The sequence below is a fragment of the Brevibacillus nigriterrae genome, assembly GCF_049846925.1.
Lineage (GTDB): Bacteria > Bacillota > Bacilli > Brevibacillales > Brevibacillaceae > Brevibacillus_H.
On record NZ_JBNCMT010000004.1, the window covers coordinates 171538 to 212464 of the forward strand.

At 45.6% G+C, this 40927-nt stretch carries 42 protein-coding genes, 3 tRNA genes, 2 riboswitches and 1 other annotated feature (1 of these 48 cut by a window edge); of the genes, 7 read left to right on the forward strand and 38 right to left on the reverse strand.

The window, feature by feature from the left end:
* The 6 genes from ACPW7N_RS04780 to ACPW7N_RS04805 form a co-directional block, all read right to left on the reverse strand.
* Positions 1-98, reverse strand: partial view of a DUF2325 domain-containing protein gene (locus ACPW7N_RS04780; protein ID WP_425649880.1) — the start only. It extends 235 nt beyond the left edge of the window; 98 of the gene's 333 nt are visible here — the first part of the coding sequence; it begins with the start codon at positions 96-98; its stop codon lies beyond the left edge, outside the window.
* A 200-nt stretch (positions 99-298) separates the two neighbouring features.
* Positions 299-778: an NUDIX domain-containing protein gene (locus tag ACPW7N_RS04785; RefSeq protein ID WP_425649881.1), complete on the reverse strand. Its 480-nt coding sequence runs from the start codon at positions 776-778 to the stop codon at positions 299-301.
* 16 nt (positions 779-794) lie between these two features.
* Positions 795-1580, reverse strand: coding sequence for a suppressor of fused domain protein (locus tag ACPW7N_RS04790; RefSeq protein ID WP_425649882.1), 786 nt, complete (start codon positions 1578-1580; stop codon positions 795-797).
* Between the two features lie 86 nt (positions 1581-1666).
* Positions 1667-1749: transfer RNA gene (locus tag ACPW7N_RS04795), tRNA-Leu, on the reverse strand.
* Between the two features lie 11 nt (positions 1750-1760).
* Positions 1761-1836 (reverse strand) — tRNA-His (locus tag ACPW7N_RS04800).
* A 16-nt stretch (positions 1837-1852) separates the two neighbouring features.
* A tRNA-Ser gene (locus tag ACPW7N_RS04805) sits at positions 1853-1945 on the reverse strand.
* Between the two features lie 388 nt (positions 1946-2333).
* On the opposite strand from ACPW7N_RS04805, the gene ACPW7N_RS04810 reads away from it, so the two are divergent.
* Positions 2334-2771: a periplasmic substrate-binding domain-containing protein gene (locus tag ACPW7N_RS04810; RefSeq protein ID WP_425649883.1), complete on the forward strand. Its 438-nt coding sequence runs from the start codon at positions 2334-2336 to the stop codon at positions 2769-2771.
* 22 nt (positions 2772-2793) lie between these two features.
* Positions 2794-3450 (forward strand): ankyrin repeat domain-containing protein, encoded by a 657-nt coding sequence (locus tag ACPW7N_RS04815; RefSeq protein ID WP_425649884.1) that lies wholly within the window; start codon positions 2794-2796, stop codon positions 3448-3450.
* Positions 3451-3879: 429 nt separating this feature from the next.
* Here the strand turns inward: ACPW7N_RS04815 and sufB are convergent, their stop codons facing one another.
* The 24 genes from sufB to ACPW7N_RS04935 form a co-directional block, all read right to left on the reverse strand.
* Positions 3880-5277: a Fe-S cluster assembly protein SufB gene (gene sufB / locus ACPW7N_RS04820; RefSeq protein ID WP_425649885.1), complete on the reverse strand. Its 1398-nt coding sequence runs from the start codon at positions 5275-5277 to the stop codon at positions 3880-3882.
* Positions 5278-5300: 23 nt separating this feature from the next.
* Positions 5301-5735, reverse strand: coding sequence for a Fe-S cluster assembly sulfur transfer protein SufU (sufU, locus tag ACPW7N_RS04825; protein WP_425649886.1), 435 nt, complete (start codon positions 5733-5735; stop codon positions 5301-5303).
* A complete protein-coding gene (locus ACPW7N_RS04830; RefSeq protein ID WP_425649887.1) occupies positions 5722-6948 on the reverse strand; it encodes a cysteine desulfurase in 1227 nt (408 codons plus the stop codon). The genes sufU and ACPW7N_RS04830 overlap by 14 nt, the downstream gene beginning before the upstream one ends.
* Positions 6948-8246 carry a Fe-S cluster assembly protein SufD gene (sufD, locus tag ACPW7N_RS04835; protein WP_425649888.1) on the reverse strand — a complete coding sequence of 433 codons (1299 nt, stop codon included), beginning with the start codon at positions 8244-8246 and terminating at the stop codon, positions 6948-6950. The genes ACPW7N_RS04830 and sufD overlap by 1 nt, the downstream gene beginning before the upstream one ends.
* 20 nt (positions 8247-8266) lie before the next feature.
* Positions 8267-9055, reverse strand: coding sequence for a Fe-S cluster assembly ATPase SufC (sufC, locus tag ACPW7N_RS04840; protein WP_425649889.1), 789 nt, complete (start codon positions 9053-9055; stop codon positions 8267-8269).
* Between the two features lie 179 nt (positions 9056-9234).
* Complete coding sequence (locus ACPW7N_RS04845) at positions 9235-9819, reverse strand: DUF1802 family protein (protein WP_425649890.1); 585 nt, start codon at positions 9817-9819, stop codon at positions 9235-9237.
* 197 nt (positions 9820-10016) lie between these two features.
* On the reverse strand, positions 10017-11597 hold the full coding sequence (gene pckA, locus ACPW7N_RS04850; RefSeq protein ID WP_425649891.1) for a phosphoenolpyruvate carboxykinase (ATP): 1581 nt from the start codon (positions 11595-11597) through the stop codon (positions 10017-10019).
* Between the two features lie 167 nt (positions 11598-11764).
* Positions 11765-12223 (reverse strand): hypothetical protein, encoded by a 459-nt coding sequence (locus tag ACPW7N_RS04855; protein ID WP_425649892.1) that lies wholly within the window; start codon positions 12221-12223, stop codon positions 11765-11767.
* A gap of 4 nt (positions 12224-12227) precedes the next feature.
* Positions 12228-13355 (reverse strand): M20 peptidase aminoacylase family protein, encoded by a 1128-nt coding sequence (locus ACPW7N_RS04860; protein WP_425649893.1) that lies wholly within the window; start codon positions 13353-13355, stop codon positions 12228-12230.
* A gap of 86 nt (positions 13356-13441) precedes the next feature.
* Positions 13442-14536, reverse strand: coding sequence for a tryptophan--tRNA ligase (gene trpS, locus ACPW7N_RS04865; RefSeq protein ID WP_425649894.1), 1095 nt, complete (start codon positions 14534-14536; stop codon positions 13442-13444).
* 163 nt (positions 14537-14699) lie between these two features.
* Positions 14700-14963: a binding site (T-box leader), on the reverse strand.
* Between the two features lie 70 nt (positions 14964-15033).
* Entirely contained in the window at positions 15034-15381 is a 348-nt protein-coding gene (locus ACPW7N_RS04870; RefSeq protein WP_425649895.1) for a hypothetical protein, read from the reverse strand.
* An 89-nt stretch (positions 15382-15470) separates the two neighbouring features.
* Positions 15471-15827 (reverse strand): DUF1904 family protein, encoded by a 357-nt coding sequence (locus ACPW7N_RS04875; protein ID WP_425649896.1) that lies wholly within the window; start codon positions 15825-15827, stop codon positions 15471-15473.
* Positions 15781-16257, reverse strand: coding sequence for a hypothetical protein (locus tag ACPW7N_RS04880; RefSeq protein ID WP_425649897.1), 477 nt, complete (start codon positions 16255-16257; stop codon positions 15781-15783). The genes ACPW7N_RS04875 and ACPW7N_RS04880 overlap by 47 nt, the downstream gene beginning before the upstream one ends.
* A complete protein-coding gene (locus ACPW7N_RS04885; RefSeq protein WP_425649898.1) occupies positions 16250-17710 on the reverse strand; it encodes a multiheme c-type cytochrome in 1461 nt (486 codons plus the stop codon). Before ACPW7N_RS04885 ends, ACPW7N_RS04880 begins: the two co-directional genes overlap by 8 nt.
* Positions 17707-19845, reverse strand: coding sequence for an FTR1 family iron permease (locus ACPW7N_RS04890; RefSeq protein ID WP_425649899.1), 2139 nt, complete (start codon positions 19843-19845; stop codon positions 17707-17709). Before ACPW7N_RS04890 ends, ACPW7N_RS04885 begins: the two co-directional genes overlap by 4 nt.
* A gap of 58 nt (positions 19846-19903) precedes the next feature.
* On the reverse strand, positions 19904-20746 hold the full coding sequence (locus tag ACPW7N_RS04895) for an imelysin family protein (protein WP_425649901.1): 843 nt from the start codon (positions 20744-20746) through the stop codon (positions 19904-19906).
* A 160-nt stretch (positions 20747-20906) separates the two neighbouring features.
* Positions 20907-21299, reverse strand: coding sequence for a VOC family protein (locus ACPW7N_RS04900; RefSeq protein WP_425649902.1), 393 nt, complete (start codon positions 21297-21299; stop codon positions 20907-20909).
* A 68-nt stretch (positions 21300-21367) separates the two neighbouring features.
* On the reverse strand, positions 21368-21799 hold the full coding sequence (locus ACPW7N_RS04905) for a hypothetical protein (RefSeq protein WP_425649925.1): 432 nt from the start codon (positions 21797-21799) through the stop codon (positions 21368-21370).
* Positions 21800-22066: 267 nt separating this feature from the next.
* A complete protein-coding gene (gene gcvH / locus ACPW7N_RS04910) occupies positions 22067-22447 on the reverse strand; it encodes a glycine cleavage system protein GcvH (protein WP_425649903.1) in 381 nt (126 codons plus the stop codon).
* A gap of 60 nt (positions 22448-22507) precedes the next feature.
* Positions 22508-22960 carry a redoxin domain-containing protein gene (locus tag ACPW7N_RS04915; protein ID WP_425649904.1) on the reverse strand — a complete coding sequence of 151 codons (453 nt, stop codon included), beginning with the start codon at positions 22958-22960 and terminating at the stop codon, positions 22508-22510.
* A 270-nt stretch (positions 22961-23230) separates the two neighbouring features.
* Positions 23231-24412 (reverse strand): aminotransferase class I/II-fold pyridoxal phosphate-dependent enzyme, encoded by a 1182-nt coding sequence (locus tag ACPW7N_RS04920; protein ID WP_425649905.1) that lies wholly within the window; start codon positions 24410-24412, stop codon positions 23231-23233.
* Positions 24413-24772, reverse strand: coding sequence for an arsenate reductase family protein (locus tag ACPW7N_RS04925; protein WP_425649906.1), 360 nt, complete (start codon positions 24770-24772; stop codon positions 24413-24415). It lies immediately after the preceding gene.
* Positions 24773-25045: 273 nt separating this feature from the next.
* Entirely contained in the window at positions 25046-25222 is a 177-nt protein-coding gene (locus ACPW7N_RS04930; protein ID WP_425649907.1) for a hypothetical protein, read from the reverse strand.
* 50 nt (positions 25223-25272) lie between these two features.
* Positions 25273-26070 carry a DUF2797 domain-containing protein gene (locus tag ACPW7N_RS04935; RefSeq protein ID WP_425649926.1) on the reverse strand — a complete coding sequence of 266 codons (798 nt, stop codon included), beginning with the start codon at positions 26068-26070 and terminating at the stop codon, positions 25273-25275.
* Positions 26071-26243: 173 nt separating this feature from the next.
* Between ACPW7N_RS04935 and ACPW7N_RS04940 the strand changes: the two genes are divergently transcribed.
* Positions 26244-26996 (forward strand): polysaccharide deacetylase family protein, encoded by a 753-nt coding sequence (locus ACPW7N_RS04940; RefSeq protein ID WP_425649908.1) that lies wholly within the window; start codon positions 26244-26246, stop codon positions 26994-26996.
* A gap of 53 nt (positions 26997-27049) precedes the next feature.
* On the opposite strand, the gene ACPW7N_RS04945 is transcribed toward ACPW7N_RS04940, so the two are convergent.
* The 8 genes from ACPW7N_RS04945 to ACPW7N_RS04980 all read right to left on the reverse strand — a co-directional run bounded on the left by ACPW7N_RS04945 (position 27050) and on the right by ACPW7N_RS04980 (position 37134).
* Positions 27050-27781, reverse strand: coding sequence for an amino acid ABC transporter ATP-binding protein (locus ACPW7N_RS04945; protein ID WP_425649909.1), 732 nt, complete (start codon positions 27779-27781; stop codon positions 27050-27052).
* Between the two features lie 320 nt (positions 27782-28101).
* Positions 28102-29280 (reverse strand): MFS transporter, encoded by a 1179-nt coding sequence (locus tag ACPW7N_RS04950; RefSeq protein WP_425649910.1) that lies wholly within the window; start codon positions 29278-29280, stop codon positions 28102-28104.
* Between the two features lie 224 nt (positions 29281-29504).
* Positions 29505-31589 (reverse strand): ABC transporter ATP-binding protein, encoded by a 2085-nt coding sequence (locus tag ACPW7N_RS04955; protein WP_425649911.1) that lies wholly within the window; start codon positions 31587-31589, stop codon positions 29505-29507.
* A gap of 3 nt (positions 31590-31592) precedes the next feature.
* Positions 31593-33344, reverse strand: coding sequence for an ABC transporter ATP-binding protein (locus ACPW7N_RS04960; protein ID WP_425649912.1), 1752 nt, complete (start codon positions 33342-33344; stop codon positions 31593-31595).
* 199 nt (positions 33345-33543) lie between these two features.
* Positions 33544-34140, reverse strand: a complete 597-nt coding sequence (locus ACPW7N_RS04965; RefSeq protein ID WP_425649913.1) for a GNAT family N-acetyltransferase — start codon at positions 34138-34140, stop codon at positions 33544-33546.
* 83 nt (positions 34141-34223) lie between these two features.
* Positions 34224-35267 (reverse strand): S-methyl-5-thioribose-1-phosphate isomerase, encoded by a 1044-nt coding sequence (gene mtnA, locus ACPW7N_RS04970; protein ID WP_425649914.1) that lies wholly within the window; start codon positions 35265-35267, stop codon positions 34224-34226.
* On the reverse strand, positions 35264-36490 hold the full coding sequence (gene mtnK, locus ACPW7N_RS04975; protein ID WP_425649915.1) for an S-methyl-5-thioribose kinase: 1227 nt from the start codon (positions 36488-36490) through the stop codon (positions 35264-35266). The genes mtnA and mtnK overlap by 4 nt, the downstream gene beginning before the upstream one ends.
* A gap of 29 nt (positions 36491-36519) precedes the next feature.
* Positions 36520-37134 carry a YbgA family protein gene (locus ACPW7N_RS04980; RefSeq protein WP_425649916.1) on the reverse strand — a complete coding sequence of 205 codons (615 nt, stop codon included), beginning with the start codon at positions 37132-37134 and terminating at the stop codon, positions 36520-36522.
* 65 nt (positions 37135-37199) lie between these two features.
* Positions 37200-37331: riboswitch (SAM riboswitch) on the reverse strand.
* A gap of 170 nt (positions 37332-37501) precedes the next feature.
* Positions 37502-37623: riboswitch (SAM riboswitch) on the forward strand.
* Between the two features lie 75 nt (positions 37624-37698).
* On the opposite strand from ACPW7N_RS04980, the gene ACPW7N_RS04985 reads away from it, so the two are divergent.
* The 4 genes from ACPW7N_RS04985 to ACPW7N_RS05000 are packed head-to-tail and all read left to right on the forward strand — an operon-like array spanning position 37699 to position 40766.
* A complete protein-coding gene (locus tag ACPW7N_RS04985) occupies positions 37699-38910 on the forward strand; it encodes a 2,3-diketo-5-methylthiopentyl-1-phosphate enolase (protein ID WP_425649917.1) in 1212 nt (403 codons plus the stop codon).
* Positions 38910-39581 (forward strand): 2-hydroxy-3-keto-5-methylthiopentenyl-1-phosphate phosphatase, encoded by a 672-nt coding sequence (locus tag ACPW7N_RS04990; protein ID WP_425649918.1) that lies wholly within the window; start codon positions 38910-38912, stop codon positions 39579-39581. The genes ACPW7N_RS04985 and ACPW7N_RS04990 overlap by 1 nt, the downstream gene beginning before the upstream one ends.
* Before the next feature lies 1 nt (position 39582).
* Positions 39583-40221: a methylthioribulose 1-phosphate dehydratase gene (locus tag ACPW7N_RS04995; protein ID WP_425649919.1), complete on the forward strand. Its 639-nt coding sequence runs from the start codon at positions 39583-39585 to the stop codon at positions 40219-40221.
* Positions 40222-40238: 17 nt separating this feature from the next.
* On the forward strand, positions 40239-40766 hold the full coding sequence (locus ACPW7N_RS05000; RefSeq protein ID WP_425649920.1) for a cupin domain-containing protein: 528 nt from the start codon (positions 40239-40241) through the stop codon (positions 40764-40766).
* Positions 40767-40927: the final 161 nt, after the last annotated feature.

Genomic DNA, 40927 nt, shown 5'->3' on the forward strand with positions numbered 1-40927 from the left:
CGCCCCGTAATATGCTGTACATCGTCAAACCCATAGCTCGATAACTTGTCTACGATATTCCCCAGGTGATCAGCACCAACGATTAGTAGCGACGCCATAAGATACCCCTTTCATATGTATTATTTATAATTACATGGAATGATATTTTATTTGATAAGCCTATTCTAATTGATAATGATTCTCTTTGTCAATTAACAAATGTGTCCCTTGGATTTAATCTTGATAATTCCGATTTACTTACTTGGGTATACTGTAAAATAAAATGGAGCATTTTTCAAGCTCCAATTTTCAAATATTCTTACTTATCAGGATCGTCATCCAAAAAATTTGAAAAAACGTTACCAATATACTCTGCCAAATAATGTTTATCTGTCAACGCTTTGATTACTTGGTCCCGACGATGAAGATTGTCCAGCGGCCATTTACGGAATTCATCCATGTCCACCCAACCGGCCCAGGTAATATTTTCTCCCTCAATCCCCCCTGCCATTGGTGTGGTATCTTCCCCGATCAACTCTGCCAAAACGCCAACGCCAATCGTATGCTTTCCTTCCTCCAGATGAATCCGCTCATCCAACCATAGCAACCGCCGAAATTGTACCAGTAATCCAGTTTCCTCCCAAACTTCTCTTTGTACAGCATCTGGAATTTTTTCCTGGTATTCGATTCCACCACCTGGCAGACTGTATTGCAATTCCTGACCGGATCGCTCCTGGATTAACAGGATTTTTCCTTGATGTTCTACAACCACGGTTACACGAACCCGAATTTGCTCCATCTCTACCTCCTTGCGGCTACACAGTTGATTCCCGGAAAAAATCAAGTGTGTTGCACTCATGTTCTTCAAATTTAGACTCTAGTGCACTCTGCCCGTATGTCAGGCAAAAGTGGCTTTCTTGTTCTGTAATGGGAACCAGGGCGAGCACGTGAACAAGCTCCCCTCGATCGATATAAAATTCAAATCCATCTTCCTCAAAATAAGGAGGGATGAGTAGCGCGTGTGACAAAAGAGAATTCGGCACTATCGGCTCCGTTAGCGTAAATACGCTTCCAGATGAAACACTAGCAGCATTCAACTGATGCTGATTGATGATCTGTCTGGAGAGATCAGAGAGGTGTGCTACGATTTCATCTGACTCATTGTAGGAACAAAACGTCAGTTCTATACCTGTCACTTTGCTTAATCCTGCCGTTGCAAAGGTCCACCACCCTCTTTTTCCTTTTGGGGGAAACACGACGATCGCTATGTCACCGATATCATCCAGAATAGTGGGAGACGTTTTTAAAAAGCTGCAGTAATGCTCCACAATCTCTTTTGCCAGTGGTATTTTTCTGCTTTTACTCTCACTCTCAGCGCTTTCTGGTACTGGCTGGTGCTGGGTTATCTCAACGTGAGTCTCACTGAGCGTATCATCGTGTGTATCATCGTGTGTTTCAACCTGTGTCTTTCCGTGAGCCTCATTGTGCTTGTGCGCACGCCAGCGCCTTCCTAAATAAATCGTTGTGCTCAAAATTAGGAAACCTATTAGCAAATAGATAAGCGGAGATTCCAGCACGAACAACCCTGCTTTCTGTTTCAATTCGATTGGTCTGCATCTTGATTGTAGTATTTCTTCATAACAAAAAACACCCTGCCTGTTTAGGTAGAGTGTATCATGTTCATCAATGGTGCCGGTAGAGGGACTTGAACCCCCACGGTTTCCCTCACGATTTTGAGTCGCGCGCGTCTGCCAATTCCGCCATACCGGCATATTCATTTATGGGGCGATCGATGGGACTTGAACCCACGAGTGCCGGAGCCACAATCCGGTGCGTTAACCCCTTCGCCACGACCGCCATAATTAATAATAGATGGCGGACAGGGTGGGATTTGAACCCACGAGACGGGTCTACCCCGCCTACACGATTTCCAATCGTGCTCCTTCGGCCACTCGGACACCTGTCCATTTATGAGAGCTTCACTTGCTAGTCAAGCACCTGACAAGATCAAAGTATATCAGTTGTTAAGCGACATTTCAAGAGGTTTAATTTGCCAATAAACAATTGTGAAATGTAGGATAATTTTACATATTTCCTGAAAAAATAATGTCGAAAATGTTATAAACTATGTATAATTGTGGAAAACAAAAAACTACAATCCGCTAAAGGAGAAGCTAGTCAATGGTCAAGCCTTGAGCAACATTGACGGCCTTACAAGGACAGGCTTCCCTTGACGATGTCCGATTAAAAGCGCTGAACGGATCATACGCTACAAGTTACTCTTGAACATCCGACACCCTATTTCTTTCGTGCTGAGTGGATGATTAACCTTGGTGTGGACGTCAAACTGCTGAATGAAGAGTGTTAAGAAACTGGATCAGGGAAATTTCCAAGTGGCTCGCATGGGTTGGCTTGCCGATTACAATGATCCGATGACGTTTCTCCAGCAATTTAAAGATAAGAATGACTTGAATAACGATACTGGTTGGGAAAATAAGCAATACCAAGAACTACTGACTCTTGCTTCACGTGAAGCAAATCCTGATAAGCGTAAACAATTATTACAACAAGCAGAGCAAATTCTAATGGATGAGATGCCTGTTATTCCGCTATATTTCTACTCTGGCAATTACGTGAAGAACGTAAGGGTACAAAATGTTATCCTTGATCCGTTAGGTAATGTTGATACCATACTCATACCAAGAAAGAGGTACATGCATGTCCTATTACATACTATATTTTCTAATTTTTTTAATCGTATTGCTTCTTATGGTAATCGTATTACTAACTAAATCCGAGAATAAAAAGACTCGATTGTTAAACAGTATCATGAAAAATGATACGAATAGTGCACTAAAATACATCCGTCTTGGAGATGATCCCAATCAAAATTCCAAAAAAGGTTATTCTTTATTGTATCTCGCCATTTATAAAAACAACAGTAAGATTGTGAAAGCACTATTAGCTGCTGGAGCCCGCCCCTATCATGATGGTCTGCATGGTAAATCATTAATGGATTTAGCAAAACATACAGGCAACATAGAAATAATCCAATACTTGAATCAAGCAAGAGCACCCTTTGAAGCGATAAAGGAAAGAGCACGAAAGGAATCACAACAGCGTTCTGCCTTACCTCGAAATCGAAGCGTTTTGATACCTCCTAATAAAAAGAAAGGGTCCAAGAATTCCCGTTCCCCTATCCACAGGTCAGGATCCTCTCGTAAATATGGTTTTAATGCAGCTTTGTTCACCGAAGAATACGAAGAAGAATCATACGAAGGAGATTCATATGATGGAGATTCATATGATGGAGATTCGTATGATGGAGATTCGTATGATGGAGGTGGATCATATGATGGCGGTGGATCGTATGATGGCGGTGGATCGTATGATGGCGGTGGATCGTATGATGGCGGTGGATCGTATGATGGAGAAGGATCGTGTGGCGGAGGGGAATCGTATGAAGAATGATCGTATGAAGAAGAAGTATAAAGAATAGAAGATACCCTCTATACTAGAGACTACTGCAAAAGTCATACTTTTTGGAAAAACCAATGATTTTGGGGTACAAATATGTCTCCCTGAATGCGAAACGAGCCTGAAAAGCGATTTATTGGGCTCGGTTTTCTCTGAGTGTTTTGTTGCTCTGAAAAATGTGTACTTTTGCAGGGCTCTCATACTAGAGGGTTTTTTTGTTGAAAGAAATCCTTGCAATCTACGCTTACTCTAGATCAAGCCATCGAACATAAAAAAAGAATCCGTAAAAAAATCTACGGATTCCCTCTCATTATCATAAACGACATAAGCAAGTGTTTCCAGACTTGCGAATACACGATCTGACGTCATAGCTATTACGATTAACAACAACTACACTAGCGCCGCAATACACCTCATTTTACTTTAACCGATAGAACCTTCCATTTCGAACTTAATCAGACGGTTCATCTCTACGGCATACTCCATTGGGAGTTCTTTTGTGAACGGCTCGATGAAGCCCATAACGATCATTTCTGTTGCTTCTGCCTCAGACAAGCCACGGCTCATCAGGTAGAACAACTGATCTTCAGACACTTTGGAAACTGTTGCTTCGTGCTCCAACGTGATGTTGTCGTTCAAAATTTCGTTGTACGGGATGGTGTCTGATGTGGACAGTTTATCCAGAATCAGCGTGTCACACTTGATGTTGGACTTGGAGCCTTCTGCTTTGCGTCCGAAGTGAGACAATCCACGATACGTTACCTTACCGCCATCGCGGGAGATTGATTTGGAGATGATGGTGGATGTGCAATCCGGTGCCAGGTGAACCATTTTGGCACCTGCATCCTGATGCTGTCCTTTACCAGCAACTGCGATCGAAAGAACGGTACCTTTGGCACGTGGCCCTTTCATAATAACCGCTGGGTATTTCATCGTCAATTTGGAACCGATGTTGCCATCAATCCACTCCATGTTGGCATCTTCGTATGCAACGGCACGTTTGGTAACGAGGTTGTATACGTTATTGGACCAGTTCTGGATGGTTGTATAGCGGCAACGAGCACGCTCTTTGATGATGATCTCAACTACTGCTGAGTGCAAGGAATCCGTGCTGTAAATAGGTGCTGTACAGCCTTCCACGTAGTGAACGAAGCTGTCTTCATCAGCGATGATCAACGTACGCTCGAATTGACCCATGTTCTCGGAGTTGATGCGGAAGTATGCTTGCAATGGTGTCTCTACCTTCACGCCTTTTGGCACGTAGATGAAAGAACCACCGGACCATACAGCCGAGTTAAGAGCAGCGAATTTGTTATCCGCTGGAGGGATTACTGTTGCAAAGTATTCCTTAACGATTTCAGGGTACAGTTTTACCGCTGAATCCATGTCACAGAAAAGAACGCCCAATTTCTCCAGGTCTTCCTGCATGTTGTGGTAAACAACCTCGGATTCATACTGTGCAGATACCCCAGCAAGGAACTTTTGTTCAGCTTCTGGAATACCCAATTTATCGAAAGTTGCCTTAATTTCTTCTGGTACTTCATCCCAACTGCGACCTTGTTTCTCAGAAGGCTTCACGTAGTACGTGATGCTGTCGAAATCAAGCTCACCCAGTTCGCCGCCCCAGTTTGGCATTGGCATACGGTAGAAAATTTCTAGTGCCTTCAAACGGAAATCAAGCATCCATTGCGGCTCTTCTTTGATGCGAGAGATCTCCTCTACGATCTCACGAGTCAAACCTTTTTTGGTTCTAAAGACAGATACGTCTTTATCATGAAAACCGTATTGATAATCCTGTATCTCAGGGGCTTTCTTTGCCATTCTGATTCACTCCTTCACCTGTATTACTGTTCGGCCTGTTTTACCCCTTGCTCCAACGCTTTCCATGCCAGCGTTGCGCATTTGATCCGTGCAGGGAATTTGGCCACGCCAGATAGCGCTTCAATATCACCCAAGTCAATGGAATCGTCAACTTCTTTACCTTGCATCATATCAGAGAAAATTTCAGATAGCTTCAGCGCTTCTTCGATCGGTTTCCCCTTCACGATTTCCGTCATCATGGATGCGGAGGACATACTGATGGAGCACCCTTCACCAAGGAACTTGGCGTCCACCACGATACCGTTCTCCACTTTTAGCGACAAGGAGATACTGTCTCCACAAGTCGGATTGTTCAAGTTAATAATAAGTCCATCGGAATCATCCAATTTCCCTTTGTTACGAGGCTTTTGATAATGATCCATAATCACGCGGCGGTACAAATCATCAAGAGAAGACATTTCCGAAATACTCCTTTGTCTTTTTCAGTCCGGTGATTAATCGATCCACATCTTCTTCTGTGTTGTAGAGATAGAAGCTGGCACGAGCAGTTGCAGACACTTTGAGCCAACGCATTAATGGTTGTGCACAATGATGTCCTGCACGAACAGCAATCCCGTGACTATCAAGTACAGTTGCCAAATCATGTGGATGTACATCACTCAGGTTAAACGTGACAAGTCCAGTACGATTCACAGTTGGTCCGTAAATCGTCAGTCCATCGACTTGTTGCATCTGATCAATTGCATATTGGGTGAGCTCCATATCGTGCTTAGCGATCTCATCCATACCGATCTCTTCCAGAAAATCAATAGCAGCTCCGAGCCCGATCGCACCAGCGATAATCGGAGTACCGCCTTCAAATTTCCACGGGAGTTCTTTCCAGGTGGAATCATACAGATCAACATAGTCGATCATTTCTCCACCAAACTCGAACGGATCAGTCATTTCAAGCAGATGACGCTTGCCGTAGAGTGCTCCGATACCCGTAGGACCGCACATTTTATGACTGGAGAACGCATAGAAATCGCAATCCAGGTCTTGTACGTCTACTTTGATATGCGGTGCACTTTGAGCTCCGTCTACCATGAGAACAGCTCCATTTTCATGAGCAATCTTGGCAATTTCCTTGATCGGAGTCGTGTCGCCAAGAACGTTGGAAATATGGTGGATGGAGACGAACTTCGTATTCGGTGTAATGGCTTGCTTCACCGCATCTAGTGTTACTGTTCCATCTTCTGCAAGTTCTATGAATTTAAACGTTGCACCGGTTGCTTTGGCTGCCTGCTGCCACGGAATGAAGTTGCTGTGATGCTCGACGAGAGTCGTTACAATCTCGTCGCCCTCACGCAAGTACTTACGAACATATCCGTTAGCTACAAGGTTGAAAGCAGTAGTCGTTCCACGAGTAAATACGATCTCTGCCGCTTCCTTGGCATTGATAAACTTGCGAACCTTTTCTCTCGCACCCTCATACCCGTCTGTTGCACGAGTACCCAGGGTGTGAACTCCACGGTGTACGTTGGAATTGTATTCTTTATAGTACTTATCGAGCGCTTCGATGACTTGAACCGGTTTTTGCGAAGTAGCTGCACTGTCAAGATAGACTAACGGATGTCCGTTAACTTCTTGATGCAGGATAGGAAAGTATTTGCGCAATTCGTTCGCATTCATTAACCTAACTTCCTTTCAAGTGCTTGACGGAGTCGATTTTGTACCTCCTCAAGCGGAATTTCCGCTACTACTGTATCCAAGAAACCAAGAATAATCAAACGCTCTGCCTGTCTGCGAGGAATACCACGTGACATGAGGTAGTAAAGACTTTCTTCACTCACACGTCCGACAGATGCAGCATGACCTGCTTTTACATCATCTTCATCAATCAAAAGAATCGGGTTGGCATCTCCACGTGCTTTCTCGCTGAGCATCAGGATATTCTCTGCTTGCTCACCGTTTGCTTTTTCTGCACCCTTTTCGATTTTGGTAATCCCGTTGAGGATCGCTACCGCTTCATCTGTCATAACCGCTTTTGTTACCATATTGGACTCGGAGTGAGTACCGATATGCTGTACTTGGGAAGTCAGGTTTTGACGTTGATTTCCTGTACCAATCGTTACTGATTTGGTTTCGGCAGTTGATCCGTTTCCTTTTAACACAGTGGTGTTGTTTGCAACGGTATTGCCGTCATTCATTTCACCAAGAATCCATTCCATCTTCCCGTCACGGTCAACAACTGCACGACGGAACGAGTAGTCATGCACTTCTTTGGAGAGAGCGCGAACGGATGCAACCTGCACCTGTGCCCCTGCACCTACAAATACTTCAACCACGCTGTTTGCTACCATTGCTTCATCTGTAGAAGAAACATACGTATCAACATATGCAACTTTACTGTTCGCTTCGGCAACAATCAGAATGTGCGGACAAACGAGTGAACCGCTCTTTGCCACCTCAAAAACTGCCTGAAGTGGTACGGAAACTTCTACATTCTTTGGAACGTATACGAATACTCCGCCATTCACTACTGCTGCATGCAAGGCAGTCAATCGATGCTCGTCAGTCTTCACGACTTCATAAAGATATTTCTGAACCAAATCCCCGTTCCCACGAAGAGCTGTCGCCAAATCGGTGAAAATAACACCTTGGGAAGCAAGCTCCGCTGATACCGTACGATAGACGGTAGAAGCATTTTTTTGAACGAGCAGATTATGAGTTTGTTCTGTGCCGATTTGCGCTTTCACGACTTCGTCCAGCTCGTTGATGTCGCTTACTTGTGCCTCGGTTGTAAATGGCAGGAACTGATCAAGGTTCCAGTTATCGATCTTGGTTTTTTCCAATACTGGCAATGGAAGCTCTCCAGAAGCCTGGAATGCAGCAAGACGTTTTTCGAGGAACCATGCCGGCTCTTGATTAGCCTTGGAATATGCTGTGATTGCTTCTTTATCGAAGCGAAGTTGTGTATTTACACTCATCGTACTAATACCCCCTTCGCCTAAACGCCTGCGTTAACAGTTTCGTCTTCGATACCCAGCTCTTCTTTAATCCAGTCATAGCCTTCTGCTTCGAGGCGTTCTGCCAGTTCAGGACCGCCAGATTTCACAATTCGACCTTGCATCATGACATGAACGAAGTCTGGTTTAATATAATTTAATAGACGTTGATAGTGTGTGATAATCAGGAATCCACGTTCTGCGGCACGCATCTCGTTAACGCCTTTCGCAACAACTTTCAGAGCGTCAATATCGAGACCTGAGTCGATCTCGTCAAGAATACAGATACCTGGTTGCAGCATCATCATTTGCAGAATTTCATTGCGCTTCTTCTCACCGCCAGAGAAGCCTTCGTTCAGGTAACGGTGGGCAAAAGCCTGATCCATTTCAAGCGTATCCATGCGTTTATCCAACTCACGGATAAATTTCATCAAAGAAATCTCGTTGCCTTCGCCACGGCGAGCGTTCATTGCAGAGCGCAGGAAGTCAGAGTTGGTTACGCCACTGATTTCAGAAGGGTATTGCATAGCAAGAAACATACCTGCACGAGCACGCTCGTCAACTGCCATTTCAAGCAGATCTTCTCCGTTAAGGTTAACAGAGCCATCTGTTACTTCGTACTTCGGGTGACCCATCAAAGTAGAAGCAAGTGTTGACTTACCTGTTCCGTTAGGTCCCATGATAGCGTGAACTTCTCCGCCTTTAATCTCAAGGGACAAGCCTTTGAGGATTTCTTTCTCTTCGATTCTTGCACGTAAGTTCTTTATTTCTAAATGTGGTACACCGGACATGCAGCATTCCTCCGTTATTCATATAGTTACTAGATGGATGTCATTCTCAATTCATTCTCAATTACCATCTTATAATAAGTTTAATCAAAGATCAATGTTTAGACTATAAATGTATTTATTAAATATTTATGTTTAAAAAGTCATTTTGTTCCTAATCTTATGAAGCGATATACATTTGATTAAGAAATAACTTTCAGCACTTCTGCTCGCTTCGCTTCATACTCTTCGTCTGACAGTACAGGGCTGAATGCGCCTTGTGGAATATCCTGCAATAAGTTATGCCAGGATTTGCATCCTTTGTATTCCTCTTCAATTGGAATTACCAGAGGTTCTGCTAACTTATACACCCTTGCAAACAGAATATGGAGCGGGTTTTTCTTTTTCCAGTGCAAGCGAACGTCTGCGAAGTTATCTGTCCAGATATGATAAGGTGCAAGTGCACGAATTTTGGCTTCATCAAGAACTTCTATATCATCGGTAATTTTCGCAAAATAGCGAATGTCTACCATCGTATTCTCAGGAGTCCAATTTTCTAATGTTGCTTGCAAGTCACTTTGATATTCAGGCTTGACCATCTCGGACTTTTGATGCTCATAGGTAGGATAGAGATAGAATGTATCATGCTCCAGCTTGAAATCACGGGTCTCTTCATACAATCCACCCTTGCGGACCGTAATGATTTGCTTTCCTTCGCCAAGAGCTTTAATGGCTACTGCCCATTCCTTCAAAGAAAGTGTTGATACTGGTTGTAGAACTGTCGTCACTTCCGATCACCCTCCTATTATTATCCCATTTCTCGCCAAAATTTCTCTATATTTTCCTTCTCATTCTCAGGCCATTCTCAATTAGCCGACTGTGTTCGGATAAAACAATAGCACACTAGATGTCCAGAAGCAATCCTCCATACGGAAAAAAATAAAAACCCTCAACCAGGATGGCTGAGGGCGTGGATTTCAACAGATTATTCAGCAATTGGTCCAGCTTTTGCGATGTCTGCTGCATTCGGAAATTTCTTAGCGAAGTTCTCAGCAAAACGGCTAGCCAGTTCACGAGCTTGCTTGTCGTATGCACCTTTATCTTCCCACGTGTTGCGTGGTTGAAGAACGTCAGCAGGGACACCTGGGCAAGACGTTGGAACATGTACCCCAAATACAGGATCGTTCATGAATTCTGCTTTCTCCAATTCACCGTTGAGAGCAGCAGTAACCATAGCACGAGTATATTTCAGGTTCATACGATGTCCAATACCTACTGGTCCGCCAGTCCAACCTGTGTTCACAAGGTAAACACGTGCATTTTGTTCATCGATTTTCTTTCCAAGCATCTCAGCATAGACTACTGGACGAAGTGGCAGGAATGGAGAACCGAAGCAAGTGGAGAATTCGGTTTGCGGGGTAGTAACGCCACGCTCCGTACCAGCCATTTTGCTTGTGTAACCGGACAAGAAGTGATACATTGCTTGTTCTTTGCTCAATTTGGAGATTGGTGGAATCACACCAAAAGAGTCAGCAGTCAAGAAGATGATTACGTCAGGATGTCCGCCTACACCAGGAATCACTGCACCAGGGATCATCTCGACTGGATAAGCTGCACGAGTATTTTCTGTATATTTATCGCTGTCGTAGTTTGCCGTACGAGTATCTGCATTTACCTCGACGTTCTCCAAAACAGTACCAAAGTTGATTGCTTTCCAAATTTGCGGTTCGCCTTCCTCAGAAAGCTTGATGCATTTTGCATAGCAACCGCCTTCGATATTGAACACGCCGTTATCAGACCAGCCATGCTCATCATCACCGATCAGGAAACGGTTCGGGTCAGCAGACAAAGTAGTCTTTCCTGTTCCGGACAGTCCGAAGAAAAGAGCAACATCGCCTTCTTTCCCTACGTTTGCAGAGCAGTGCATGGAAAGCACGTTTTGCTCAGGAAGAAGGAAGTTCATCACGCTGAAGATCGATTTTTTCATTTCACCCGCATACTCGGTTCCACCGATCAGTACGGTTTTCTTTTCAAAGCTTATAATAATGAAGGTTTCGGAATTTGTTCCGTGTACCTCAGGGTTCGCTTTATACGTTGGAGCATAAATCACAGTAAACTCAGCCTGGTGGTTCGCAAGTTCTTCAGATGTTGGACGAATGAACAATTGATGAGCAAACAGGTTGTGCCAAGCATATTCATTCACGACACGAATTGGCAATCGGTAAGCAAGTTCAGCTCCTGCGAATCCATCGAATACGTACAGTTCTTTTTGTGCGAGATAATCAAGAACATCTGCATGCAGCTTGTCGAACTTCTCAACAGAGATAGGTTGGTTAACCGGGCCCCAGTTAATTTTATCGTGTACGGATGCTTCATCAACTACAAATTTGTCTTTTGGTGAACGACCCGTAAACTTACCAGTCAACGTGTTGAGAGCTCCTTTATCAGTGAGAATGCCTTCTCCCCGCTTGAGTGCCGCTTCAACAAGCAGTGGAACTGATAAGTTGTAATTTGCTTTTGTATTAGCTAACACGTCAGCTAGTTGTTTTACTGTCTTCGTTTCCATGTAACGTTCTCCTTCCCCGCTGTCCAAAGTGGGTTTCTATTCGTTAGTTAAGATGTAATTAGTATAACACATTTAACGAATTAAGCTACATAATTTTATAAACTAATCCGAAAAAATTTATTATAGGCTGTCCAATTGTGTCCAAAAAGGAGGACGAACATCCTCTATTAACGAATTTGTGCCCTCTTATAGATGAAGTCTACCTTCTCAGCCAGGCCTCTGATCTGGTTGCCGTGCAGTTGATAATAAATATCTCGCCCGTCTTCTCGCTCGAAAAGAATACGGACTCGCCCTTTATCACCAATAACCTTCTTTATTTGACTTGCGGATAGAGTTAGGAAAGGAAATCCTTGTTCTGTAAAACCAATGAAAACAGAATCACCATACACGATGACGTCAAACTCGGCCTCATGACGTTCGTCGTCTGCAACAATTGTCTGAGCTTTGCCCTTCCAAAGCGGCTGTTCGAATCCTTCCTCATCACGGATCTGAAGTACAGGGCTATTGTGTTCCTGCTCCTGCCGCTTCCGTTTCTCTTCTCGTTGACGTGCGAATGAGAAGAGGCCCCACAAAAAGACGGCGATACTGATAAACAGCGCAATATAGAGCCAATCAGCAGCTTCCATTTGACTACCTCTCAAATGTTCTCATGACTGCACGAGTCAGTATTTCTACTCCAGTAACAAGTGCTTCTCTTTGGAAACGCATATGCGGATGATGTAATCCAGGCTGCAAATCACAACCAAGAGCCAGCATGGTTGCCTTGATATGTGGGCACTTGACTGTATAGAAGTGGAAATCTTCCGCTCCCGGGCTGACAGGCGCAGGTTTGAGTCCTTCTTCACCAAGCACGTCTACAATTGCCTTTGCCATGATTTCCTTCGCTTCTTCATGTACTTCTGCTGCAACCATCTGTGCTCCTAGTTGGAGTTCAATTGTCGCTCCATGGATACTGGCTATGCCGTCGATTAGTTTTTTCACTTTTTCTACCAAGAGATTCATCTGCTGGTTTGTTTGTGCACGCAAATCGAGTGCAAACACAGCCTTATCTGGAATGATGTTGGTGCTTTCTCCACCAGCATGAAGCTTTGTCATTTTAACCGTTGCGGGAACGACAGGGTCTACATGAATCATCCCCAAACCGTTGACGATGGCACTGGCAACTTCGATCGCATTAATTCCCAGATGCGGTCTTGCTCCATGTGCTGCTACACCGGTAATCTCTCCGTCGATAAACATGGCTGCTCCATTGTAAATCGCCGGTCCTGCGAATCCTGCTTGCATCTCCTGAATTGGGCGCAAATGAACACCATAGAGATAATCAATGTCATCCACAACGCCTTTTTCCACAAGCTTTAATGCACCGTCACCCTTTTCTTCAGCCGGTTGAAAAAGAATGCGGAGTGTGCCTTTTGGAGTGAATCCACTAGCCTTTAGCGCTTCTATTGTTTCAAGGATCAGCGTCATATGTGCATCGTGTCCACAGGAGTGGTTGGCTCTCCATTCCCCATCTACTTCCTGCCAAAGCGCATCAATATCGGTACGAAGAGCAACAACAGGCTTCCCTTCTCCCCAATCTGCTACCAGCCCTGTACAGTCATCGAAGGTGGTTACTTTCAATCCCAGTTGGCGCATCCGACCTGCAAGATAGTTGGTCGTTTCAAACTCTTTCCAACTGATTTCCGGATGGGCATGAAGATGTTCAAATGTTTCCTGGATACGAGATTCACTTGATTGAATACCCTCTTTTAGCTTCATGAATTATCCTCCCCTGTTACCCTGATTTCACTACCTTCGAAATCATTTTTTTCTAAATGGAATAGCAGATGCTGCGAACACCTGCATTATAGCACAGGTTTTTGGCCGAAATAGGAAATACCGATAGCCTCTCTGACTTCTCTCATTGTTTCTTTTGCAATTTTTTGTGCTCTCCCAGTGCCATCAATCAGGATTTCATCGACCAGGTGCGGATTTGCTTCATATTGTTGTCTGCGCTCCCTCATCGGATCGAGTAAACGATTTAGCTGGTCTGCTGCGATTTGTTTGCACTCTACACAGCCAATTTTGCCTAGTGTGCAAGCTTGGCCGATTTCATCACACCCTGACTCATGAAAAGCCTGATGGTACATGTAGACCGGACAAACTTCGGGATGTCCTGGGTCATTTTTGTGAATGCGGGCTGGATCGGTAACAGCCCTTTTCATTTTGTCATACACTTCTTCCCGTGTGGCATCGAGTTCAATCGCATTGCCCAGACTTTTGCTCATCTTGCTCTTTCCGTCCAGTCCGGTCAGGCGGGGCACAGACCCGATCAGCGCCTGCGGTTCTCGGAAGATTGGTTGATACAATTCATTAAAACGGCGTACAATGCGTCTTGTCTGTTCAATATGAGGAATCTGGTCCTCCCCTACAGGCACCAGAGTTGCTTTGCAAAAGGTGATATCGGCTGCCTGGCTCACCGGATAGCCCAGGAATCCGTAGTTTAATTGAGTATAGCCTTTTTCTGCTGCTTCTGATTTGATCGTGGGATTGTGACGCAAGGAATTCACGCTCACAAACATGGAAAAAAAGACAGTTAGCTCAGCAATTTCCGGGATCAGCGACTGAATGAAGATGGTCGCTTTGTTTGGGTCGATCCCCACTGCCAGATAATCCAGCGTGATCTGTCTGACATGTTCTTGAATGAGCTCTGGTCGTTCGAAGTGGGTGGTCAACGCCTGCACATCAGCTAACAGAATGAAAGTTTCATAGTCATCCTGCAGTTTCACACGATTTTGCAAGCTGCCAACATAATGGCCCAAGTGTAATTTGCCAGTTGTGCGGTCGCCTGTGAGTACTCTTTCTAGTTTTGTGGAAGTTGTCATTGTGATTGCTCCTTTGTATGTTTTTTTGCGACTGTCCTTCTTTCTGTTCTGTTTCCACCACCAACCATCGCTCATAGGCGACCACCTCCTTTCAACCCCACCGATAGTAGCAAATGCTGGTATCGGCGGGGACCCCGGTTTTATCCCCAACGGCTAAAGCTAGCGCTGATGCCGCCGGGGGCCCCGGTTTCAACCCCACCGATTGTAGCAATAAATGAACGCAAAAAAGCCCCACATCTCAAGGGACGTGGGGCCGCGGTGCCACCCTATTTAGTCAGGAACGACTCTCTCAAAGGTTCGAACGAGATGACATCTTGTCTCTCGATAAACCCGTCTCTTGGTAACGGGGAGACACTCCCGGATTCACCTACTGAAGACATATATCCTGTTCAGCGAATCAACTCCGAAGTCCATTCAGCGAGGGTATCGCATCGGTTCACACCAGCCACCGACTCTCTGAAACAATACTACCTGGCCTACTACTCTTCGTCACAGTTGATCAAATTTCCTTAAATTGAGTATTAGTTTATGCAAATCAGGTAGTCTTGTCAAACCCAATTTTTACGGTACCATTAAACCTGTTGGGCCGTCAGACGTATGAGAGAATCGAGTTTTAACTGATCCCGAATGGAACCAACCGTCTCAATTTTCTCTTTCACATGTAAATAAGCAAGCTCATCGCCCTGAAAAAACATTCGGATATCCTGCTCATCGCCTCGAACCAGCAAATCGTAATCGGCTTTGTCATGCCACGGTCTGAACTCCATTCGATCAGCACTGATGACGAGCGTAAATCCTTGGTTTCGATCCTTGACAACCACCCCGACTCGGCGTTCCCAGTTGCGAGTAACAATGCGCAAAAACGACTTCTGATTCACTCGTTCAATAAATTGTTGCAGTAATGTCTGGATCGAACTCACCGCGGACCACTCCCCAACCAATAATTACCATGGTTAGATGGTTCTTTACGGGTTGAGTCGAATCCTTTGACGAGCGGTAAGAGGCTGTGTCACCTATTGTCGGGTGCAGAGGCTAAGTTTTGACAACTTTTCCCGTTAATATAATAGCTGTCTTCCCGATAAGCTACGAAAGCAATCTCAACCTCAGGCAATCCCAAAGACAACACATGCTTGGTAACAGCTTCTGCAAACCGATTCCTTACCTCTGGTCCCCGTTCAAACCAGGCAACTTCAATAAACGGGAATGAGGGAACCACTTTGCCATCAAAGACACCTGTCGTTGACAAGACTTCCAAAGTAAAGTTATCCGTTCCACACTCACAAACAAGAGCCAGTTCTTCCACCATCGGCTTGCTGATCTCACATAATTGCTCCGGTTTGATTCCGCGAATGAGTAGATGAGGCATGGAAATCCTCCTTGAGTAAATTCTCTGCTACGTGATGATGCTGAGACTGTTTGTGGTTTTTCTTCACTGAATGCTTCCAACCATAAACCAGGCACCAGCTTCCGGCTACCACATGCAATGATACCATCCACGATACAGCAAAACCACTACGAACTGTCAGGAAGATCCCCGTACCAATTGCCACGAGCACTGTCACCAGATAGATGATACCGGATATCTTTTTCACTTGCCCTTTTTTCGTTACTTTCATCATCTTCAGTGCATGGGTAAAAGAAACGATGAGAATCAAGCCAAGGACACATATACTTGTCACGATATGAACAACCAAAAGGGAAGAGTAAACCTTCCATAGACCCGGACTCGCTGGCACGAACAGGCCAAATCCGGTAACTGCTGCAAGTACCGTTAACCAAAAGGCAAGTCTAGTCAAGAGTGATCACCTTCTCCTTCACATCGAGATCCGTGATTGGAAGCGTACGGTCTGTTCCCGGTGCACCAAAATTCCGCAGCGTAACATTCGCAAAGAACTGTGGAGTAATACGATAGCGCAGTTTGGACTTGATGGTTACCTTTTTGACGTCTTTCGGCAGGGCAAAGGAATATTCACCGTATCTGGATTCCTTCGGCGGGATCAAATTGTCTTCACGACGCTCAATTCGCCATACCTGATGATGATCAATCAATTTCCCGTTCTTGTCATAGAACCGGGAATTAAAGATCACTGAATTTGGTTTGATCTCCAGCTTCTCATCCAGTTTTCCTGAATCAAACAGAACTTTCCCTTGTTCATCCAGAACCTCAACATCAAGCCACAACTGTCTCAAGTCTGTCGCTCCAGTCGGCAGGTTGTGCCCTGCTCCCTTGTTGGTGACCTTTACTTTGAAATCCATACGATCTGATTTCTGCTTCACATCAACGATCTCAATTTCGGCCGCCGAACGAAGCATCTTTTCTGTCAGATCAAATAGCTTTTTATCTCCATAAAAGTGAGGCAATGCCTGATTGGCTCCAACGAAGTAGTGGCTTAATACTTTTTCCTTCACTTTACCGCCGTTTGTCGTTTGTCCACTGACCGTTTGTTTCGGCTCACCTGGCACTACAGCCATATGGCAAGTGATACATGTTGCGAAGTCTTTTGAGCCCTGTTGACCGTATGGGCTTTTGAGCCATTCACGATAAGTATCCTGTTCGATCTTTCCATTTGGTGCGGCCTGTGTATGGCACGTCGAGCAGTACTGTGCTTCCCGATACAACTTCGAAGATAGATCGGCAGCATGACGCTTCGGTGCTGCACGAATCAGATAATCTCTCAGTGCAGAGACGGTTTCATCGTCAAAAGGATAAGGTTTGACCCTCTCTGGTGTAAGGATATAGGAGCCGTCCGCTGGAACTCCTTGCGTAGCATTGTTATAGACTCCGCCAATCGAGTGGCAAATAATGCAGGATGTTCCTGCCTGCTCGTATTTGGCACTGGTCCATTTGGTTGCTCCGATGGAACCGGTCGCCACAGCTTCCGGTGTATGACAACTGGCACAAAACGTGATGTTGTCTTGCCCCAGATCAGGAACGGCAAACGTTTCTTCATGATTTTCATAAATCGGATCATTCACCGCTGAACGGGCATGAGCCGATACTTTCCACTCTTCAAACGAAACCTGATGACAGCTCGCACATGATTGAGAATCTGCCAACTGATGTGCTTCTATTGGATTGCCGGAAACTGTCTTGATTCCAGACAACCCGAATTCCTTGGACTGTTCTTTGGCTACGACGACTGGTGCTTCATCATCGACTTGTGTCTGTTCCCATTCGTAATAGTAGGTAAAGCCAATCAGTGCCAAGATACTGAGAAAAATCGGAAGTGCCCAGCGCTTTGCACTCATGCGCTTTTCGCCCCTTTCTTCCAGAGCATCCAGCCAAGCGCAACTACCACTGCAAGAATAAGTACGGATTGGGCAACCATGGTTTCAATGGTAGGATAGATTCCCAGCAATGATACTGTCGGCCAGCCAATCAAGAAGGTTGAACTGATATACCCACCCTCTTGCAGTTCAAAAATTCCATGTCCGGTAAAGCTGAACGCCATAAAGTAAAGGATGGCACTGGTGCACAAAAAGAACGGCTTGATGGGAATCTTCACGCTGAACTTGGAAATGGAATAGTAGAGAATGGCAAGGACCACGCACCCAACAAGGAATCCATAAATAACCATACTGCTGCTGTCATTTCCAATGGCAAGAAGCGCCTGATAAAACAGAATCGTCTCAAATCCTTCACGGAAAACAGCAAGGAACGAAACAAATCCCATCGTGTAATAGCTTCCCTTGGCAACGGAATCAGCCAGTTTACCCTGGATATACTGTTGCCACCTTCTCCCTTGTACCTGACTGATCATCCAATAGCTGACATAGAACAAAACCGTTACGGCAATCAGCATCGTGATCCCTTCGATCGCTTCCTGGTTTGCTCCGCTGATCTGGAACACCATCTTGATCAGATAAGCAGCCAATACACTCGCCAAAATCGCTATCCCGGCACCGTAAAATACGTACTTTCTTGGCTGTCCTGTTTTTGTCAGATATGCCGCAAGTGCAGCGATAATGATGATTGCTTCAAACCCTTCACGCAAGATAATGATCAACGACTGGATGAACAAACTCCAGCCAGAGCTTTTTGTTGTTAACGTCGTAACCGATTTGGTGATCTCTTCTTTAAGACTGGTTACTTGCGGTTCAATTTCCTTTCCAGCCTGAATCAATGCTTTGAGTTCCGCAAACTTTTGTTCAAGCAGAAGGACAGCTTGATTGTCCTTGGCTGAAAGCTTTGATTCAATTGGTTCAAATACAAAGTAGGCGTCAAAGACAAGGTCGTATGCTTCTTGCTTTTTACCCGCTTTATAGGCCTCAAGCGTTTGATCGAGCTTTGCAAGTGTTTGCTCCATAACAGCTTCTGGACTGTTGTCGTTGCTTGTTGTCGCTGTTGGCAGAGGAACTCCAGCATCTTTGGACAATTTTCCCATCAATTGAGTGATGACCGCAGTGACTTCTTCTTTGTTTTTCTTATCAGCCAGCACTTTTTCGATAGTTACCAATGTCGATTCTATTTTGTCAGCATCACTCGGCCAGGCATCGTGGATCTGGCGGAAACGCAACTGTGCTTCTGTGCTAAATGCCTTCAGCTCTTCGTACTCAACACCATTGAAGACGGCCCCTTCCTTGATGGCGACTGTCCAGTTCCGATCCATATAGTCGAGCAACTTGATGATTTTGCTTGTTTGACTTTTCAGCTCTTCGGGTGAAACCTGTTTTGCAAAATAGGAGCCTAAAATTTCCTCCGCTTTTTGTTTATCTGCTTCAGCCAGCAGTTGTTCTTTACCAAATGCTTGCTGCAAGATTCCATGCAGTTCCTTGACCTGCTCTTCCGAAATATCTCCGATCAGGTCTTGTTCAATGATCTGAAAGAAAAGATAAGATTGCGAGACAGCTTTGGCATCTGACAGAGAATCCCTGATTTTAAAAAGATAGATTTCTTTCAGGTCTTTCAGAATAATCGGCTTTAGTTCATTCAATTTGTCTGGATTTTGTTGCAGTTCAACCATAGACTGCAAACTTTTCGTCGCTTCCTTGTTGAATTTGAGCTTCTGCTCGCGGATTTCAAACCAGTTTTTCGCCTCTTTAATATCTCCGTTTTCCAGCGCCTGCTTCACACCCAGATAGGAAAGCTGCAGCATCTTGGGAGCAATCTCATCTCTTTTGCCCTGCTTAAATCGCTCCAGTATTTCCTGCTTTACCTTCTCGTCCGTATAACGAGAGGATTGAGCCATTTGATTAAATACCTGCTCCGCTTCCCCTAAGGATTGCTGTGTGTTCTCCAAAAGCAACCGTTGAATCTTGCGAAAATCCATCCCGAAGGAGTCAGTAGACGCCATAACAGGCTGCGCTACACATGTAAATAACAGCAAAAAACAAATGCTGTAGATCGCCCAGGCAAGCGGAAAAATTCTGTTTTGCTTCAGCATGATTTCACCTCTAAACAGCAATAGGCTCCCCCATATCGGGAACCTATGCTAACCCATTTTAAAGTTTTACACCAATTGTTGTCGCAGCTTCCACCATCAGATTGAACAGTGCTCCGAATTCCTGGTCAACTGTCTCAACTTTTGGTTTCTCTTCACTCATTACATTTTCCACCTGCTTGATTTGGGCACGAACCTTGTCATCCATTTCTTTGGATTTACCTACGATTTTTGGAGATACAGCATCATAAAAATGTTGTACACCTTCAAATACCTGTCTTGCGTCCTCAATTCTTGTCCCGGAAACACTCTCTCCTGTATAAACAGCCTGGACGAAACCGGAAAGCTCTGGGAGAATTCCTGTCATGGCTTCGAATAAGATTTGTTCATTCAGTGGTGCATCCTGAACGACTTTTTTCAGCTTGCCTGCATCTTCTTTCAACATAGCAGTCAGCTTCAGCAAATGATCTTTCTCAGTGGCTGGATCTTTCTTGCCCCACAGGATGTGCTCGATTCCATGGAAGCCTGTCTCTGTGCTAACGTCCATGGTTTCATCCAGTTCTGCCGATAAGGTAGCAAATAATGCCTCACCTTGTTCGTATTCCAACTGGGTAGGAAGCCATTGTTCTTTCGCTTTGGCAAAGTCCCCAGCTTGAATGGATTTTTCCATTTCCTCTGTTTTGGACATAATGCCATCTACACGTTCAAGCGCCCATTTCTTGGCGTCTTCAATCTTTTGTTTCACTTCTGCTTCAGGGTCTGCTGCAGCAGGTTTTGCTTGCTCTTGTGCCGGTTGGGTTTGGGCCTGATTGGAGGCTCCTGTCTCTTTTGCTGTCTGCCCACCGCAACCTGTTGTTACAACGATCAGTGACGTACATAGGGCAACCAATATGCTTTTGTTCATTCTCTTTTCCCCCTTAAACAACATGAATAAATAATTAATTATAAGATGATATTGATAATCATTTTCAACAATTCAAAATTTACCACCTCAGCTACCTCTTGTCAACAAAAAAATGGCTTCACCTTTGTTAAAAAGGCGAAGCCATTTTGGAATTTTTTATTTATTCTTCATCGTGCTCATCACGGTCTAAACGAACTTCTAAATGATGCCCATCTGGCGTCTCGAAGTAGAGATTGAAACTCATTGGACGTTCAATCGGCCCCCGATAACATATATTGTTCTCTTCCAATTTGTCTACGAGATAATCCAGTTCATCTCTGGTGCCAATCGAAAAAGCAACATGATCAACTTGCCCTACACCATTTTTCCCGTCATCTTCCCAGTGATGAAGTCCAATTCGGGTATGATTGCCGACGTGAAAATAGACAGGCGCACCTTCTTCGATTTGATCAAAATCAATAGGGATCTCCAAAATATCTTGGAAAAAATGGGCCACCTTCATCACGTTACGACAGTTAAGGGCTATGTGATGAACACCTCGCAAATTAAACATGCTGCACACAATCCTCCCAAACACGCTTGCAATCTCTTCGACGGAGTATATCTAAACTCGATTACGTTCTATGCACTGCGTCTTGCTGCTTCCATCTTTCTATTATGCTCCCGTAAACGTTCGCTTAGCCTCTGCAACCGATGTTTCAGCGCTTCTGTCCACGCATGATCATCCAGTTGTTTTGCAACCCCAAGAAGATCAAGTGCAATGTCGATTTGTTGTTTCAACACATCACTATAATTACCTTCATCGGTCATTGTACAATTTTCGAACAAATCCTGTTTATTGTCAACAGTCACGAAATCGCTAAAATCGATTTCACTGGCATTATCGCCTTGTGCGTATTCAACCAGGATTTCGTATTCTGCCTCTATCATCGGATGAACTTCTGAGCGATTACATACGGGACAAAACATAAGAGGGACGCTGTGCACGATTGTTTTGTGGTGGCGGACCGATCCAATCGATCCAATCATGTTGGCTCCACAACAAAAGCTCATATTCATTCTCCTCCCCTATCAACTCACTCTATTTTTCTATCGTTATGAGTGAGGAACTACAATCTAATATTATGATTGTATCGAATTGACCCGGGTCAAAGCTAGTCTAAAAACATACCATTTCATCCAACATCTCAATAGATTTATCTTTTAATAGTAACGAAAAACAAAAGCGTTCGCCAGACTTTTTCTGATTAATTTGACATTTTAAGGAAGAGAAATAAGAAAAAAGGACCAGGAAATTCCTGGCCCTCTATGTGATAGGTCCTATTCTTTTACCAATGCCTCATATTTAGAAGCGTCCATCAGCTTGTCGAGTTCACTTTCATCGGAAAGTTCAACAACAACCATCCAGGCTTTTTCGTAAGGAGATGAGTTTACCAATTCAGGCTCACTTTCCAAATCTCCATTCACTTCAACAACTTTACCACTTACAGGTGCATACAACTCAGAAACAGTTTTAACAGATTCTACGCTGCCAAATGGTTCGTCTTGTTTCAACGTTGCTCCAACTTCAGGTAATTCTACGAACACGATATCACCAAGTTCAGATTGAGCAAACTCAGTGATTCCAATATACGCTTTGTTTCCTTCAACGCGTACCCATTCGTGTTCTTCGCTGTAACGAAGATCTTTTGGAAATTCCATCTTCAATACTCCTCCTAATAATCTGTCTGATGACTCCCCTCTTAGTATTGGACAAATATCCTAGTTTTCCTCTTCCATTTCCAAAATTCGATACAAACGTTTTTTAACAAGGCTGAGCCCTCTTTCTCCAACCTGGAAATGACGAAGTTGCAGAGTCTCATCAAACAGATAAAAAGCAGGCACGTATTCGTTCTCGAACGCATCTGTCGTGGTCATTTCATTATCAATCGCAATCGGATGAATCAACTCGTACTGCTGAATCATCTGCTTGATGGCATCAACATTCGTATCTTCCTCCGAAAGCGGCATGTGAATTCCGATGATTACCAGACCAGCGGCAGCATATTTGTCGTGCCATCTCCTGATTCGTGGCAACGACTCTTTGCACATGTAGCAACCTACTGACCAGAAGTGAACTAACACGGCTTTTCCTGCCAAATCTGCTTTCGCTACGGCCCCATTAACCCATTCAGTCACTCCCGGAAAATCTGGCAACTTCTCACGTAAACGCATATGTACCATCTCCTTTATACTCAATATGATTCGAAAATAATGGAAGTGACTGACATTAAAAAAAGGACCTAACGATTACGTTAGATCCTTGTGTGGGGAATCATAAACACATTCCAAGAGGATGCTCAAAAAGTTGGCTTGCTTTTTGAACAGTACTACCTGATAGAATATGTGCTTACTTTATCAAATAAACGAATTTACAGTCAATAAAATATAACAACAATATTCACCGTATATATATTTTCAACCTCATTCAATAGCTACCATTCGTCAATTTTGTAATAACCCTGATTCTCCGATCCGCTTGGCTACCTCTTCCAATACGGATGGCTCTTGCACCAAAGCAATTCGGACATAGCCCTCCCCTTCTTGCCCAAACGCACTTCCGGGGATCAACACTACCCCCGCCTTTTCCAAAACAGCAAAAGCGAACTCACGTGAAGTCCAACCCGCAGGAATAGGTGCCCAGACAAACATCGTTGCTTTCGGGGGTTCAATTTGCCAGCCGACACGTGCCAGCGCATGCAATAACACATCCCTGCGTTCCTGGTAAATCGCACTCGTTTGATTTGGATATGCACCCGACATATCTCTTTGAAGTGCTGTTATTGCCATCTCCTGTACAGCAGTGAATACGCCGTAGTCAATATTTGATTTCACAACCGCAAGTGGTTGAATGATTTCTCTGTTCCCTACCACATATGCGATCCGGCAGCCTGCCATGTTAAAACTTTTGGAAAATGAGTTGAATTCGATTCCCACTTCTTTGGCACCGGGCACCTCCAAAAAGCTGGGCGGACGATATCCGTCAAAAGCCATCTCCGAGTATGCCAGATCGTGTACAACAATAATGCCGTGTCGTTTGGCAAACTGCACAACCTGCTCGAAAAAAGAAACGGGAGCAACTGCTGATACCGGATTATTTGGATAATTGAGAATCATAAATTTGGCACGTTGGCAAATGTCTTGCGGAATCGTATCCAACTGGGGTAGAAAGTTGTTTTCTGCCCGCAGTGGCATGGGGTACAATTCGGCTCCTGCCAACTGCACACTTCCTGCATAAATCGGATAGCCCGGATCAGGTACTAGAACAACATCACCAGGATCCGCCCACGCCAACGCCATATGCGCCAGCCCATCCTGCGACCCCATCAAGGAATGGACTTCTGTGTTGGGGTCCAAATCCACCCCAAAGCGATATTGATACCATTCGGCTACTGACTTGCGAAAGCGGAGCGACCCTTCTGAACCAGGATATCCGTATACATCGGTGCGACTAACCGCTTCTGCCAATGTTTCTCGCAAGTACGATGCAGGAGGTCTGTCCGGGCTTCCAATCCCCAGATCGATCACGTTCATGCGCTTGGCAACTTCTCTTTTTCGCTCAGCCATCTCTGTGAAAATGGCCGAACTCATTTTTTCTAATCGTCTAGACGGTTGTGGCAGGTTCATCTACTTGTTCCTCCAGACGTTCATGTCATCCTCTTTGAAGCCAACTGTTACTGTGGAGCCTCCCACGATCAGAGGACGTTTGATCAGTTTTCCATTGGATGCCAGCAATTCTAGCATCTCGTCATCTGTCATTGTTGGGAGCTTCTCTTTCAATTGGAGTTCCCGATAGAACTGACCGCTTGTATTAAACAGCTTTTTCAAATCCAGACCACTGTTCTTCCAAATCGTGCGCAGTTCATCTTTTGTCGGAGGTGCTTCTACAATCGGAACTTCTTCAAATGCTACATCTTCCTTTTGCATCCATTGTTTTGCTTTGCGGCATGTCCCACATTTGTCATACAAATAGGCTTTGATAGTCATAACAAAACAGTCCCCACTTCCTTTAAAAGTTAGTTCAAAAAGGAGGATGTTTCGATGCCCCGATGAGAGGGCACAAACAGAGCAGAGAAGTTCAAGGCGCGGAAGGACCGAGCAGCAGAACGTAGGTGAGTCTACGTGAGCAGCGGAGGGACAACGCAACGCAGAAATTCGACAGCTATGTTTCCCGGACTTTTTGAACATCCTCTAGCTAGTGCTGTGTGAAAAACAAGCTTTCCACAAACTAGCATAACACGGAAGGGAGGACTGCCTCAATCACGCCCGTTCCTCGTCTTGCGGCAAAGCTTCCGAGCCCGGATTTACTTGCCACATCGCCTGAATCGGACTATAGGACAACCCGAGGTGATTCTGGTCTGCTGTGTCGCTGAGTGTAGCTGACAAATCACCTTCATACTGAATCTCTTGATTAATGCTCTGTTTTCCCTTTTCCACGGATGACACCCCTTATGATGTATGGTTCTGTCATCATTGTGGCTTTTCTTCTAGATTGTTATCCGCACCTGATAACCGGCATGTTTTCTCACCTGGAAAACCCCGTTGTCGAAAATCAGGTATTGTGCCTTTACGCCAAGGAGCTTGCCCCCTACACTTTCCTGCTTGTCCAGTGAATGGGAAGTAATCTTTGCCAGCGTCTCAAGGATCGGGTACGTGATGTCTACCCACTCATCCTCTCGCAACTGAAAAGGCTTAAATGCTTCTGGAAAGTGTCCGTACACTTCGTCACGCAAGGCTTTCAGATCTACCTCGTCTGCCTCGCCTTTCAGCATTTTGCGCCAATTGGTTTTATCCGGCAAGTATTGGCTGAGATGAACCTCCAGCTCACCTGCCATTCTTCTTGTTGGCAATTCAGCAATCGGGATGGCACGAATCGCCCCTTGATCGACCCAGCGTTTGAGTTGGTTATTCTTACGAGTCAGCCCCACCTTCACGTCGCTCGATACGGCCAGGTAGACGTAATGCGGTATCATACAGTAGGCCTCACCAAAGCTGTTGTCACGACAGGTCCCATGCTCATAATGACATTCGTGCGGCTTGACGATACACAGATCATTTTGCGGAAGCTGCGTAAAACAGGGATAACAGTACCCACTGTTAAAGGTCTTGTTTGTTTTGCGGCCGCATTCAATACAATTTTTTTGGCCCAGGTATGTAATGGTTAGATCTTGTCCCAGGAACTCATTTAACGGAACCCGGTCTTCCCCAAGTTCGAGATAATAGTCTACCGGTTGATTTCTGTGATAGGTATGGGTAAGGCCATGTAACAGGCCGGTCAATTCCAAAGCCAATGCTCTCTCTCCTTTGTTTTGACGCTTGTCGTTTCATGTTCTCTATACGCATTCGTCTTTTCATTCTACCACAAAACCCCACTGCTTTTTTACAGGCATGATTTGGCCAGAAGCGGTGAAGATAAGGGTATTGACTTTTTACATAGACGGGGGGCTGATGTAATTCCATGAATCGATTGGCTGTTCTTTTGGCTGCTTTGGCTGCCCTGCTGTTTTTTACACCAATAGCCTCTGGAGCCAAACCTACATATGAACCGATCCATCGCATCGATACACAGCGAAAGGTGGTTGCCCTCACGTTTGATGATGGCCCCGATCCGAAATATACGCCACTTATTCTGGAGACGTTGCACAAAAATAGTGTGCCCGCAACATTCTTCGTCCTCGGTTCACAAGTGGATAAATACCCCAAGATTATTCAATGGATCAAAAAGGCGGGACACGAAATTGGCAATCACGGCTATCATCACTACGACCTCAACCGACTGACAGAGCAAGCGATCTATGATGAGATCAAACGGGCGGAAAAGTCGATTTGGGTGAAGACGGGCATTTTAACACAATACTATCGGCCACCCGGTGGAGTAATGACACATGACGTCATGAATGCTGTCCAGGCGTCAGGCTATGATATCATTCATTGGTCGATCGACCCGAGAGACTGGTCATTGGAGCGGACGGCTTCTGTTATTGCCCAAAGTGTAAAAACGACTGTCAAACAGGGGGATATTGTTTTGTTCCATGATGGGGGGTTAAACCAAAAACAGACAATCGGAGCTCTTCAGGAGTTAATCACTGATTTGAAATCCCAGGGGTACAAGTTCGTGACCGTAAGCCAACTGCTTGAACAGGGGAAGGTCGGGAAAATACCCACCCGGTACAAGCTATCGCTGGCTCCGGGCGGGGCCCCAAACTTTTAAACTATTATTAACCAAAAAAGGACTCAGCCAACCGAAGGCCGAGTCCTTGTCTATTAGTGTGTCAAAATTTTTCCCAGGAAGGAACGGAGGCGATCATTTTTTGGATGCTTGAAGATTTCTTCCGGTTTGCCTTCTTCTACGATATAGCCTCCATCCATAAAAATGACTCGGTCACCTACATCGCGGGCAAATCCCATTTCGTGTGTAACAACGACCATCGTCATGCCTTCCTTTGCCAAATTCTTCATAACCGCCAGTACTTCTCCTACAAGCTCTGGATCAAGCGCAGAGGTCGGCTCGTCAAACAACATAATTTTCGGGTTCATGGCAAGTGCGCGGGCAATCGCCACACGCTGCATCTGCCCTCCCGAAAGACGATCAGGATATATATCGGCTTTATCACGAAGGCCAACTTTCTCAAGCAGTTCCAAACCACGTCTTCGGGCTTCGTCGGCATTCATCTTTTTCACCTTGACCGGAGCCAGCATGACATTTTCCAGCACTGTTTTATGCGGGAACAGATTAAAGCGCTGGAACACCATTCCCACTTCTTCACGCACTTTATTGATGTCCGTCTTCGGATCAGTAATGTCAAATCCGTCAATAATCACCGTACCGCTTGTTACTTCTTCCAATTGATTCAGACATCGAAGGAAGGTACTTTTACCAGAACCGGATGGACCGATAACACAAACTACCTCTCGTTCAGCGATTTGCGTTGTGATGCCTTTCAACACTTCCAGTTTCCCGTAGTATTTATGCAGGTCATTTACTTGAATGATCACTCGTTCGTACCCCCTGAATTGTCTATTTCTCTCCTAATATTCTATATCATGTAATGGACAGAGCAAAAGCATGAATTTTTTGATTTTTTAATAAAAATTATTTAACGATAAAAGAAAAGAAAAAAGGGAGCACGAATGCCCCCTCTTAACCAAGGAATTTCATCGTAAAAAAGCTTGCTACAAAAAACAAAATCCAGACTACGCCTCTTGTTACTGAGGATGGTGTCAGCAATAGAATCACCTGCCTTGTGTAAGGCTTCTACTGCTACTATTCCTCTGTAACCAAAAGTCATGCATCCTCATGCTGCATTTTTTCATGGTTACGACGCGATGGCACCAGAAGTGGATGTGGCATTTTTGGGTTTTGCTCGGAAAAACAGACCCAAACCCATAAAGGAAAGCAGCAACCCGCCCATCACATAAAAAATCCAGCTTGGTGTCGCAAAGTCCATTAAGTAGCCATTGATATTGGGGCCGACAATACTTGCGATACTAAAGTTCATGCCGGCTATTATCCCTGCGGTCGGAATCATTCCATCTGGCAAAATATCCGCTGCGAAAGCCAGCCCGAGGGAATAAAACGAACCAACGGCTGCACCCGCAATTGCGAACAGAGCCATGATCATCCACACAGAGGCACCAACGAAAGGAATGCACAGAAAAGCGGCACCCCCTACGATGGCACAACCCATCATAACTTTCTGACGTCCGATCCTGTCACTCAAGGTTCCCAATGGAAGCTGCAAAATCAGGCTGCCGACCACAAATGATGGCAAAACAATAGCGACCAGTTCCGCTGACATTCCTGTACGCAAGGCATATACCGGAAAGCTTCCATTTAGAGATGACTCCATATATCCGTAGAGAAACGATGGAATCAAGGCTAGCCAAGCTAATTGAAAGACGATCATATATCGGTTCTGTCCTTTGCTTACCGCTTCAACTGGTGCTGGGAACTCATTTTTTAACCGCTGCAATAGACCAAACGCAATCAAGGAAAATAAACTGACGGCTACAAAAGGAGCCCATAATCCAATATCCAAGAGTTTGATCCCCAGTGGACCGACCCCGAATCCGACACCATACGCCAGACCATACATAGATAAATCTCTTCCACGCCTCTCGACAGGTGTAATTTTGGTAACCCACATCTGGCTTGAGTAGTGGAGCATCGTATCACCCGCTCCCATAAGCAGCCGCAGTATGAACCAGATGGTTAATCCTTGCATGAATGGAAGCAGCAACGTAGTTGTGGTCACCAGAATTAATCCGATCAGTATCGTTGTTTTATAGCCCAAACGCCGCAAAGGAATCTCCATAAACGGATTGATCAGGATCATCCCGATATAGAGTGCTGCAGCATTAAATCCGTTGGCTAGTGATGATACCCCTTGTTGCTCCAACAATATAGCGAGCAATGGAAGTGTCAGCCCCTGATTCATCCCCGCAATACAGACGATTGCAATCAGGGTCCAGATCGTATAACGTGAAGATTTCATCACTCTCTCTCCTCTTTACTTTACATTCTCTTTACTTATTGTGAAAAACGTCTCGACATTTTTACCGAAGTAAATGCCAGATGTTACGCTGATGCACCTTGTCATAAAAGTGGATGTGACCGCTTGCGGTCAACACGTTTCAGTCCCCCGATGAGAGGGGATGAGAGGGGATGAGAGGGGAAAACGGTCATGACCTTTTTGTAATCATAACAGCCCGACAAGTCCTAAACATCAACTTTTTCAGAAGTTTGGCCTTGTTGGAGCTGGTACATTTTGTAATATAGCCCATCCATGCTCATTAACTCTTCATGTGTACCCCGTTCGATAATTTCCCCACGAGACAATACCAGAATCAAATCGGCATGTTGAATAGTAGATAACCGGTGAGCAATCATAAATGTCGTACGACCGCTGGACAGGACGTATAATGCTTCCTGAATGGCTGATTCAGTTTCACTATCGATATTTGCTGTCGCTTCATCGAGGATCAGGATCGCAGGGTCTTGTGCCAAGGCACGAGCAAACGAAATCAACTGCCGCTGCCCGGACGAAAGAGTTGCCCCACGCTCAACGACGGGTTCCTGATAGCCATTTGGCAACTGTTGAATGAAGTCATCTGCCCGAACTGCCTTGGCCGCATCCTGCACCTGAGCGTCCGTAATATGCGAGTTGTACAAGCGGATGTTAAATGCAATATCTCCAGTAAACAGAAACGGATCTTGCAGTACCAATCCTAAGTGTTTGCGAAGAACTTCCGGTTTCATTTCATGAATGTCTACGCCATCAATTGTGATTTTGCCTTGGTTGCAATCATAAAACCCTTGCAAAAGGTTCATAATCGAGCTTTTTCCGGAGCCTGTGTGACCAACCAATGCGACTGTCTGACCAGGCTCTGCGACAAACGAGACATCCTTCAAGACATAATCTTCGTTTTTGTAGGCAAAAGAAACGTGATCGAACACCACTCTTCCCGCAGGGCGAGGAAATTCATCCCTTGGTTTTGCGGGCATTGCTGGTGTATCTAATACTTCGAATACACGCCCTGATGAGGTAATCGCCTGTTGAAGCTGCGACAGCCGTTGCATGATCATATTGATCGGTTCAAAGAAACGCCCCATGTAGTCGATAAAGGCATACAAAATCCCAAATGAAATCGCATTGCCAAACGACTCTGAACCGAAGTACCAGATAATAATCGTGAGCGTAATTTTGTAAAGGAAATCCACCGCTGGACGCAACAACAGTGCTTCCAGGTTGTTTTCCCTCATGCGTCCATGGAAGTAATCCGCATTAATCTTGCTGAATTCATTAGCAACTCCCGGTTCTCGGCGAAACACCTGCACGACGATCATATTCTGAATCATTTCATTTAGCATGGCATTCATGTCGCTGAGTCGTGCCCGGATCACGGCATACGCACGTGAGCTGTAGTGACGGTATACATAAATGAGCACAGCCAGAAAAGGCAGGACCATACAACAAAACCATGCCAGGCTCGGCTCCATAATAAACAATGCGACCAGGATACCAATCAGGAATACGCCGTTCTGTGCAAAGGTAGCAAGCACACTGACGTACATTTCTCGAATCGCTTCCGTATCATTTGTTACCCGGGACACCAACGATCCGACAGGCGTCTTGTCAAAAAACGAGACAGAGAGCTTTTGCAGATGCGAAAATACATCGATCCTCATTTTTTGGATAATGCGCTGGGCCGTTGTCTGTAAGGAAATCAGTTGAAAGTAATTGATCCCCGCAGAGAACAGGATCAGTACAGCATATCCACCCAAAAGCCAGAGCAACGGCTGAAAGTCATTCTGATAAAGTGCTAGCACCTCACTGGGAGTTAAGACAAATCCTTCACGCACAATCTGCTCTGTATCTGTCTGAACCATGATGCTGACCCTTTGTCTACCTGATTGATCGACTCCATCCAATGTGATGTGACGCTGTCCTTCTTGAGGAAGTTCTCCTGTGATCAGGTAATAATTGGTCCCTTCTGCAATAACCTGGCGAAACGTGTTACTTGCCGGCGTCGTCGAGCTCAGCCAATCCTCACGAACCAGATATTCAGTCCCGATTTGAACAGAGGGAATCGTTTTCCCATCCTTCTCAACATTGGCCTGATCCAGTGCAAACCATCTCTTCTGGATACTCAGGATGTGATCATCGATGGCAATTTTGGCAATGAATGGCCCCGCTAACTCCGCACTTGTTCCAATAATGAGGAGAAAAAGAGCAATCCAGATACTTTTCTGAAAAGGTTTCGCATATCCAACCAAGCGCGATAAAACAGACGATCCATTCATACTCTAGTCTCTTCCTCCCGCTACCATGGCTTCCAACTGTTGACGACGGTATTGCTCGCTATACCAGCCGCCCAGAGCCATTAATTCATCATGAGTACCCCGTTCAACGATTTGACCATCCTCCAGAACCAGAATCTGATTCGCATGCTGGACAGCAGAAAGGCGATGTGCCGTTATAATGGTCGTCTTGTCTTTACGCTCTTCCCGCAAATGTTGCAGGATTTTCTCTTCGGTTCTGGCATCTACAGCAGATAAGGAATCGTCCAGGATTAATATTTTTGCGTCCAGCAGCAAGGCTCTGGCGATTGAAATTCTTTGTTTCTGCCCACCGGAGAGCATGACACCCTTCTCCCCTACCAGCGTGTCAATTCCACCTGGCAATTGCTGCAAGTCTCGCTGCATCTCTGCAAGACGAAGTGCCTCCCAAATCTCTTGTTCGGTTGCTTCCGGCTTTCCAAAAGCCACGTTTTCCTTGATCGTCCGAGAAAACAGAATATGTTCTTGCGGTACATACGCAATTTTTTCACGCAAAGTGGTCAGCTTGATATTCTCAATTCCAAGCCCCGCTAAAAACAAATGATTTTCCGGGATCGGATACTGATGCAGCAATACCCGGCACAAGGTTGACTTGCCACTCCCTGTGCGCCCGACAATGCCCAAGGTTTCTCCTTCACCCAGTTCGAATGATAGGTCGACCAAAGCCGGGCGATCAGTATTCGGATAATAGAAGGTAAGATTTCTTACAGTGATATCATGACCTGCCAAATTGGTTTCAGCCTGCTCGGTGTCAACCACATCCGGTACCTCGTCAAGCAACTCTTGCAGGCGCTTTAAGGAGGCACTGCCTCGTTGCAAGATGTTCATAAGCCAACCAAAGGCAAACATCGGCCAGATCAAAAGACCCAAATAAAGATTGAAAGCAACGAGATCACCCAATGAAATCTGGCTGTAGAAGACGAGAATCGATCCGAATCCCAAGCCGATCAAGAAACTGAATCCGATAATGATTGCAATGGTAGGCTCGAACAACGCATCGATTTTGGCTACATTCACATTGCGGTGAAGGGTCTCCTCACTCACCTTGCGAAAAGCTTCTATGTCTTTTTTCTCCTGTACAAACGCACGCAGAACACGGACACCGCTAATCGATTCCTGCACGTGGTCATTCATATGACCGAATGCTTCCTGTGCCAGAAAATAGCGCTCATGCAAAAGCTTGCCGTAGTATGCTGTTGCCCAGGCGAGAAACGGCATAGGAACCAGGGCAGCAATCGTCAGCTTCCAATCAATCGCAACGAGCATCGTGCCAAAAGCAAGAATAGTCATAAACAAAGAATCCACAAGTGTAAGTACACCCAAACCAGCCGTCATTTCTATAGAAGGAATGTCATTGGTAGCGACAGCCATCAAATCACCTGTCCTCCTCCGATGGAAAAAGGAAGGTGTCATTCGGGTCAACTGCCCAAATAATCGTTCGCGAAGTGTTCTTTCCAACAGCAACGAGCCACCGAACAGCAGGTACCGCCATACAAAGCGAAGACCGTACAGTACGACGCCCAGCACAAGCAAAATTCCGATTGTCCAGCTTAAGCCGGACGGCGTCAATGTATCCAATCGCATTTGGTCAACCGTGTCGCCGACCAAACGGGGTGGTATTAACAGCATAATATCAATGACGAGCAGGATCGTAATTCCAACCACGTACCGTTTCCAATACATGCGGAAAAACCATCCCAACTGCTTAAACGTATCCACTTTTATCGCCCCTTTATATACCCACCCGACTTAAGCTGATGCTGATGTCGGGCGGGGCCCCGATTTATACCCACTCTACTGAAGCTAAATGCTGATGTCGAGCGGTCCACCCGAATGTAGTTTTTACTGGTATGTAGAAAAATGAAGCACCCGCTAAGCCTGTAAGCTAAAGCGAATGCCGTCATTTCTTCATCGTAGATTACCTGAATTTTCTTGTCAATCCATTAGTTGGCGTCTTTTGATGCGAATGCAGTTTGCACCAATCCCCTGCCACCATACCATATATGGCGTGATCAACATACCGTTCATTCACAAACTCATTCTCCCGCAGGACGCCTTCCAATTGAAACCCCAGCCGCTCAGGGATGGCCCTGCTTCTGGCATTATCCGTGGCAGCGGCTATCTGTACCCGGTTCAGGTTCCATTTCCCAAACACCAAACGGTTGATGTACTGATAGACCGCATGGGTCATCAAGCCCCTTCCCTGATACTGAGACCCTAGCCAGTAACCAATGGTCGTATTGCGATTGGCCCAGTTGATTCCATGGACACCCAGTGTGCCTGCAAAAGAACCCTCATACCAAATCCCGTAATGAATCCCTTGGTTCATTTCCCTGAGCCGGATGGTTCCATCGATAAAACCTCTGGTACTTGCTGGCTCTCTTGTCGAATCAACCCAGGGAAGCCACTCCCGCAAGTGCATCCGATTCTGATCAATCAATGTAAACATCTGTTTTGCATTTTCTTCGACAAGTACTTTCAGCTCTGCCCCATCGAACAGCGGAATGTGATTCATCACGCACACCTGCCAATTCCCAAAATAAAAACCCGTTCCTTCATACTAAAACAGTACGAAAAGAAACGGGGAAAAATTTCTGATTATTTGCTTTCGAGTCGGCAAATTTGCTCCGGCTTGTAAATACCTGTTTCCGTTACGATCGCCGTGATGTATCGGGCAGGAGTAATATCGAAGGCGGGATTGTATACCTTGATGCCATCTGGTGCAACCTGTTTGCCAAGTCCGTGCGTCACTTCCTCGATTGGACGTTCTTCAATCGGGATCTCGTCACCCGTTGCAGTTGCCAGATCAACCGATGAAAGCGGAGCTGCCACATAGAAAGGAATACCATGCGCCTTTGCCAGAACAGCTACACCGTACGTGCCAATTTTGTTTGCTACATCTCCATTTGCTGCGACACGATCTGTACCCACGATTACCGCCTGTACTTTTCCTTGCGCCATCACCATCGCAGCCATATTGTCGCAGATTAGGGTGACATCAATTCCTGCTTGCTGCAATTCGAAGGCAGTAAGTCGAGAGCCTTGCAAAACAGGACGAGTCTCATCGGCGTACACTTTGATGTCCCAGCCTCGTTCTTTGGCGAGGTAGAACGGAGCAGTTGCCGTTCCATAGGCTGCAGTTGCTAGCGCTCCCGGATTGCAGTGAGTCAGGACTCCGATACCATCGTGCAGCAAGGAGAGAAGATTTTCGCCAATCTGACGACAAACCTGTTCGTCCTCCGTCTGGATTGTTTGTGCTTCCTCCAAAACAGACTTTTTGATCTCGTCAATCGTCCTTTCCGCTTCATTCTCCACCCGGCTTTTCACCCGATCCAAGGCCCAGAACAAATTGACAGCAGTTGGTCGGGAGGTTGCCAGATAATCCGCCTGCTCCACGACATCTTGCCAGAAATCTTCATATGTCGTTGCCTGACTGTTGCGAACCCCAAGATATAATCCGTAGGCTGCTGCCATCCCGATAGCCGGTGCTCCTCGAACTTGCAGGTGTCTGATTGATTCCCATACCTGCTCAGATGTAGTGAGAGGCAGGTATACCGTCTCAACAGGAAGCAATGTCTGGTCAAGTAACTCCAGATGATCATTCTCCCATCTCACGGGTGTTATTCTTGTTGCCGTTGTCATACCGCTTCCTCCTGCTGAGCTTGAATCGACACATTCCATACCAGGTTGCTAATATCTGTGCTCGCTTTGATGTTTTTACGCTCCAGGATCAGTGCCTTGCCAATTTCCAGTGCAAGGCGCTCTGCTTCTGCACGTATTTCCACATTTTCAATCGAGTTCAAATCAGCTACGCCCGCCAACCCGATGACTCTGCGCAGCACCTCACATCCTGCATAACCAGCCGTATCCTGAAGCAAATCTGCCACGTAATCCTGCCAGAAGTTCTCTACATGCGCACTCCGTTCTTTGCTCTGTCTGTGCCACAATTGGACAAAGTTATATACAAACTCCTGCCATACGTTCTCTACTGTTTCAAGCAGGTACTGACGATACGCTGCTCGGTTGGCATCTGAGCCCGGCAAACCGTGCTGTGCAGCATAGTTGAGCAGCAGATTGGCAATGACCTGACCGATATCAAAGCCAATCGGACCATAATAAGCAAATTCAGGATCAATCACCTTTGTGCTGGTCGGGGTGACGAAAATGCTACCCGTGTGCAGGTCGCCATGAAGCAGTGCCTCTGCTCTCGTGAGGAAGCCAAACTTCAGCTTCGCAATTTCCCGTTTCAGCGGTACGTTTGCCCAAATCGCCTCAACGTCTTTGCGAATCAAAGGGTTAAAGATATTGGTTTCGGCATTTTCATAGGGATCAGTAAACACCAAATCTTCGGTAATTTTGCAAAGCTCTGGATTCACGAATGTTGCGACTAATGATTTTTTTTCATACGGATGCACACCCAAATCCGATGTGAAAAAGAGAGTTTCAGCCAGGAATCGACCGATATGCTTGGCAAACAGCGGATATTGTTCCCCTTGGATCAATCCTTTGCGCATGATCGTGTGGTCACTCAAGTCTTCCATCACGGTAAGGGCAAGCTCTTGATCAAAATGATAAACCTGTGGAACCAGATCAGGAACCAGCTTGTTTTGAATAGCAAGTGCCGAGCTTTCGATCCGTGCACGATCAAGTGTCAAAGGCCACGACTCACCAACTACTCGTGCGTACGGCAATGCTTGCTTGACAATGACACTTTTGCCAGTTGCTTCTTCACGAATATGAAAAACCAGATTCAGGTTCCCATCGCCTATCTCATAGCTTGATAATTGCGAATCTTGCGTAAATAAACTAGGTAAACCACGAACATAATCAACGGCTTCCTGTTCAGTTAACGGACGGTATGTCATCGCTTTTCCTCCTCATTCCTGCCTTGTAATCAGCCTAAAAGAGCCATTTGCTTTTCATACATGTCAAGCGGATTGGTCAACTCGTTCAACTGTGCCATCAAGCGGTAATCCACTAATTTGTGCACTTTGCAATCGGCTATATCATCTGCTATTTCTTCTCGGGTCAATACTTCCCAGTTTCCTTCTCTGCGCTTGACGAACAAATCTTTTCCACGATACGAAATCCAGACGTGACTGGTTGGACAGGCAGGCGAAAAGAGCCGTGACCGTTTGAGTGTATCGTCTCCCCTTTCCATCGCTAGAAGAAACAACACCCGCCACGCATTCTCCACGTCGGTAGACAGCAGAAGCTGCCACGAGCCGTTTTCCACAGGACTTACCTTGCCACGCAGGTGACCGAAAGCATGATTCAATGCATTTCGTGCATTCCCTTCGTCGATAAGATCAACCTCGCATTCCTGTAATTTGTCACATAACCAGTCCGCAAATTGAGTCCAATCCCGATTTCCCGTTTCTTTCGCACGTTGATTCTGTTCCTTGAATGCTTGCACAATATCCTGATAGGTAGAATACGAGTGAAGCATGATTAAATATTTGTACTCCGACCAAACTTGCTCACACCAATTTTTTGATAATGTCACCATGAAAAAAGACCTCTTTTCCAAAGAAAAGAGGTCCTGTGCATACGTTGTCATAACGTCGTCGTTCCCCCTTATCTTCCAGAATTATTTCTTCTGCAGGAATTAGCACCGTGCACTTTTCTTGCTCGATAACAGATGCAAGAAATGTGTCGGTTGCTGGGTATCATCGGGCCAGTCCCTCCACCGTCTCTGGATAAGGAAATCCATATTTAGACTATTCAATTTGCAATTACGATGAATCATACACACGGTACAAGCCAGTTGTCAACAACTTTTTGCAAATTAAAAATGAAGTTGACGTTTGTGAAAAATCGTCTTATGATTTGAGTACTGTGTTTGTAGTTGCTCAATTCCATATATTCAGACATTACTCTTATTGTGAGAAGGCGGAGGGACTGGCCCGATGATGCCCGGCAACCGGCGTACGAAACAGGTACGAAACGGTGCTAAATCCTGCAAAAACCTGATTTTGAGGTTTTTGAGAGATGAGAGGAGAAGCGAACAATCGTAAGCCCGCCTCCTTCTCGATGAAGGAGGCTTTTTATTTTCTACAAAGGAGGCTTATCCGTGGGCAGTGATTCTATTCTTGTAACCTACGTAACGCAAGCAAAAGATTTAGATAAAAAAGCTGCTGCGATTGCTGTCGGCATGACTGTTGGTTCATGGACCGATCTTCCCCTCGCCAAGCAGGAAGCACTTCGTCCCTATCTTGGAGAAGTTCATGCTGTTCAACCGCTGGAAGAGTTGGACAATGGCGAGATCCGGGGGACAGTTACCATCAGCTATCCAACAATCAACTTTACACGTGATATCCCTTCCCTTTTGACGGGTGTATTCGGCAAGCTGTCTATGGATGGCAAAATCAAATTAGTCGATATACAATTGCCCGATTCATTTGTTGCTGGCTTTCCAGGACCGAAATACGGCATCGACGGCGTGAGGGAGATACTTGGTGTACATGACCGACCACTGTGTATGAGCATATTTAAATCGTGTCTGGGTCTGCCCTTCGATGAACTGAAGACACAATTCCGTGCCCAGGCACTGGGAGGACTCGATTTGGTCAAGGACGACGAGATCTTCTTTGCTGACGATCAGGCGCCGTTTCTTGAGCGAATCCGTGCTTTCCGTCAAATAGCCGAGGAAGTACAGCAAGAAACAGGCAAACCCGTGCTTTATGCAGCAAATCTCACGGGCCCTTCCCATGAATTGCTAGATAATGCGAAGCGTGCGATCGATAACGGAGCCCAATGCTTGCTGTTTAACGTACTCAGCTTTGGATTCGACACCCTGCATCGGCTCGCAGCCGATCCCGATATCACCGTCCCGCTGATGGCCCATCCAGCACTGGCTGGTGCGCTGTACCCTTCACCTGACTACGGCATCCGGACGTCCCTATTATTGGGTAAACTGATGCGGCTTGCAGGTGCGGATCTAGTTCTGTTCCCTTCTCCTTATGGAAATGTCGCATTGGATAAACAAGAAGCACTTCAGCTTGCAGCTAATTTAACCGTAAATGACAGTCAGTTGAAACGCTCTTTCCCTGTTCCGTCAGCAGGGATTCATCCGGGGTTAGTACCTCAACTTTACGCAGATTTCGGACTGGATCAGGTGGTGAACGCAGGTGGCGGCATCCACGGCCATCCTGGTGGAGCAACAATCGGAGCTAGAGCATTCATAACAGCAATTGAAGCAGTCGTTAGTGGAATTCCATTAGCCGAAGCGGCAACGAACAGTGAGGCTTTGGCGATTGCTTTAGATAAGTGGGGGCAAAAGTAATGCAAAAACAAGTCGTTCTCTTTTGTGACTTCGATGGCACAATCACGGAAAAAGACAATATCATTGCCATCATGCGAGAATTTGCTCTACCTGGCTGGGAAGAGTTGACCGATCAAATTCTGGGCCAGCAGATCTCGATTCGGGAAGGTGTGGGCAAACTGTTTGCCACTATTCCCTCTCATCGTAAACAAGATATTGTTGATTTCCTATTACGAGAAGCAAGGATTCGAGCAGGGTTTGCTGAATTTATCCAATACTGCAAAAAACAGGATATCACTCTCTTGATTACAAGCGGCGGCATTGATTTCTTCGTCTATCCCATGCTCGCTCCTTATGGCTTGGATGAGCATATCTATTGCAACGGCAGCGATTTCTCTCAAGACACGATCACGATTACCTGGCCTCATGCATGCGATGAACACTGCACAACGGATTGCGGTATGTGCAAGACAGCAATTATCAGACAATACGATCCATCCACCCATTACCGAATCGTGATTGGTGACAGCATTACGGATTTGGCAGGAGCCAAGATCGCCGACTTTGTCATAGCCCGATCTCTGCTGGAAACCAAATGTAACGAACTGCAGTTGCCCTATCGCCCATTCTCAACCTTCTTTGATGTGATTGACGCCTTGGAGCAGATAACGAACGGACAGGAGGTGCGCTAGCATGAGCGATTTGGAGCAACTGCGAGCCGACGCTTATCTGAGGCTGGATGAGGCCAAAATGACCTTTGCCAGACGTGATTGGTTCCCCGGCACAAGCGGCAATCTGTCGATTAAATTGACAAGTGACCCGCTACTCTTTGCAGTAACTGCCAGCGGCAAAGACAAAACAAAATGCACACCTGAAGATTACTTGCTGGTAAATGAATCGGCCCAACCAGTAGAAGAGACCACCTTGCGACCATCGGCGGAAACCTTGATTCATGCAGCCGTTTATCGGCACATCCCAACCGCTGGAGCATGCTTTCACGTCCATACGATCAGCAATAACGTGATCTCGGAGCTTTACTTTGGGCAGCGGGCATTCACAATCAAGGGGCAAGAATTGATCAAAGGGCTCGGTATCTGGGAAGAGAATGCGGAAATCACGATTCCTATCGTGGAAAATTACGCGGATATCCCTACCCTTGCTGCTGCGATTGAAAAAGTAATTACTCCTTCTGTACCAGGTGTTTTGATCCGCAATCACGGAATTTACGTATGGGGTGACAATGACTTCACGGCGAAACGTCATCTGGAGTCCTTTGAGTTCCTGTTTGAGTACCATCTGAGACTTACTCAATTACGACATCAATTTAATTAAAGGGAGGCAATTCATCAATGGCAAAAATCCGTTTTCATGCTACCAATGAATATTTGGAAGGCTCAGACAAGGTACGCGATTTTCTTTCCCCTCTGGGAGTCACCTATGAAGTATGGGGTGTTGATCGCTTACCCGAGAATCTGCGGGAGAATTACCAACTGACAGATGAAGAAAAATCCCATATCATCGAGCATTTCCGAAAAGAAATTGACGAGATCAGCACCCGGCGAGGCTATACAACAGCTGATTTGGTAATGCTTTCTGAAAACACACCGAATTTGGATAAATTGTTAGTAGCATTCCGTGGAGAGCATCATCACACAGATGATGAAGTACGTTTTTGCGTGGATGGTCACGGGATTTTCACCATCAATGCTGGTGATAACTGGTTTGATGTAGAAATGGATCCAGGCGATTTGATCTCCGTCCCTTCCTACACACGCCACTACTTCTCTCTCCAGGATGACCGCAAAATCAAGGCAATCCGCCTCTTCGTCACTCCTGCCGGTTGGGAAGCGATTTACGAAAAACAGACGTCTGCGTAAGATAACCCTCCCGAGCGGAGGCTCAAAACTATAAAAAAGGATGCCATCAGGAGCTTTGGCCCTGAAGTGCACCCCTTATAGTGGACATTGGAAAAACACCACGTGTTTTTATCCGATGGATACACTATAGGGGGTGTTTTTCGTTATGGCCAAAATGGGAC

What these genes read in the sequence shown, in the direction of transcription:
- ACPW7N_RS04785 (WP_425649881.1), bottom strand. Translation starts at nt 778, where the DNA reads ATGGAGCAAATTCGGGTTCGTGTAACCGTGGTTGTAGAACATCAAGGA.
- ACPW7N_RS04810 (WP_425649883.1), top strand. Translation starts at nt 2,334, where the DNA reads ATGAAGAGTGTTAAGAAACTGGATCAGGGAAATTTCCAAGTGGCTCGC.
- sufB (WP_425649885.1), bottom strand. Translation starts at nt 5,277, where the DNA reads ATGGCAAAGAAAGCCCCTGAGATACAGGATTATCAATACGGTTTTCAT.
- sufU (WP_425649886.1), bottom strand. Translation starts at nt 5,735, where the DNA reads ATGTCTTCTCTTGATGATTTGTACCGCCGCGTGATTATGGATCATTAT.
- ACPW7N_RS04830 (WP_425649887.1), bottom strand. Translation starts at nt 6,948, where the DNA reads ATGAATGCGAACGAATTGCGCAAATACTTTCCTATCCTGCATCAAGAA.
- sufD (WP_425649888.1), bottom strand. Translation starts at nt 8,246, where the DNA reads ATGAGTGTAAATACACAACTTCGCTTCGATAAAGAAGCAATCACAGCA.
- sufC (WP_425649889.1), bottom strand. Translation starts at nt 9,055, where the DNA reads ATGTCCGGTGTACCACATTTAGAAATAAAGAACTTACGTGCAAGAATC.
- pckA (WP_425649891.1), bottom strand. Translation starts at nt 11,597, where the DNA reads ATGGAAACGAAGACAGTAAAACAACTAGCTGACGTGTTAGCTAATACA.
- ACPW7N_RS04855 (WP_425649892.1), bottom strand. Translation starts at nt 12,223, where the DNA reads ATGGAAGCTGCTGATTGGCTCTATATTGCGCTGTTTATCAGTATCGCC.
- ACPW7N_RS04860 (WP_425649893.1), bottom strand. Translation starts at nt 13,355, where the DNA reads ATGAAGCTAAAAGAGGGTATTCAATCAAGTGAATCTCGTATCCAGGAA.
- trpS (WP_425649894.1), bottom strand. Translation starts at nt 14,536, where the DNA reads ATGAGCGATGGTTGGTGGTGGAAACAGAACAGAAAGAAGGACAGTCGC.
- ACPW7N_RS04875 (WP_425649896.1), bottom strand. Translation starts at nt 15,827, where the DNA reads ATGCCTCATCTACTCATTCGCGGAATCAAACCGGAGCAATTATGTGAG.
- ACPW7N_RS04885 (WP_425649898.1), bottom strand. Translation starts at nt 17,710, where the DNA reads ATGAGTGCAAAGCGCTGGGCACTTCCGATTTTTCTCAGTATCTTGGCA.
- ACPW7N_RS04890 (WP_425649899.1), bottom strand. Translation starts at nt 19,845, where the DNA reads ATGCTGAAGCAAAACAGAATTTTTCCGCTTGCCTGGGCGATCTACAGC.
- ACPW7N_RS04895 (WP_425649901.1), bottom strand. Translation starts at nt 20,746, where the DNA reads ATGAACAAAAGCATATTGGTTGCCCTATGTACGTCACTGATCGTTGTA.
- ACPW7N_RS04900 (WP_425649902.1), bottom strand. Translation starts at nt 21,299, where the DNA reads ATGTTTAATTTGCGAGGTGTTCATCACATAGCCCTTAACTGTCGTAAC.
- ACPW7N_RS04905 (WP_425649925.1), bottom strand. Translation starts at nt 21,799, where the DNA reads ATGAGCTTTTGTTGTGGAGCCAACATGATTGGATCGATTGGATCGGTC.
- gcvH (WP_425649903.1), bottom strand. Translation starts at nt 22,447, where the DNA reads ATGGAATTTCCAAAAGATCTTCGTTACAGCGAAGAACACGAATGGGTA.
- ACPW7N_RS04915 (WP_425649904.1), bottom strand. Translation starts at nt 22,960, where the DNA reads ATGCGTTTACGTGAGAAGTTGCCAGATTTTCCGGGAGTGACTGAATGG.
- ACPW7N_RS04920 (WP_425649905.1), bottom strand. Translation starts at nt 24,412, where the DNA reads ATGAACCTGCCACAACCGTCTAGACGATTAGAAAAAATGAGTTCGGCC.
- ACPW7N_RS04925 (WP_425649906.1), bottom strand. Translation starts at nt 24,772, where the DNA reads ATGACTATCAAAGCCTATTTGTATGACAAATGTGGGACATGCCGCAAA.
- ACPW7N_RS04940 (WP_425649908.1), top strand. Translation starts at nt 26,244, where the DNA reads ATGAATCGATTGGCTGTTCTTTTGGCTGCTTTGGCTGCCCTGCTGTTT.
- ACPW7N_RS04950 (WP_425649910.1), bottom strand. Translation starts at nt 29,280, where the DNA reads ATGAAATCTTCACGTTATACGATCTGGACCCTGATTGCAATCGTCTGT.
- ACPW7N_RS04955 (WP_425649911.1), bottom strand. Translation starts at nt 31,589, where the DNA reads ATGAATGGATCGTCTGTTTTATCGCGCTTGGTTGGATATGCGAAACCT.
- ACPW7N_RS04965 (WP_425649913.1), bottom strand. Translation starts at nt 34,140, where the DNA reads ATGAATCACATTCCGCTGTTCGATGGGGCAGAGCTGAAAGTACTTGTC.
- mtnA (WP_425649914.1), bottom strand. Translation starts at nt 35,267, where the DNA reads ATGACAACGGCAACAAGAATAACACCCGTGAGATGGGAGAATGATCAT.
- mtnK (WP_425649915.1), bottom strand. Translation starts at nt 36,490, where the DNA reads ATGACATACCGTCCGTTAACTGAACAGGAAGCCGTTGATTATGTTCGT.
- ACPW7N_RS04980 (WP_425649916.1), bottom strand. Translation starts at nt 37,134, where the DNA reads ATGGTGACATTATCAAAAAATTGGTGTGAGCAAGTTTGGTCGGAGTAC.
- ACPW7N_RS04990 (WP_425649918.1), top strand. Translation starts at nt 38,910, where the DNA reads ATGCAAAAACAAGTCGTTCTCTTTTGTGACTTCGATGGCACAATCACG.
- ACPW7N_RS04995 (WP_425649919.1), top strand. Translation starts at nt 39,583, where the DNA reads ATGAGCGATTTGGAGCAACTGCGAGCCGACGCTTATCTGAGGCTGGAT.
- ACPW7N_RS05000 (WP_425649920.1), top strand. Translation starts at nt 40,239, where the DNA reads ATGGCAAAAATCCGTTTTCATGCTACCAATGAATATTTGGAAGGCTCA.